This is a genomic window from Vreelandella sp. F11, from assembly GCF_042466685.1.
Classification (GTDB): Bacteria; Pseudomonadota; Gammaproteobacteria; order Pseudomonadales; family Halomonadaceae; genus Vreelandella.
The window spans coordinates 1880127-1937534 of the sequence record NZ_CP170448.1; the positions used below are offsets into that span (position 1 = coordinate 1880127).

Annotated in this window: 52 protein-coding genes (1 of these 52 cut by a window edge); 46 read left to right on the forward strand and 6 right to left on the reverse strand. The window is 56.7% G+C overall.

All coding sequences use genetic code 11. The features are described 5' to 3' along the window. The 15 genes from rsmH to lpxC all read left to right on the forward strand — a co-directional run. A protein-coding gene (rsmH, locus tag ACFIOZ_RS08490; protein WP_386083247.1) for a 16S rRNA (cytosine(1402)-N(4))-methyltransferase RsmH crosses the window boundary here: on the forward strand, positions 1-429 show its 3' end. 528 nt of this gene lie to the left of the window's left edge; the window shows 429 of its 957 coding nt (coding positions 529-957); the start codon falls outside the window, past its left edge; the stop codon is at positions 427-429. Between the two features lie 8 nt (positions 430-437). After that, positions 438-773 carry a cell division protein FtsL gene (gene ftsL, locus ACFIOZ_RS08495; RefSeq protein WP_386083249.1) on the forward strand — a complete coding sequence of 112 codons (336 nt, stop codon included), beginning with the start codon at positions 438-440 and terminating at the stop codon, positions 771-773. Then, on the forward strand, positions 770-2476 hold the full coding sequence (locus ACFIOZ_RS08500) for a peptidoglycan D,D-transpeptidase FtsI family protein (protein ID WP_386083250.1): 1707 nt from the start codon (positions 770-772) through the stop codon (positions 2474-2476). Before ftsL ends, ACFIOZ_RS08500 begins: the two co-directional genes overlap by 4 nt. Before the next feature lie 17 nt (positions 2477-2493). Then, the gene (locus tag ACFIOZ_RS08505) at positions 2494-3987 is read left to right on the forward strand and encodes a UDP-N-acetylmuramoyl-L-alanyl-D-glutamate--2,6-diaminopimelate ligase (protein ID WP_386083251.1); all 1494 of its coding nucleotides are present in this window, start codon (positions 2494-2496) and stop codon (positions 3985-3987) included. Next, positions 3987-5339, forward strand: a complete 1353-nt coding sequence (locus ACFIOZ_RS08510; RefSeq protein WP_386083252.1) for a UDP-N-acetylmuramoyl-tripeptide--D-alanyl-D-alanine ligase — start codon at positions 3987-3989, stop codon at positions 5337-5339. The genes ACFIOZ_RS08505 and ACFIOZ_RS08510 overlap by 1 nt, the downstream gene beginning before the upstream one ends. Positions 5340-5353: 14 nt before the next feature. Next, positions 5354-6436, forward strand: coding sequence for a phospho-N-acetylmuramoyl-pentapeptide-transferase (mraY, locus tag ACFIOZ_RS08515; RefSeq protein ID WP_386083253.1), 1083 nt, complete (start codon positions 5354-5356; stop codon positions 6434-6436). Positions 6437-6469: 33 nt separating this feature from the next. After that, positions 6470-7858: a UDP-N-acetylmuramoyl-L-alanine--D-glutamate ligase gene (gene murD, locus ACFIOZ_RS08520; protein ID WP_386083254.1), complete on the forward strand. Its 1389-nt coding sequence runs from the start codon at positions 6470-6472 to the stop codon at positions 7856-7858. Then, complete coding sequence (gene ftsW / locus ACFIOZ_RS08525) at positions 7855-9036, forward strand: putative lipid II flippase FtsW (protein WP_386083255.1); 1182 nt, start codon at positions 7855-7857, stop codon at positions 9034-9036. The genes murD and ftsW overlap by 4 nt, the downstream gene beginning before the upstream one ends. A 33-nt stretch (positions 9037-9069) precedes the next feature. After that, positions 9070-10167: an undecaprenyldiphospho-muramoylpentapeptide beta-N-acetylglucosaminyltransferase gene (murG, locus tag ACFIOZ_RS08530; protein WP_386083256.1), complete on the forward strand. Its 1098-nt coding sequence runs from the start codon at positions 9070-9072 to the stop codon at positions 10165-10167. A 17-nt stretch (positions 10168-10184) separates the two neighbouring features. After that, positions 10185-11630, forward strand: a complete 1446-nt coding sequence (murC, locus tag ACFIOZ_RS08535; RefSeq protein WP_386084029.1) for a UDP-N-acetylmuramate--L-alanine ligase — start codon at positions 10185-10187, stop codon at positions 11628-11630. Next, on the forward strand, positions 11627-12568 hold the full coding sequence (locus ACFIOZ_RS08540; RefSeq protein WP_386083257.1) for a D-alanine--D-alanine ligase: 942 nt from the start codon (positions 11627-11629) through the stop codon (positions 12566-12568). The genes murC and ACFIOZ_RS08540 overlap by 4 nt, the downstream gene beginning before the upstream one ends. A 40-nt stretch (positions 12569-12608) precedes the next feature. Further along, positions 12609-13322 (forward strand): cell division protein FtsQ/DivIB, encoded by a 714-nt coding sequence (locus ACFIOZ_RS08545; RefSeq protein ID WP_386083258.1) that lies wholly within the window; start codon positions 12609-12611, stop codon positions 13320-13322. 313 nt (positions 13323-13635) lie between these two features. After that, the gene (gene ftsA / locus ACFIOZ_RS08550) at positions 13636-14925 is read left to right on the forward strand and encodes a cell division protein FtsA (protein WP_088698604.1); all 1290 of its coding nucleotides are present in this window, start codon (positions 13636-13638) and stop codon (positions 14923-14925) included. A gap of 34 nt (positions 14926-14959) precedes the next feature. Next, on the forward strand, positions 14960-16135 hold the full coding sequence (gene ftsZ, locus ACFIOZ_RS08555; protein ID WP_226249799.1) for a cell division protein FtsZ: 1176 nt from the start codon (positions 14960-14962) through the stop codon (positions 16133-16135). Positions 16136-16269: 134 nt separating this feature from the next. Then, positions 16270-17181 carry a UDP-3-O-acyl-N-acetylglucosamine deacetylase gene (lpxC, locus tag ACFIOZ_RS08560; RefSeq protein WP_088698606.1) on the forward strand — a complete coding sequence of 304 codons (912 nt, stop codon included), beginning with the start codon at positions 16270-16272 and terminating at the stop codon, positions 17179-17181. Positions 17182-17297: 116 nt separating this feature from the next. Here the strand turns inward: lpxC and ACFIOZ_RS08565 are convergent, their stop codons facing one another. After that, complete coding sequence (locus tag ACFIOZ_RS08565; protein ID WP_386083259.1) at positions 17298-17759, reverse strand: DUF721 domain-containing protein; 462 nt, start codon at positions 17757-17759, stop codon at positions 17298-17300. Positions 17760-17869: 110 nt separating this feature from the next. On the opposite strand from ACFIOZ_RS08565, the gene ACFIOZ_RS08570 reads away from it, so the two are divergent. The 4 genes from ACFIOZ_RS08570 (at position 17870) to ACFIOZ_RS08585 (ending at position 23425) form a co-directional block, all read left to right on the forward strand. After that, positions 17870-18232, forward strand: a complete 363-nt coding sequence (locus tag ACFIOZ_RS08570; RefSeq protein ID WP_386083260.1) for a hypothetical protein — start codon at positions 17870-17872, stop codon at positions 18230-18232. A gap of 89 nt (positions 18233-18321) precedes the next feature. Further along, positions 18322-21054, forward strand: a complete 2733-nt coding sequence (secA, locus tag ACFIOZ_RS08575) for a preprotein translocase subunit SecA (protein ID WP_386083261.1) — start codon at positions 18322-18324, stop codon at positions 21052-21054. A 65-nt stretch (positions 21055-21119) separates the two neighbouring features. After that, complete coding sequence (argJ, locus tag ACFIOZ_RS08580; protein ID WP_386083262.1) at positions 21120-22349, forward strand: bifunctional glutamate N-acetyltransferase/amino-acid acetyltransferase ArgJ; 1230 nt, start codon at positions 21120-21122, stop codon at positions 22347-22349. Between the two features lie 119 nt (positions 22350-22468). After that, complete coding sequence (locus tag ACFIOZ_RS08585) at positions 22469-23425, forward strand: Nudix family hydrolase (protein ID WP_386083263.1); 957 nt, start codon at positions 22469-22471, stop codon at positions 23423-23425. Between the two features lie 131 nt (positions 23426-23556). Here ACFIOZ_RS08585 and ACFIOZ_RS08590 read toward each other — a convergent pair whose 3' ends face one another. Then, entirely contained in the window at positions 23557-24459 is a 903-nt protein-coding gene (locus tag ACFIOZ_RS08590; protein WP_386083264.1) for a carbon-nitrogen hydrolase, read from the reverse strand. Positions 24460-24469: 10 nt separating this feature from the next. Beyond that, a complete protein-coding gene (locus tag ACFIOZ_RS08595) occupies positions 24470-25537 on the reverse strand; it encodes an agmatine deiminase family protein (protein WP_386083265.1) in 1068 nt (355 codons plus the stop codon). A gap of 178 nt (positions 25538-25715) precedes the next feature. Here ACFIOZ_RS08595 and ACFIOZ_RS08600 point away from each other — a divergent pair, with 178 nt between their 5' ends. Both ACFIOZ_RS08600 and ACFIOZ_RS08605 read left to right on the forward strand, forming a co-directional pair. Next, complete coding sequence (locus ACFIOZ_RS08600; protein ID WP_386083266.1) at positions 25716-26957, forward strand: lipoprotein-releasing ABC transporter permease subunit; 1242 nt, start codon at positions 25716-25718, stop codon at positions 26955-26957. A 40-nt stretch (positions 26958-26997) separates the two neighbouring features. After that, positions 26998-27741 (forward strand): ABC transporter ATP-binding protein, encoded by a 744-nt coding sequence (locus ACFIOZ_RS08605; RefSeq protein ID WP_386083267.1) that lies wholly within the window; start codon positions 26998-27000, stop codon positions 27739-27741. A 16-nt stretch (positions 27742-27757) separates the two neighbouring features. Here the strand turns inward: ACFIOZ_RS08605 and ACFIOZ_RS08610 are convergent, their stop codons facing one another. After that, positions 27758-28315 (reverse strand): DUF2062 domain-containing protein, encoded by a 558-nt coding sequence (locus ACFIOZ_RS08610; protein WP_386083268.1) that lies wholly within the window; start codon positions 28313-28315, stop codon positions 27758-27760. 96 nt (positions 28316-28411) lie between these two features. Here ACFIOZ_RS08610 and ACFIOZ_RS08615 point away from each other — a divergent pair, with 96 nt between their 5' ends. The 7 genes from ACFIOZ_RS08615 (at position 28412) to murB (ending at position 36145) form a co-directional block, all read left to right on the forward strand. Beyond that, positions 28412-30691 (forward strand): DNA internalization-related competence protein ComEC/Rec2, encoded by a 2280-nt coding sequence (locus tag ACFIOZ_RS08615; RefSeq protein WP_386083270.1) that lies wholly within the window; start codon positions 28412-28414, stop codon positions 30689-30691. 72 nt (positions 30692-30763) lie between these two features. After that, complete coding sequence (gene msbA / locus ACFIOZ_RS08620) at positions 30764-32500, forward strand: lipid A export permease/ATP-binding protein MsbA (RefSeq protein ID WP_386083271.1); 1737 nt, start codon at positions 30764-30766, stop codon at positions 32498-32500. Beyond that, complete coding sequence (gene lpxK / locus ACFIOZ_RS08625) at positions 32497-33513, forward strand: tetraacyldisaccharide 4'-kinase (RefSeq protein ID WP_386083272.1); 1017 nt, start codon at positions 32497-32499, stop codon at positions 33511-33513. Before msbA ends, lpxK begins: the two co-directional genes overlap by 4 nt. Positions 33514-33526: 13 nt before the next feature. Continuing rightward, on the forward strand, positions 33527-33760 hold the full coding sequence (locus ACFIOZ_RS08630; RefSeq protein ID WP_088698620.1) for a Trm112 family protein: 234 nt from the start codon (positions 33527-33529) through the stop codon (positions 33758-33760). Beyond that, on the forward strand, positions 33760-34527 hold the full coding sequence (gene kdsB / locus ACFIOZ_RS08635) for a 3-deoxy-manno-octulosonate cytidylyltransferase (protein WP_386083273.1): 768 nt from the start codon (positions 33760-33762) through the stop codon (positions 34525-34527). Before ACFIOZ_RS08630 ends, kdsB begins: the two co-directional genes overlap by 1 nt. A gap of 99 nt (positions 34528-34626) precedes the next feature. Then, positions 34627-35091, forward strand: coding sequence for a low molecular weight protein-tyrosine-phosphatase (locus ACFIOZ_RS08640; protein WP_386083274.1), 465 nt, complete (start codon positions 34627-34629; stop codon positions 35089-35091). A gap of 25 nt (positions 35092-35116) precedes the next feature. Beyond that, positions 35117-36145, forward strand: a complete 1029-nt coding sequence (gene murB / locus ACFIOZ_RS08645; protein WP_386083275.1) for a UDP-N-acetylmuramate dehydrogenase — start codon at positions 35117-35119, stop codon at positions 36143-36145. 80 nt (positions 36146-36225) lie between these two features. On the opposite strand, the gene rne is transcribed toward murB, so the two are convergent. Further along, entirely contained in the window at positions 36226-39669 is a 3444-nt protein-coding gene (rne, locus tag ACFIOZ_RS08650) for a ribonuclease E (protein WP_386083277.1), read from the reverse strand. Positions 39670-40394: 725 nt separating this feature from the next. Here rne and ACFIOZ_RS08655 point away from each other — a divergent pair. From ACFIOZ_RS08655 to sppA, 3 genes are read left to right on the forward strand one after another with little or no spacing between them, the layout of a single operon-like run. Beyond that, on the forward strand, positions 40395-41336 hold the full coding sequence (locus ACFIOZ_RS08655) for an RluA family pseudouridine synthase (RefSeq protein WP_386083278.1): 942 nt from the start codon (positions 40395-40397) through the stop codon (positions 41334-41336). A gap of 54 nt (positions 41337-41390) precedes the next feature. Further along, complete coding sequence (locus ACFIOZ_RS08660; RefSeq protein ID WP_386083279.1) at positions 41391-42035, forward strand: HAD family hydrolase; 645 nt, start codon at positions 41391-41393, stop codon at positions 42033-42035. 9 nt (positions 42036-42044) lie between these two features. Next, positions 42045-43193, forward strand: coding sequence for a signal peptide peptidase SppA (gene sppA / locus ACFIOZ_RS08665; protein WP_386083280.1), 1149 nt, complete (start codon positions 42045-42047; stop codon positions 43191-43193). A 43-nt stretch (positions 43194-43236) separates the two neighbouring features. On the opposite strand, the gene ACFIOZ_RS08670 is transcribed toward sppA, so the two are convergent. Further along, positions 43237-43851 carry a Maf family protein gene (locus ACFIOZ_RS08670; protein WP_226249837.1) on the reverse strand — a complete coding sequence of 205 codons (615 nt, stop codon included), beginning with the start codon at positions 43849-43851 and terminating at the stop codon, positions 43237-43239. A 263-nt stretch (positions 43852-44114) separates the two neighbouring features. Here ACFIOZ_RS08670 and ACFIOZ_RS08675 point away from each other — a divergent pair, with 263 nt between their 5' ends. The 15 genes from ACFIOZ_RS08675 to ACFIOZ_RS08745 all read left to right on the forward strand — a co-directional run bounded on the left by ACFIOZ_RS08675 (position 44115) and on the right by ACFIOZ_RS08745 (position 57310). Next, positions 44115-44645 (forward strand): YceD family protein, encoded by a 531-nt coding sequence (locus ACFIOZ_RS08675; RefSeq protein ID WP_226249812.1) that lies wholly within the window; start codon positions 44115-44117, stop codon positions 44643-44645. A gap of 35 nt (positions 44646-44680) precedes the next feature. After that, complete coding sequence (gene rpmF, locus ACFIOZ_RS08680) at positions 44681-44851, forward strand: 50S ribosomal protein L32 (RefSeq protein WP_007114757.1); 171 nt, start codon at positions 44681-44683, stop codon at positions 44849-44851. A gap of 44 nt (positions 44852-44895) precedes the next feature. Then, entirely contained in the window at positions 44896-45957 is a 1062-nt protein-coding gene (gene plsX, locus ACFIOZ_RS08685; protein WP_226249813.1) for a phosphate acyltransferase PlsX, read from the forward strand. A 114-nt stretch (positions 45958-46071) separates the two neighbouring features. Continuing rightward, positions 46072-47031 carry an ACP S-malonyltransferase gene (gene fabD / locus ACFIOZ_RS08690; RefSeq protein ID WP_386083281.1) on the forward strand — a complete coding sequence of 320 codons (960 nt, stop codon included), beginning with the start codon at positions 46072-46074 and terminating at the stop codon, positions 47029-47031. A gap of 58 nt (positions 47032-47089) precedes the next feature. Then, a complete protein-coding gene (gene fabG, locus ACFIOZ_RS08695; RefSeq protein ID WP_226249815.1) occupies positions 47090-47833 on the forward strand; it encodes a 3-oxoacyl-ACP reductase FabG in 744 nt (247 codons plus the stop codon). A 124-nt stretch (positions 47834-47957) separates the two neighbouring features. Beyond that, complete coding sequence (gene acpP, locus ACFIOZ_RS08700; RefSeq protein ID WP_008956801.1) at positions 47958-48191, forward strand: acyl carrier protein; 234 nt, start codon at positions 47958-47960, stop codon at positions 48189-48191. A 192-nt stretch (positions 48192-48383) separates the two neighbouring features. Further along, positions 48384-49622, forward strand: a complete 1239-nt coding sequence (gene fabF, locus ACFIOZ_RS08705; RefSeq protein WP_226249816.1) for a beta-ketoacyl-ACP synthase II — start codon at positions 48384-48386, stop codon at positions 49620-49622. Positions 49623-49628: 6 nt separating this feature from the next. Continuing rightward, positions 49629-50441 (forward strand): aminodeoxychorismate lyase, encoded by an 813-nt coding sequence (pabC, locus tag ACFIOZ_RS08710; RefSeq protein ID WP_386083282.1) that lies wholly within the window; start codon positions 49629-49631, stop codon positions 50439-50441. A gap of 44 nt (positions 50442-50485) precedes the next feature. Further along, positions 50486-51493, forward strand: coding sequence for an endolytic transglycosylase MltG (gene mltG, locus ACFIOZ_RS08715; RefSeq protein ID WP_226249818.1), 1008 nt, complete (start codon positions 50486-50488; stop codon positions 51491-51493). Between the two features lie 54 nt (positions 51494-51547). Continuing rightward, a complete protein-coding gene (gene tmk, locus ACFIOZ_RS08720; RefSeq protein WP_386083283.1) occupies positions 51548-52201 on the forward strand; it encodes a dTMP kinase in 654 nt (217 codons plus the stop codon). Then, complete coding sequence (locus ACFIOZ_RS08725; protein WP_386083284.1) at positions 52192-53178, forward strand: DNA polymerase III subunit delta'; 987 nt, start codon at positions 52192-52194, stop codon at positions 53176-53178. Before tmk ends, ACFIOZ_RS08725 begins: the two co-directional genes overlap by 10 nt. A gap of 53 nt (positions 53179-53231) precedes the next feature. Then, on the forward strand, positions 53232-53567 hold the full coding sequence (locus ACFIOZ_RS08730) for a PilZ domain-containing protein (RefSeq protein ID WP_226249821.1): 336 nt from the start codon (positions 53232-53234) through the stop codon (positions 53565-53567). A gap of 93 nt (positions 53568-53660) precedes the next feature. Next, complete coding sequence (locus ACFIOZ_RS08735; protein WP_386083286.1) at positions 53661-54506, forward strand: TatD family hydrolase; 846 nt, start codon at positions 53661-53663, stop codon at positions 54504-54506. 24 nt (positions 54507-54530) lie between these two features. Next, on the forward strand, positions 54531-55103 hold the full coding sequence (locus tag ACFIOZ_RS08740) for a DUF1285 domain-containing protein (protein WP_386083287.1): 573 nt from the start codon (positions 54531-54533) through the stop codon (positions 55101-55103). Beyond that, a complete protein-coding gene (locus ACFIOZ_RS08745) occupies positions 55100-57310 on the forward strand; it encodes an ATP-dependent helicase (RefSeq protein ID WP_386083288.1) in 2211 nt (736 codons plus the stop codon). The genes ACFIOZ_RS08740 and ACFIOZ_RS08745 overlap by 4 nt, the downstream gene beginning before the upstream one ends. Positions 57311-57408: the final 98 nt, after the last annotated feature.

A 57408-nucleotide genomic window follows, 5' to 3' on the forward strand; every position in this document is an offset into this window, starting at 1 on the left:
GTCACTCGCCGGGTTGAGAAGCCGTTTACCCACACGGTGGATCTGGCCGAGGTGTTAAAAGTAGCCCATCCCGCCTGGGAAAAAGGGCGCCACCCTGCCACGAAAGCGTTTCAAGGGCTGCGTATTTTCGTCAACGGCGAGCTGGAGCAGTTAGACAGTGCTTTAGACGCCGCGTTAGAGGCGCTGGCGCCCGGTGGCCACTTAGTGGTTATCAGCTTTCACTCGTTGGAAGATCGTCGCGTGAAGCGCTTTATTCGTCACCATGTCCGCGGTGATACCGACCTGCCGCGAGGGGTGCCGATTCGCGACGATCAAATGAATCGGCGTCTTGAAGCGCTCGGCAAAGGTGTGCGGCCAAGCGAGGAGGAGGTGGATGCTAATCCTCGCGCACGCAGTGCCGTCATGCGGGCTGCACGCAAACGGATGTAAATGTCATCATGAGCATGGATCGGATTGAGCAGTGGGCAACCACGCTACGCACCGAATGGCCTTTCAGGCTGCGTCTACGCGCCTGGCCGGTGGCTATTTCGCTACTGTTTCTACTCTGCATGGCCTCTGGGTTGGGCGTGGTAGTCACTACCCATATGACGCGGGTTCAATTTGCGCAGCTGCAACAGCTGGAGCAGGAAGAGAACCAGCTGCAAACGGAGTGGGGGCAGTTGCTGCTTGAGGAGGGCGCCTGGTCGACACCTGCCCGTATTGAACAAATTGCCACCGAGCGCCTGGGTATGCGGATCCCCGATGTCCATGATGTTGAGGTGATTCGGCCATGAGAAGCGAACGCCGAGGCGGTACCTCGCGTCAGGCTCCCATTGCGCCCCCGCTCGGCGGCGGGCGTTTCATGTTTATTCTTCTCGCGATTGGCTTGGCATCGGCTATTTTGATTGGCCGTATTACTTTGCTGCAGGTCATTGACCGTCCCTTTCTACAAAGTCAGGGCGATGCGCGAACCCTACGTCACGAAACAATCCCCGCCCACCGTGGCATGATTACAGACCGCAATGGTGAACCGTTGGCGATTTCTACGCCGGTGGTGACCCTATGGGCTAATCCGCAAGAACTTCCCGACGATGCGATACAGCGGGTGATGCTGGCCCAGGCGCTGGGCATGTCGCTGAGTGATTTTGAGGCGCGGGTGGCGCGCTTTAGCGAGCATGAGTTCATGTATTTACGCCGCCAGATGACCCCCGCGGCAGCCCAGCAGATTCTTAACTTGCGCACGCCCGGCGTTTACCCACAGCGTGAATATAAACGCTACTATCCCGCGGGTGAGGTCGCTGCTCAGTTGCTGGGGGTGACGAACGTTGATGATGTCGGTCAGGAGGGCTTAGAGCTCTCCTATCAACCTTACCTGGCGGGCCGGCCTGGCCAGCGGCGAGTGATTAAAGACCGCCGCGGGCGTCTGGTTCGTGAGTTGGGCGTTATCAACGAAGCCCAGCCGGGAGGCGAGCTGACCTTAGCGATTGATCAGCGTATTCAATATATGGCCTACCGTGAACTGCGTGCAGCGGTGGCCGAGAATGAGGCTGATGGTGGCGTGCTGGTGATGATGGATGCCCGCACGGGAGAGGTATTGGCGATGGCCAACTTGCCCTCTTACAACCCTAATAACCGAGCGGGGCTTGATCCGCGTGGGCTGCGTAACCAGGCGTTGGTCGATGTATTTGAGCCCGGTTCGGTGATGAAGCCGCTGGCCATGGCCGCCGTGTTAGAGAGTGGCGTGGTGGATCGCGACGCGGTGGTGGATACCTCGCCCGGTTGGATGCGACTGGATCAGTTCACCATTCGCGATTTCCGTAATTATGGCGAGCTGGATCTACCCGGCATTCTTGAGAAGTCATCGAATGTGGGTATGTCTCGCTTGGCGCTGCAATTAAGCGATACGGCGATTTGGGAAAAGTATAATCAGTTAGGGCTGGGGCAGGCGCCTGGAACCGGTTTTCCTGGTGAATCCACTGGCAGCCTACCGGCGCCGGTTCGCTGGTCACGCAGCGAACGGGCGACACTCTCTTACGGTTACGGCCTCTCTGTGTCAGCGGTGCAACTGGCGAGTGCTTACACGGCATTAGCCAATGACGGCGTGCGTCTGCCGCCATCGCTGCTGCGTCTTTCTGAGCCGCCCCAAGGCTCACCGGTGATAGAGCCGACGGTTGCTAATGACCTGCTGAATATTCTCGAAACCTCAGTAGCTGCCTATACCGGCGGCAGGCGGGCGCGTGTAGAGGGTTATCGCGTGGGAGGCAAAACGGGCACGGTGCGCAAAATAGGCCAGCAAGGCTATACCACTGATGCTTACCGCAGCGTTTTTGCTGGAATTGCGCCCATCTCTGATCCGCGTATCGTCACTGTGGTAATGATCGATCACCCCAAAGCAGGCGAGTTCTACGGCGGCGCTGTCGCGGCGCCGGTTTTTTCCAGTGTGACAGGGAATGCTTTACGCTTGTTGGATGTTCCGCCGGATCACGAGGCGGAGTAGCTTTTTAAGGAGATGGCATGACGCTGAGCCCAGACGATGTTTTAGCGGCACTCAAGCAAGTATGGCCCAAGTCGCCACTGCCCGCTGGTCTGCCGAAGCTGCCGGATCAGGTGCATATTGAGATGAACTCTCGCAAGCTGGCGGAGGGGGATATTTTTGTGGCCGTGCCTGGGAGCCAGCGTGACGGCCGCGATTTTATCGAACAAGCGCTTGAAGCTGGCGCTGCGCTGGTTTTAGCCCAAGGGGTACACGGCGATGTCGAGCTTGAGGGGCGGGTGCTGAAACTGCCGCATTTATCGTCACGTTTGGGCGAGCTGGGGCGGGCGCTGTATAAGGTGCCCGGCGATATGGAAGTGATTGCGGTGACCGGTACTAACGGTAAAAGCTCCGTCACTCACTATATCGCGGCCCTCAGCGAAGCGTTGGGAACACCTGCGGGTCTGGTCGGCACATTAGGCGTGGGGCGCCCAGGCGCGTTGAGCGATAGTGGTTTAACCACGCCTGGCCCCCTGGCGCTGCAGGCGACGTTGGGTACGCTGGCACAGCAGGGCGTCACGCGCGTCGCCCTGGAAGCCTCTTCCCACGCCCTGGATCAGTACCGTTTGGACGCGGTCAGCGTCGGCGTGGGGGTATTTACCAATCTGACTCGCGATCATTTGGACTACCATGGCAGCATGGCCGCCTACGCCGCCTCGAAAGCCAAGCTGTTTCGGCGTTCTGAGCTTGGTTTGGCGGTGGTCAATGGTGATGACCCCCTGGCGCGCTTGATGCTTGCGGGTTGCAGTAGCCGCGTCCGTGTACTGGCCACCGGGCAAGATGAAGCCGTTACGCTGCGAGTGCTGGATTGGCAGGCGTTTGATTGGGGGCAGCAGGCGATGATCGCCACGCCTGATGGCGAGAAAATGTTGCGCTTAACGTTAATGGGTCGCTTTAATTTAGATAACGTGCTGTTGGCCATGGCCGTACTGTACGGGCTGGGCGAACCGCTTGATGCGTTGTTTGATGCCGCGACGTCACTTACGCCCGTACCGGGGCGTATGGAGCTGTATGGTGATGTTGGCGCCCCCAGCGTGGTGGTGGATTACGCCCACACACCGGATGCCTTGAAAAGTGCCCTGCAGGCGCTGCGTGCTCACTTGGCCGACGCCGGTAAATTGTGGTGCGTCTTTGGTTGCGGCGGGGAGCGTGATACGGGTAAGCGTGCCGAAATGGCCCGGGCCGCCGAGCAGTTGGCGGATCACATTGTGGTCACCGATGATAACCCTCGCCACGAGTCCGCTGCGCAAATTCGTGAGCAGATTTTGTCAGGCTTCTCTACTGCTTTTCAGCCGATTGAAATCGGTGCGCGGAGTGAGGCCGTGGCGGCGGCTATTCAACAAGCGGGTGCTCAGGATGTAGTACTGATCGCCGGGAAAGGGCATGAGGCGTATCAGGAGATAGAAGGGGTGCGCCATCCTTACACCGATAGCGAAGAGATTCAGCGTGCCTTTGCACTGCGGAGAGCGCAGTAATGCACTGGGCTCTTAGTCAAGTGGCTGCGGCGCTGTGTATCGAAGCGCCATCGGACAGCGCTCAGTTAACCATTCGCTCGGTTATTACCGATAGCCGTAAAATTGAGCCTGGTTGCCTGTTTGTGGCGTTAAAGGGCCCCTATTTTGACGGCCATGACTTTGTTGAGCGTGCCATGGAGCTTGGTGCGGTGGCGGCGTTGGTTGACGCTCCCGTTGAGTGCGACTTACCCCAGCTGGTGTGCCCTGATACGCGCTTAGCTCTGGGGCTACTGGCCGGCGCTCATCGGCATGCATGGCACGGCCCCTTGGTGGCTGTCACCGGTAATAGTGGCAAAACTACCGTGAAGGAGATGTGCGCTGCGCTCCTGGCGCCTCTAGGTGAGGTGCTGGCGACCGAGGGGAATCTGAATAACGATTTCGGCGCGCCGCTGACCCTGTTGCGATTGCGGCAACAACATAAAGCCGCTGTGATAGAGCTAGGCGCCAATCATTTGGGGGAGATCGCCTGGACAGCGCCGTTGGCACAGCCCAATATTGCGATTATTACCAATGTGACCGGTGCCCACGTAGGTGAATTTGGCGGCATGGGGCAGATCGCCCAGGCAAAAAGTGAGCTGCTCGCTGGGCTGAACGAGCAGGGTACGGCGGTATTGAACCGCGATGATCACTACTACCCCTTTTGGGTATCTCGAGCGGCCCCAAAGCGAGTTGTCAGCTTTGGCTTTCATCCCCAGGCTGATGTCAGCGCCGCAGCGCTTTCCTGTGATCCTCAAGGGCGGTATGCTTTCACGCTACTGCAGCATGGCCAAGCCCTTGGACAGGTACGTTTGCCGCTACTTGGCAAGCATAACGTCAGTAATGCCCTGGCCGCTGCCGCTGCGGCATTAGCGCTGGGCGTGCTGCCCGAGCAGATCATTGCGCGCTTGGAAACGCTGCCAGCGTTAGCGGGGAGGCTAACCGTGCTACCCGGTTTGCGGGGTGCCAAGCTGCTGGATGACACTTACAATGCCAACCCTGGGGCGGTTAAAGCGGCCCTGGATACGCTGGCGAGTTTCCCAGCTCCGCGCTGGTGTGCACTAGGAGCGATGGGCGAGCTGGGAGGCGATTCGGCAGCGCTGCACGCGGATATTGGTCACTACGCCGCTGAGCTCGGCATTGATGAACTATTGACGCTGGGCGACGCCACACGCGCTACCAGCGAAGCCTTTGGTCGTGGGCTGCACTTTAACGATCACGAGGCGCTAACGCGCCATGTCATTAATACTTTGCCGCCGGACACCACACTGCTGGTGAAAGGGTCGCGCAGTGCGGGCATGGAACATGTCATTAATGCACTGCGTTCGGATAAATAAGGTAAACGCCGTTCATGTTACTTCACTTGGCGAATTTTCTGTCGCAGTACCAATCTGTTTTTCAGGTAGTCAATTATTTAACTCTGCGCGTGATTTTAGGCGCTCTCACGTCATTAATGCTCTGCTTATGGCTGGGGCCATGGATGATTCGGCGTTTGGTCGAAGGGCAAATCGGGCAGTCCGTGCGTGACGATGGTCCTCAGTCTCACCTTTCCAAGGCGGGCACACCCACCATGGGGGGGGCGATGATACTTCTGGCCATCGCCATGAGTACCTTGCTATGGGGTGATTTAACCAATCTCTATATTTGGGTGGTATTAGGTGTCACGCTGGGCTTTGGTGCCATCGGCTGGGTCGATGATTATCGCAAAGTGGTGGAAAAAAATCCGCGCGGTTTACCCGCACGCTGGAAGTATTTCTGGCAATCGGTAGTCGGCCTTGGAGCGGCGGTGCTGCTCTTTTTGACCGCTTCTACGCCGGTCGAGACCAGTTTGTTAGTGCCGATGTTCAAAGAGATCGCGCTGCCACTGGGCGTTTTCTATATCGTGCTTACCTACTTTGTGATTGTAGGAAGTTCCAATGCGGTTAATTTGACCGATGGTCTCGATGGTCTGGCGATTATGCCCACCGTGCTGGTGGCCATGGGGTTGTCGGTGTTCGCTTATGCCAGTGGCAATACCGTGTTCGCCGAGTACCTGCATATTCCGTTTATTGCCGGTACCGGCGAACTGGCGGTGTTTTGTGCCACCATTGCCGGCGCCGGGCTAGGCTTCTTGTGGTTCAACACTTACCCAGCCCAGGTCTTTATGGGCGACGTGGGTGCCTTGGCGCTAGGAGCTGCGTTGGGCGTAGTGGCAGTGATCGTGCGCCAGGAAATTGTGCTGTTTATCATGGGCGGTATTTTTGTCATGGAGACAATATCGGTCATTCTTCAAGTGGGTTCCTATAAGCTCACTGGGCGACGCATCTTCCGCATGGCGCCTTTGCACCATCACTATGAATTAAAAGGCTGGCCTGAGCCACGGGTAATTGTGCGCTTTTGGATTATTACCGTGGTGCTGGTGCTGCTTGGCCTCGCAACGCTCAAAATTCGTTAATGCATGTGGGCATGATGCGAGAGGGAGCCTGTGATGGTTCGAGTTGCTAAAGGTTTAACGCTGGTGGTGGGGCTAGGGGTATCGGGACGTGCGATATGCCGCCATTTAAGCCGCTTGAATGTGCCCTACATGGTCGCGGATACTCGTGCTGAACCACCGGGGTTGAAAGCGTTTCAAGCCGCACATCCAGGCATTGAGGTTCACTGTGGCTCACTAACGTTGCTGGATCTGCGCGACGTTGCAGAAGTGGTGGTTAGCCCGGGGCTTGACCCGCGCATGCCGGGCTTAAAGGAGCTGGCGGATCAACACAATCCACGTACAGGCGAGCCGATGGTCGTGGGCGAAATTGCCCTCTTTGTACGTGCTGCTAATGCTCCCATTGCAGCCATCACCGGATCCAATGCCAAATCAACGGTGACGACGCTGCTAGGTGAAATGGCCACTGCCGCCGGTATTAAGGCGGCGGTGGGCGGGAATCTTGGCATCCCCGCGCTGGACCTGTTGGAGAGCCATCCCGATGCTGAACTGTATATCCTTGAGCTTTCAAGTTTTCAGCTTGAGACGACTCCCTCCCTGGGGGCTAGCTGTGCTGCCTTTCTGAATTTATCCGAAGATCACCTTGACCGTCATGGGGATATGCACGGTTATCGTGCCGCAAAGCAGCGTATTTTTATCGGTGCAGAGAGCGCCGTGGTGAATGCTGATGAGCCCCTTACCTGGCCGACGTATCCTGTTGACCAGGTAGCTTACTTTTCTCAGCGTGCTCCAGAGGGTAATGAGTGGGGGCTGGCGCTACACCACAAAAAGCTAACGTTAATGCAGGGCTTTGACCCTTGGATGGCTATAGATGAGTTGAAAATAGCCGGTCAGCACAACTACCTCAATGTATTGGCTGCACTGGCCATGGGGCAGGCGTTAGGCTTTGCCGTGGAACCCATGCGCCGCGCGCTGGGTGAATTTAAAGGCTTGGAGCACCGGAGTGAAGTCATTGCACAAATTAATGGCGTCACCTGGGTCAACGACACCAAAGGTACCAATGTAGGCGCTACCTTAGCGGCCATTAATGGCATTGGCGCGACGTTGGAAGGGCGCTTGATCCTGCTGGCGGGGGGAGTGGGGAAGGGCGCCGATTTCTCCCCATTGGCGAAGCCTCTCTCGATGTGCGCGCGCCATGTGTTGCTATTTGGATTAGATGCCCCACGGTTAGCCGACGCGTTGCTTGAATACGTTAGCATTCGGCAGGTAGAGGACTTAACCCAAGCGATGGTAGCGGCGTTCGAACTCGCCCAGCCGGGGGACTGCGTGTTGCTCTCGCCCGCCTGCGCGAGCCTTGATCAGTTTGCCAACTATCAGCAGCGCGGCGAGGTGTTTCGTCGCTGGGTGCTGGATAAAGCAGCTACTACAGCCGGGGAAGCGCTATGAGTCGACTTCAGCGTCTACGCACGACGCTTTCTACCCGCGACTTACCCTGCGATGTCTGGTTAATCGTGGCTGCGGTGGCCTTGGCGGGTTTGGGCTGGATCATGGTCAGTTCGGCCTCTATTGGCTTGCTGGAAGATACCTATCACTATTCACGCCAACACGGCGTTTTCCTGGTGCTCGCCGTCATGGCCTGCGTATTTATGCTCTGCGTGCCGCTTGAAGTGTGGCGCCAGAATGCTGCATTAATACTGCTCGCCACTATATTTCTTTTGGTTCTGGTGTTGATTATCGGTCAAGAAATCAATGGCAGTAAGCGCTGGATAGCATTGCCGGGGCCGCTGCCAAGTTTGCAGGTGTCTGAATTTGCTAAAGTGGGGCTGATATTCTATATGGCGGCGTTTATGTCGCGTTTCACCTACGATTTGCGCCGCCGTGCGTTCAGCATGTGGCGCCCGCTAGCCGTACTGGCGGTGCCTGTTGGGCTGCTTTTTTTAGCGCCCGACTTCGGCGGCATGGTGGTGTTTACCGTTTGTGTGATCGGCATGCTGATGATGAGCGGTGCATCGCTAGTACTGCTGGGTGGCAGTGGGCTACTGCTCGGCTCCGGCGCCGTAGTGATGGTGGTGATTGAGCCCTACCGACTGGCACGCTGGACCAGTTTTCTGGATCCCTGGGCTGATCAGTTTGCGACTGGCTACCAGTTAACCCAAGCGTTAATAGCCTTCGGGCGAGGGCACGTCACTGGTACCGGGCTGGGCAATAGCGTGCAAAAACTACACTACCTGCCCGAAGCACACACCGACTTTATTTTTGCGGTGATCGCTGAGGAGTTGGGCATGATCGGTGCAATTATCGTCGTGCTGTTGTTCACACTATTTATTGCCCGTGCAATGTGGATCGGCCGTAAAGCAGAGCTGGCAGGGCACCTGTTTGGCGCTTATGTCAGCTACGGGATCGGTTTTGTGGTCGCCGCGCAGGCATTTATTAACATGGCGGTGAGTTCGGGGCTATTGCCGACCAAGGGGCTGACGCTGCCGCTGATGAGCTATGGCGGCTCCAGCCTGCTAGTCACGGGCATTATGGTTGGTTTGCTGCTGCGCACAGATGCCGAAACACGGCACCGGCCTAAGCGCGCTTCAACCCCGTATAAATCCCGCCATGAGCCGCGTTTATCGTAACGCTATGCCGCGTGGTGTTATCAGGAGTTTGATGTGACAACGAACGTTAGCCGACGAGTACTGATTATGGCGGGTGGCACTGGTGGCCATGTGTTTCCAGCATTGTCACTCGCCAATGCTTTACAGGCGGAGCAGGTCGACGTTGAGTGGTTGGGTAGCCCTAGAGGTATTGAAAATCGCCTGGTGCCTGAAGCGGGTATTAAATTGCATACAATTGCGGTTAGCGGACTGCGCGGCAATGGCTTGATGGGCTGGCTAAAAGCACCACTGAACCTTAGCCGTGCGGTACTGCAAGCGCGTGCGGTTATTCGCGAGTTCAAGCCTCAAGTGGTGGTCGGATTGGGCGGCTTTGCCAGTGGTCCCGGCGGCTTGGCTGCATGGTTGACGCGCGTCCCGCTGGTTATTCATGAGCAGAACGCCGTGGCAGGCCTGACCAATCGCGTCTTGTCGCGACTGGCTAAACGAACCTATGCCGCTTTCCCTGAGGCCTTTGGGGCACGTGCCGATGTCATTGGCAACCCAGTGCGTGACGACATTGCCGCTCTGGGGAGTTTGCCGCGAGACGAGGCAACGCTCGCTTCCCGGCCCCTGCGGTTGTTGGTGGTGGGTGGCTCCCTCGGGGCTGTAGCCCTTAACGAACGTTTGGCTCCTGCGCTGGCGACACTGCCCATTGAGCAGCGCCCCCAGGTTCGCCACCAGGCAGGTAAGGGGCGTGAGCAGGCGACTGCAGACAATTACCAGCAGCACGGCGTGAGCGCTGAGGTGAGTCCTTTTATTGATGATATGGCCGCTGCCTACGAGTGGGCTGATTTAGTGGTGTGCCGCTCGGGGGCATTGACCGTCGCGGAGTTGGCGGCGGCGGCTAAGCCGGCACTGTTGGTACCATTCCCGTTTGCTGTCGATGACCATCAGCGCATCAACGCCCAAGTGCTCGTCAAGGCGGGGGCCGCCAAGTGCGTAATTCAGTCTGAGCTGACCGTTGAGCGGTTAAGCGAATTTTTAAACCAATTGCTCGTCCCAAATACCCTGGCGGCAATGGCGGCAAATGCACGCCAGGCCGCCCATTTAGATGCCACAAAACGCTTGGCTGAAGGGTGTTTGGTGATGGTGCCGTTAGGAGACTCTGCGTGATCGATTCGGACAATAACATGACACCCGCACGTACCACCGCAGGCCCCGGCATGCGCCGGATTCGGCGGCTCCATTTTGTCGGTATTGGTGGCGCAGGTATGTGTGGTATTGCCGAGGTGCTAGCCAATCAGGGCTACACCGTTAGCGGCAGTGACGTGAAAACCTCTTCAGTCGTGGAGCGGTTGCGTCAATGTGGTGTCTGTGTGGCGATTGGCCATGCTGAGGCCAATGTGCAAGGCTCAGATGTGGTGGTGGTGTCCAGTGCCATTGATGAAACCAATCCAGAAATTCGCTGGGCCCATGAGCACCGTGTGCCGGTGGTGCGTCGTGCTGAGATGCTCGCTGAGCTAATGCGGTTTCGTCACGGTATCGCCGTGGCGGGAACCCATGGTAAAACCACTACGACCAGCTTAACGGCGACCCTATTGGCCGAAGGTGGCTTGGATCCCACCTTTGTGATTGGCGGCAAGCTGACCAGTGCCGGTGCCAATGCCCGCTTAGGTGAAGGTGACTATTTGGTTGCCGAAGCCGACGAGTCCGACGCATCGTTTTTGCACTTACAGCCAATGGTGTCGATTGTTACCAATATTGATGCTGACCATATGGCGACCTATGGCGGCGACTTTGAGCGGCTAAAAAGTACCTTTATCGAATTCCTGCACAACTTACCGTTTTATGGTTTAGCAGTGCTGTGTATCGATGACCCTCATGTACGTGTGCTGTGTGAGCAGGTGAAGCGGCAGTTCGTGACTTATGGTTTTGATAGCGATGCCGATTATCGCATCGTTGATTTTGCCCAGCGTGGTGGTGAAGTCTCCTTCACCGCGCTACGCCCTGGGGGCGCCGTGCCGTTAGACGTGCGTTTGGCTATGCCGGGTCGCCACAATGCCTTAAACGCCATGGCCGCGATTGTTGTCGCTACCGACGCTGGCGTGAGTGATAGTGCTATTCTAAGCGGTCTGGCAAGTTTTGCCGGTGTAGGGCGCCGTTTCCAGGTACATGGTCACTTCCCAGCGCCTAAAGGTGGCGGTGATATCATGTTGGTGGACGATTATGGTCACCATCCCCGTGAAGTTGATATGGTGATCCAGGCGATTCGCGCTGGCTGGCCGGAGCGTCGTCTGGTCATGCTATATCAGCCCCATCGCTATAGCCGTACCCGCGATTTATACGAAGACTTTGTCAGGGTGCTTTCCCAAGTCGACACGCTGGTGCTGCTGGATGTTTACAGTGCGGGTGAAGCGGTTATTCCTGGCGCTGAGGGGCGTACCTTGGCAGGGTCTATCCGTCAACGCGGCGAAGTCGACCCGCTGTTTGTCGAGCATAAACATGAGTTGCCTGCCCTGCTAACCAACGTATTACGCCCCGGCGATATTTTAATTACCCAGGGCGCTGGTGATGTGGGCGGGATTTCCCTGCGCCTGGCACAGGCACAGCTAGCGATGAACGAGGTGGATCTGTGAGCGTTGACGTAGCCTCCCCCAGCTCTCTTGGTAAAGTCGTGGTCGTTTATGGCGGCACCTCCGCTGAACGGGAAGTATCGCTTAAAAGCGGTGCGGCGGTGCTGGAAGCGCTGCGGCGTAAAGGTATTGATGCCTGTAGCTATGATCCCCAAGAGGGTGGTCTGGCTGGCTTAGAACAACTGGCGCCATCGGTGGTCTTTGTCGCCCTGCACGGCCGCGGCGGTGAGGATGGCACACTGCAGGGTGCATTGGAGCTGTTGAATATTCCCTATACCGGCAGTGGGGTGCTTGCCTCGGCGCTGGGAATGGATAAGCAGCGCACTAAACAGGTGTGGAGTGCGGTTGGGCTGCCCACCCCTGAAAGCATTATGCTGGCTGCCAGTTCGGACTGGTCAGCGGTGGTCGAGCAGTTAGGTTTGCCGCTGATCGTTAAGCCAGTGCACGAAGGCTCAACGCTGGGCATTAGCATCGTAAAAAGCCAGGCAGCGCTTGAGGCGGCCTATCACGAAGCAGCCCAGTTCGACGCTCGGGTGATGGCGGAGCGTTTTGTCGTAGGCGAGGAGTATACCGTGGCGCTGCTGGGTGATCAGGTACTGCCCGCTATTCGCGTAGAGGTTCCCGGCGGCTTCTACGACTATGAAGCCAAATATATTGCTAATACCACCCAATACCATTTGCCTTGTGGCTTAACTGCCGAGGATGAAGCTGCGCTCGCTATGCTATGCCAGCAAGCGTTTATGGCCATAGGTGGGGTAGGTTGGGGGCGGGTTGATGTCATGCGTGATAGCGAAGGGCGTTTTTGGCTACTGGAGGTCAATACGGTACCCGGCATGACCGACCATAGTTTGGTGCCTCAAGCGGCAGCTCATGCAGGCATCGGCTTTGATGACCTAGTGCTACAAATACTCAACACCGCAGGTGAGTCGTTCACAGCATGAGTAATGACTTGTTTAAAAGCGCTTTATTAAAAAGTGCCTTATGAAAAGGCGTAATGCTTGGTTGGGGATTATTCTGCTAGCGCTGCTGATGGGAGCCGGTGGGCGGGCGCTGTGGCTATGGCTGGATCGTCCTATTGAGCGGGTGTCTATTCGCGGCGAATGGGAGTATGTCAGCGCCGACTACCTGCGCACTCAGCTGGCGCCACTGGTCGTTGATGCCACTTGGCTGTCGGCTGATTTAGGCGAATTGCGAAACCGCGCGCTGCAGGTAGGTTGGTTAAACGAAGTGCGTATATCCCGTGAGTGGCCCAACGCACTGGTGTTTGAGCTGGTTGAGCAGCAGCCCGTCGCGCGCTGGAACGATGATTTTTTACTCAACCCTGAAGGTGAGCCTTTTGCTTTTGCGCCCTTATCGCCACCAGCGGGTTTGCCGGATCTGGCAGGTCCTGCGGGCAGCAGTGAAGAAGTATTGGACTATTACCACCGGTTAAAACTTCACTTTGAGCAGTTATCGTTGCATCTTACTCAACTTCGTTTAGAGCCGCGCGGTGCCTGGCGGCTGCAGTTGAACGATGGCGCTTGGGTGATGTTGGGTCGACGTCAGCATGAAGTGCGCTTAGCACGGTTGTCGGCTTCATGGCAGCGTGAGTTGTCATCTCTGGCCGAACAGATTCGCTATATTGATCTGCGCTACCCTAACGGCGTTGCTGTTGCATGGCATGGAGAAAGTGAATTTGCTGTGCAAGATGAGTAACTCTTCTATTACTTGGTGCAAATAAGGTGTAAAAGTGAGTGGTTGCCATCGTTGAAAAAGCCAATAATCGGCTTTAAATTGCTTCACAAGCCTATTATTGTGGGTTTGCACTAGTCGTATTGCGACTATTGTTTCTATACTATGGGCCAGACGCGGGTTAAATAGTTTTTAATTTCGGCTATTGGTACTTAGCGAGTGTCTGAGACACATCACTGATTATTTCGGGTAGCACGCTTTCAATGTTAAGCGTTGGATTAAGCGCCACCCTATTTATATTTACTTTTAACAATGACGCAAGGAGATTTCCCGACTCATGGCAGGCTCACCCAACGCATCCAATATGGTGGTCGGGCTGGACATTGGAACGTCCAAGGTCGTCGCGATAGTCGGTCAACCTACCGATGATGGCGGAATTGAAATTGCAGGTATTGGTTCGCACCCTTCGCGTGGCATGAAGCGCGGCGTGGTGATCAATATCGAATCAACGGTACAGTCTATCCAGCGCGCCGTTGAAGAAGCAGAGTTAATGGCCGGTTGTGATATTCACTCGGTATACGTTGGCGTAGCAGGCAGCCATATTAGTTCCATGAACTCAGATGGCGTTGTGGCAATAAAAGAGCGCGAAGTGACACCCTCTGATATTGAGCGCGTAATTGACTCCGCAAGGGCCCGCGCCATTTCTGAAGGTCAGCGAGTGCTGCATGTGCTGCCGCAGGAGTTTTCGATTGATGCCCAAGGCGGCATTCGTGAGCCACTGGGTATGTCCGGTGTGCGCTTGGAAGCGCAGGTACACTTGGTAACAGCCGCTTTAAACGCGGTGCAGAATATTGAGAAGTGTGTCCGCCGCTGCGGTTTGGAGGTTGATGCTATTATCCTAGAGCAGCTAGCCTCTAGTATGGCCGTGCTCACCGAGGATGAACGTGAGCTGGGTGTCTGCATGGTCGACATTGGTGGCGGAACGACTGATATGGCGATTTTCAGCGAAGGCGCCATTCGTCACACGGCAGTCATTCCTATCGCTGGTGACCAGGTCACTAACGATATTGCCATGGCGCTGCGAACACCCACGCAGCACGCTGAAGAGATCAAAGTTAAGTACGCTTGCGCGCTAACGCATTTAGCCGCAAGTGATGAAATGATCAAAGTACCTAGCGTAGGTGATCGTCCTGCGCGTGATCTATCGCGTCAAGCGCTCGCCGAGGTGGTAGAACCGCGTTACGAAGAGCTGTTTACGCTAGTAAGAGACGAATTGCGTCGAAGTGGCTATGAAGACATGGTGGCCGCCGGCATAGTGCTTACCGGTGGTACCTCGCGCATGGAAGGGGTTAGCGAATTGGCAGAAGAGATTTTCCATATGCCCGTTCGTATCGCATGTCCGCAAAACGTAAGAGGTTTGGCGGACGTCGTGTGTAATCCGATCTATGCGACGGGCGTTGGTCTGCTGCATTATGCCTTGCAGGAAACGCGTCATGGGCAAGGTCTAAGAAGCCACGGGGGAGTCGTTGCAGCCCATAAGGGACGAAACGAGCTTTCCCGGCGTGATATCAAGGAAGACCATTCGGCGCTGGCAAGAATTAAAGGCTGGTTCAAAGGAAATTTCTGACAGGGCCGCAAGCGCGGTTCAGGAGACGGGGCTTATGTTCGAATTGGTAGATAACGCACCCTCGAGCAGTGCGGTCATCAAAGTGGTTGGCGTTGGCGGCGGTGGCGGCAATGCTGTTAACCACATGGTCGAAAGTAATATTGAAGGCGTTGAGTTTATCTGCGCCAACACGGATGCCCAGGCGCTTAAACGCGTATCGGCAAAAACAGTGCTGCAGTTGGGCAGTGAGATCACTAAAGGGTTAGGTGCAGGTGCCAACCCTGAGGTGGGACGCCAGGCGGCAATGGAAGATCGTGAGCGCATCGCAGAATTGCTGGTGGGCGCAGATATGGTCTTCATCACTGCCGGTATGGGCGGTGGTACGGGAACCGGAGGCGCGCCGGTGGTGGCCCAGGTCGCCAAGGAGCTTGGGATTCTTACCGTTGCCGTCGTAACGCGTCCCTTCCCCTTTGAAGGGCCAAAACGTATGCGCGCTGCTGAAGAGGGCATGAAAGAGCTCTCAGAACACGTGGATTCGTTGATCACTATTCCCAACGAAAAACTGCTCTCCGTGCTGGGCAAGAACGCCACGTTGCTGACGGCTTTCAGTGCGGCGAACGATGTGCTGTTGGGCGCTGTTCAAGGTATTGCAGAGCTGATTACCAGTCCGGGTATCATCAACGTCGACTTTGCTGATGTGCGCACCGTTATGTCTGAAATGGGCATGGCGATGATGGGTACCGGTGGTGCCACGGGTGAAAACCGTGCTCGCGAAGCGGCTGAGAAAGCTATCCGTAGCCCGCTGCTGGAAGATATCGATCTGCACGGCGCCCGCGGTATTCTGGTCAACATCACGGCAGGGCCCGACTTGTCCATCGGCGAGTTCAATGATGTAGGTGCTACGGTTCAAGAGTTTGCCTCTTCAGACGCCACCATTGTCGTCGGCACCTCCATTGATATGGAAATGTCCGATGAACTGCGCGTGACCGTTGTGGCTGCGGGTTTAGATGGGCAAAAGCCTAAAGCGGCGGCGCGGGAACCCGCCCGTCGTTCAGCCGCGGAATCGTCTGATTACCGCAAGTTGCAGCAGCCAACGGTCATGCGGCAACAGGCGACAGCCCGCGCTGAAGCACCCGAAGCGGCAGCAAAGCCTCGTCCTGAAAAGCGTCGCGCTTCCGAAGCCGATGACTATCTGGACATTCCCGCGTTTCTTCGCCGCCAGGCGGATTGATCTCGTTATCAGGCTCATTTGTAACAGCGAGCGAGCGTTTTATTGGCTAAAACGCTCGTTTGCTGTTAAAGTGAACACTGTTTGATAACTTTTCCCCTGCGGTTATTACCGTCATAAGAGCTCGGCTACTATCCATGATCAGACAACGCACCCTACAAAACGTCATTCGCGCCACCGGAGTGGGCCTGCATTCTGGCAAAAAAGTCCACCTGGCTTTGCGTCCGGCGCCAGCTAATACTGGGATTGTGTTTGTTAGAACCGATCTGGATCCCGTTGTACACGTTCCTGCCCGGGCAGAGTTAGTTGAAGATACCAAACTCTGTACTGCTCTGGTTTCGAATGGGGTCAAGGTGGCTACCGTTGAGCACTTGATGTCAGCCTTTGCCGGGCTGGGCATCGACAACGCTTACGTAGATGTTAGCGAGCCTGAAGTGCCCATTATGGACGGTAGCGCTAGCCCGTTTGTGTTTTTGATTCAGTCAGCGGGTATTTTGGAGCAGGATGCGGCGAAGAAATTTATTCGCATCAAGCATCGGGTAGGGGTGACTGATGGAGATAAGGAGGCGGTTTTCTTACCCCATCAAGGGTTCAAGGTTTCCTTTGCAATCGACTTTGATCATCCTGTTTTTGAGCAGCAGAAACAGACCGCGCTGATCGATTTCTCGACCACCTCGTTTGTTAAAGAGGTCTCTCGCGCACGTACGTTTGGGTTTATGCGTGATTTAGAGTTTTTGCGCTCTAATAATCTGGCGTTAGGCGGCAGTTTAGATAACGCCATTGTGGTTGACGATTACCGTATTGTTAATGAAGGCGGTCTACGCTACGAAGATGAGTTTGTTAAGCATAAGGTATTAGATGCGATTGGTGACTTGTACCAGTTGGGTTACAGCCTGATTGGCGAGTTTAGGGGGGTCAAGTCTGGCCATGCGCTAAACAATCAGTTATGCCGCGAGTTGCTGGCGCAACCCGATGCCTATGAAATTGTCACCTTTGAAGAAGAGAAGGCCGTGGCACCTATTTCCTATGTCGCTCCCGCAATGGCCTGATGCAGCATCGCCTTAGGGTTTGTTCGGTTATTAAAGCATCGCTTAGGCGGTGCTTTATGCTTTTTGGGCAATGGTTAAGTCGGAGAGCATGCTCGATTCAGGCAGCCGTGAGGATGTCACTTAGGGGAACTGGCATGAGATGCCAGCCTTTCCAAGGCGCGTTTAAGCGCTGGATGGGTGGTATCCTCAGCGCACTCAGCTAGCGTTTTCCCTGCATCGGCTGACAGGCTGCGTGTATTTCTTGGGGGCGCCACAATAGGGCGTACAGGGCGTACTTTAAAAGTAAAGCCGTTGACCCCTTCAAAGCCGGGCAATTGATGAAGTAGTTCCAGTAAGCGTTGTTGTTCAAAGCGCAACCACGTCAACCAACCCGCCTGGCCACTAATCAGCGTTAAGCGGCCTTCGCTAAAGCCACCCACAAAAATATGCTCACGCATCTCTTCGGGGAGGTGGGCGCGCAGGTGGCGTTGAGCCTGATCAATTAGCCGAGAGAGCCGCATTAATTGATTAATATCGCCCGACTTTGAGAGCAAACGGGCGATGGGCTGGGCGCGCGAACGCTTAACCTTTATACTCATACGCTTAATTCCTAGGTGCTGCTATTTTAGGCACCACGACTAATGACGTCGGCCACCTTCGCCAATGGCTGATTAGTTCACTTTATCACGCTCAGGAGTCGGTCTACAGCATGTCACCTACGCTTGATGTTCAATCTGCTTTGCCGCGGCGCCATCGCCGTTACGGTTTAGCGCGTTGGTGGCTGGCCGGCCTGTTAGTAAGCTGCCTTTTACCCGCCAGTTTAGGCCCTGCGGATGCGTTTCGTGGTGGCGAACGTAGCGTTACTATCTGTTTGTGGGTGCCCGCCATTTTGCGCGCGCAGTCCCACTGGGTAGCCAAGCGCCGACGCGCCCTGCAACGCTGGGCTCAAAGCCCCCAATCTTTTGCGCCTTTACGGCGTCTATGTCACTGGCTAGCCCCGATGACTATGCTGGTTGCGGCACGGGATGTGTTGACCCAGCGCGGCCCGCCTTCCCGCCAAGCCTGTCGTTAATACATCTACTTTGTGCATGCTGCGCAGATAAGCGGCATGCATTGAAAGGGCAACGTCCGCTGGGACGCTCGTGAATATTTGGATATTTCATGCTTAATAATTTATTACGTAAAGTCGTGGGCTCTAAAAATGACCGCGATGTTAAACGCATGCACAAGAGTGTGCCGCATATTAATACCTTGGAAGCGGAGCTCGAGGCTATTAACGATGCTGAACTACAAGGAAAAACCGCTGAACTGCGCCAGCGTTTAGAAGCCGGTGAGTCCCTTGATGCATTGTTAGCCCCCGCGTTTGCCATCGTACGAGAAGCCAGTAAACGCGTTATGGGCATGCGCCATTTCGATGTGCAGATGGTGGGCGGCATGACCCTGCACCGTGGCCGTATTGCTGAAATGAAAACGGGCGAGGGTAAAACCCTGGTGGCAACCCTGGCGGTGTATCTCAATGCGCTACCCGGTAAAGGCGTTCACGTGGTGACGGTGAACGACTATCTGGCCCGTCGTGATGCTGAGTGGATGCGCCCGCTATATGAGTTTTTGGGCCTTAGCGTTGGCGTTATCTTCTCTGGTCAGACGAGTGAAGAGAAGCGCCACGCCTATCAGTGCGATATTACCTATGGTACCAACAACGAGTTCGGCTTTGATTATCTGCGCGATAACATGGCGTTTTCGTTAGAGGATAAAGTCCAACGGGGTCTGCACTATGCGATTGTCGATGAAGTCGACTCCATTCTGATCGATGAAGCACGTACGCCGCTGATTATCTCTGGGGCGGTAGATGAAAATACCGATCTCTATAAGGTCGTTAATCAACTCGCCCAGCAGCTTGAGAAGGGCGAAGAGATTGAAGACGAAGAGGCAACGGTCGTCGGTGACTTTTTAATCGATGAGAAGCAGAAGCAGGTAGAGTTAACCGAGCAGGGGCATAATAAAGTTGAAGAGCTGATGCGCGCTGAAGGGCTGTTGGGCGATGGCGAGTCGCTGTATGCCGCGCAGAACCTTAACTTGCTCCAGCATATGCACTCGGCCCTGCGTGCCCGCCATCTCTATCACCGCGATGTCGACTATATCGTCTCTGAAGGTCAGGTGGTGATCGTAGATGAGCACACTGGCCGCTCCATGCCGGGGCGTCGCTGGTCGGAAGGTTTGCACCAGGCCGTCGAAGCCAAAGAGGGCGTCACGGTTCAGCGGGAAAGCCAAACGCTAGCCTCGACAACCTTTCAGAACTACTTCCGTCTGTATGAAAAGCTCGCCGGTATGACCGGCACCGCTGATACCGAAGCCTTTGAGTTTCGTCAGATTTATGGCCTCGACGTCGTGGTGATTCCTACCAACCGGCCATTGGCCCGTAAAGATCTCAACGACTTGGTCTATTTGAGCGCTGAAGAGAAGTACGAAGCGATTATCAAGGATGTCAAAACCGAGACTGAGGCCGGGCGCCCGGTGTTGGTGGGTACGGCGTCTATTGAAACATCCGAATACCTCGCCAAGTTGATGCGCGACGCAGGCCTGACGTTCAGCGTACTGAATGCCAAGCAGCACCAGAGTGAAGCCGAAATTATTGCCCAGGCAGGTCGACCAGGGGCGATCACCATCGCTACCAACATGGCCGGTCGCGGTACCGATATCGTTCTCGGCGGTAACTGGGAGGCCGAAGTCGCCAAGCTGCAAAACCCGAGCCAAGAGCAGATTGATGCGCTTAAAGCCGAGTGGCAAGCGCGTCATGATGGCGTGCTGGCCGCTGGCGGCCTGCACGTAGTGGGCTCTGAGCGCCACGAGTCCCGGCGTATCGATAACCAGCTGCGTGGCCGTGCCGGGCGCCAGGGCGATCCTGGCTCGACGCGGTTCTTCCTGTCACTGGAAGATAGCCTGATGCGTCTGTTTGGCTCTGACCGCGTCAAACGCCTGATGCAGGCATTGGGACTTGAGCATGGCGAAGCCATTGAGCATAAGATGGTCTCTAACGCTGTTGAGCGTGCCCAGAAGAAAGTCGAAGGGCGTAACTTCGATATTCGTAAGCAATTGCTTGAGTATGATGACGTGGCTAACGACCAGCGCCGGGTGATCTACGACCAGCGCAATGAGATCCTTGCTGCGGATAACGTTGCCGATGCCGTTATCGGTATTCGCGAAGAGGTGATGGAGTCGGCCATCAGTGACTACGTGCCGCCCCAGAGTCTGCCCGAGCAGTGGGATCTACCCGGCTTGGAAGCGCACCTCAAAACCGAGTTCAACCTTGAAGCGCCGGTGGTTAAATGGGCCGCCGAGGATGAGCGCTTCAGCGAAGAGCAACTGCGTGAGCGGCTGCAGACTATGCACCGTGAAGCCTATGCGGCCAAGATCGAGGCGGCGGGCGAGAAACTAATTCGTCGCTTTGAGAAGCAGGTCATGCTGCAAGTATTGGACACGCGTTGGAAAGAGCACCTTCAGTCAATGGATCATCTGCGTCGCGGGATTCACCTGCGTGGCTATGCGCAGAAAAATCCAAAGCAAGAGTATAAGCGTGAATCCTTTGAGCTCTTCCAGCATCTGCTAGAGCATATTAAAGCCGATGTCACGCGTATTCTGAGCCACGTGCAGGTTCGTCAGCCCGAGGAAGTGGACGCCCTTGAGCAACAGCGCCGCGAAGCGCTGGCGCGGGAAACCGCCACAGCAGCTAGCCGCCATGACGCTCCCGCCGCAGAGCAACCCGAAAACGAGCAGGAAGCACCGGGTATCGATGGCCGCCCTGTGCGTCGCGAGGGTCCGAAAGTGGGTCGTAACGATCCCTGTTTTTGTGGCTCGGGTAAAAAGTATAAGCAGTGCTGTGGAAAACTAAGCTAGCGGCGCCCGTTTTGAGACCGTTTTTGAACAGCCTGTAAAAAGGTCTTTGTCTAAAGGAGAGAATCATGGCGGTTGGAAACACTCCCTTTCCAGAGCTGCCACCCCTGCAAGGGGTGCGTCTGGGGGTTGCAATGGCGGGTATCAAAAAGCCGAATCGTCGTGATGTGGTGGTGATTGAGCTCCCAGAGACTGCGACGGTGTCTGGGGTCTTTACGCTTAATGCGTTCTGCGCCGCCCCCGTGGTCGTGGCGAAAAAGCATCTAGAGCAGTGTCGCGCAGAAAGTCGTTCGCCACGCTTTTGGCTGATCAATACCGGCAATGCCAACGCGGGGACCGGCGCAGCAGGCTTGCGCGATGCGCAAGCCTGCTGCGCCGAGCTGGCCAAGCAGGTAGGCGTGGCTGAACAGGATGTACTGCCATTCTCAACCGGCGTGATTGGTGAACCGCTGCCGATGGATCGCCTCTTAGCCGGCTTTGCGCCAGCGCTTGAAAGCCTGTCCAGCGACAGTGCTGCCTGGGAGCAGGCGGGGCAAGGTATATTAACCACCGACACCCGTGCCAAAGGCGCCACCGTCACGCTGGAAATAGGCGACCAGCAGGTGACAATTAACGGCATCGCTAAAGGGTCGGGCATGATCAAACCCAATATGGCGACCATGTTGGGGTTTGTGGTGACGGATGCCGCTATCGAAGCACCGTTACTGGATCATCTGCTGCGTGAAACCGTCGATCGCTCGTTTAACTGCATTACCGTGGACAGCGATACCTCCACCAATGACGCCTGTATGTTAGCGGCGACCGGCACAGGCCCTCGCATCGCCGATGAAGAGCAGCTTGCCGTTTTCAGTAATGCCCTACAGCGAGTGATGACCGAGCTGGCGCAGGCGATTATTCGCGATGCAGAAGGGGCAACGAAATTCGTTACCCTTCAGGTGGGTGAGGCTAAAAGTCGTCAAGAGGCGCTTGATGTGGCTTTTACGGTGGCTCACTCGCCGCTGGTGAAAACCGCGCTTTATGCCTCAGATGCTAACTGGGGGCGTATTTTAGCAGCCGTTGGGCGAGCGCCTGTGGGTGACTTTGACGTCAATCGTGTGGTGATTGATTTAGGTGATGTACGCCTGGTGGAAAAGGGCGGACGTGCAGCAGGCTACACCGAAGCAGCGGGAAGTGCCGTAATGGCGCAGTCAGAAATTACCATTCGCATTAACTTGGGGCGCGGGGAAGAGAGTGCCACGGTGTGGACTTCTGACCTCTCCCATGACTATGTGTCTATCAACGCGGATTACCGCAGCTAGTTATTCGTTCCTCGCAGCGGATTAACTGGCAGCGAAAAAGGTCATGCGCAGCGAGATAGCACCGGTGCCATCGGCATTGGTGCGCGCAGTGGATACAGACGTAACGAGTATATGAGTCTATGAGCATAAAGGTAAAACGACGGGTTCACGTCGCGGCAGCTGCCATTATCAGCGCCGATCAGCAGCAAGTACTGATCGCCCGTCGGCCGTCAAACGTTGACCATGGCGGGTTGTGGGAGTTTCCGGGCGGTAAGCTGGCGCCTTATGAAACTGGCCTTGAAGGGTTAAAGCGTGAGCTGCACGAAGAGCTCGGCGTTGAGATTGTCTGTGCCCAGCCGTTGATTCGCGTCCACCATGAGTACCCCGACAAGCATATCCTGCTTGATGTATGGCAGGTGCATGAGTTTGCGGGTGAACCCTTTGGCCGTGAGGGACAGGCGGTGCGCTGGGTGCCCATGAGCGAGCTCTCCAACTACCCCTTCCCAGCGGCTAATTTGCCGATTCTGCGCGCGGTAAGGCTGCCTACCGAGTATTTAATTACCGGTGAGGAGCTGGATGAAGAGCGTTTTGATGCGTTTTTGGAACGCGCGCTGCGTGAGGACAACATTCGCCTGGTACAACTGCGCGCCAAGCAGTTGGATGAGACGGCTTATCTGGCCCGCGCCCAGCGTGCCTTGAGTCTATGTCGTGAGCACGGTGCTCGTCTGCTGCTTAACGGTGAACCGGCGCTGCTCGATCAGATTGACGCCGACGGTATTCATTTGACCAGTGAGCGCTTAATGCAGTTGGAGCGCCGTCCGATTGCTGAAAATAAGTGGCTGTCGGCATCAACGCATAACCAAACGCAGCTTACCCAGGCAGCCGTGTTGGGATGCGACTTCGTTAGTCTCTCGCCGCTACGCACCACGCCATCGCACCCCGAAGTTGCGCCCCTCGGTTGGCATGATTTCCAGCAACTGGTCGAACGCGCAGGTATGCCGGTGTTTGCACTGGGCGGAATGACGCGCTTTGATGCCAACCACGCTCGTGCCGTGGGTGCTCAAGGGATCGCCTCGATCCGTGACTTCTGGAAGTAACACGCCCGGCCAGAACGCATAAAAGCGCAAGTAGTGAAAAACGCCTGCCTGGAAGTTATCCAGAGCAGGCGTTTTTTTATTGATGCCCAGCTTGGCTTACACATCAGCGACGAGCGACGTTTAGTCTAAGCCTAGTCCCGGTAGCGACGGGTTAGGTCTCCATAGGCATCCACACGGCGATCACGCAGATAAGGCCAGATGCGGCGAGTATTTTCACTGCGTGCCATATCAAGGGTAACGACCAACTGCTCTGTCTCTTCCCCCGCATGGGCAAGTAGTTCACCCTGCGGCCCGCAGACAAAACTGCCGCCCCAAAACTGAATGCCATCGCCGACCCCGGAGTGATCCGCCTCAAAGCCAACCCGGTTGGCCACCAGTACGGGCAAGCCGTTGGCCACGCCGTGGGCGCGCTGAATCACTGTCCAAGCATCTTTTTGGCGGCGCTTCTCTTCCCCGTCGTCATTGGGATCCCAGCCGATCGCCGTGGGGTAGAGCAGCAGGTCGGCACCGGCCAGCGCCATCAGTCTGGCGGCTTCGGGGTACCACTGATCCCAGCAGACCAAGACGCCGAGGCGACCCACGGATGTTTCGATCGGAGTAAAGCCTTCTCCACGGGCGCTGTCATGATCCCCCGGGGTGAAGTAAAACTTCTCATAAAACCCTGGGTCATCGGGAATATGCATCTTGCGATACTGGCCAACGCGGCCTTTGGCGCGGTCATAGACCACGGCGGTATTGTGGTAGAGCCCCGGTGCGCGGCGCTCAAATAGCGAGCCGACCAAGACAATATCCAGCTCTTTAGCGAGCGCCGCCAGGCGCTGGCCGGTCGGGCCATCCAAAGGTTCTGCCAAGTCAAACAGCGAAGGGTCTTCAAACTGGCAAAAATAGTGGGTGGCATGCAGTTCTTGAAGCAGCACCAGCTGCGCGCCTTGCTCAACGGCACTGCGAATGCCTGCTTCACTGGCAGACAGGCTTTGGGCTTTGTCCGGCCACGCCGGTTGCTGCACAACAGCGACGGTTAGCGTTGTCGACATGGTGACTCCTTTAACAAATGGCGGTCGTGGTAGGCGTGCCCCGGGCAAGCGTGCCTTTGGGAAGCTGCATGGTTAAACAGTGCAGGCTGCCATGTTGGCGAATAACGCTGACGCACTCAATAGGGATGAGCGTATGCTCAGGAAAAGCAACCGCTAGCGCGCTCAGTGCGGTGACATCCGCCGGATCGCCGTAGGTAGGCACTAGTACGGCCTGATTAATAATCAGAAAGTTGGCGTAGGTGGCGGGCAAGCGGTGGCCATCCTCAGGGTCAAAGCAAGCCTGGGGCCAGGGCAGAGGGATAAGGCGGTAGGGTTCGCCATTGCGCTGCCTGAAAGCCAGCAGCTCCTGCTCCATGGCCGCCAGGGCCGGGTAGTGCGGATCGTTGGGGTCATCGCAACGCACATAGGCGATAGTGGTTGGGTTGCAGAAGCGTGCCAGCGTATCGATGTGGCTGTCGGTATCGTCGCCCTCTAAATGGCCGTTGGCCAGCCACAGTACACGGTCGACGCCGAAGTCTTCGCCAAGCTGCGCTTCTATCTCTGCTCGGGATAGCGTGGGGTTGCGATTAGGGTTAAGCAGGCAGGCTTCTGTGGTAAGTAGGGTGCCTTCGCCGTCGGTTTCTATACCGCCGCCTTCAAGTACCAGATTTCGCGATGACACCGGGCAAGCCCAGGCACCCGCATCGGCCAGCCACTGGGTGAGACGGTTATCGTGCTCGGCAGGAAATTTACCGCCCCAGCCGGTGAAGGTGTAATCAAGCATCACACATTGGCCATCTTCATCGACCACGCTGATAGGGCCGTGATCCCGCGCCCAGGTATCGTCGGTGGGTGCGACAATAAGCTGCAGGCGTTCGCCGGGAACGCCGTAGGCCTCAAAAGTAGCGGCCAAGCGCTGCTTAGTAAGTTCATCAGGTACGCAAATCAACACGCGCTGATAGCCAGCGGTGGCCATCACAATGCGCTCGAGAGTGGCTTCGATGCGCGCAAGCAGTGGTGCCCAATCACCGTCTGGGCGTGGCCAAGTCAGTTGTATCCCATCCTGAGGATACCATTCGGGTAGCAAACGGTACGTCATAAAAGCGCAGCCCCACGGTCAGCAGTAAATCGGCGCAATGTAGGGCGTGGCGGGGCAAGTTGCAAGCGTAACGTTTTATTCTGAACGCTCACGGCGAAGGTCGCTCTAATGGCCGTTTGAACATGCAGAGAGACTAAAAAAACCGTACCATGAGCGCTTATTGATAAGGAATGACGCCATGCTTGATCGTTTGCCTTTCCTGGTGGGGCTGCGCTACGTGCGCGCTAAACGCCGGAATCACTTTATTTCGTTTATTTCACTTACCTCAATGTTGGGGTTAATGCTGGGGGTCGCGGTACTTATTTTGGTGCTGTCGGTCATGAACGGCTTCGACCATGAGCTGCGCACGCGTATTTTAGGCATGGTGCCCCACGCTAAAATCGAGTCCCGGGTGGGCATGGTCGAGTGGGAAACGTTAGCCGAAGAGCTGATGCAGCGCGAACGTGTCATCGGCGCAGCGCCCTATGTCGAACAGCAGGGCATGTTCTCGGTGGGCGGGCGTAATCAGGGCGCCATGGTTAATGGCATTAACCCTGATTGGGAGGATCGGGTGTCGATTATTGGCGATCATATGCGCCAAGGCGAACTGAGCGATCTGGTTCCTGGTGAGTGGCATGTGGTGCTGGGCTCCATGCTGGCGCGTAACTTGGGCGTCGGGGTGGGGGATCGAGTGACACTGCTGGTACCTGAAGCATCGATTACCCCCGCCGGGGTCTTTCCCCGCTTAAAGCGCTTTACCGTTAGCGGTATTTTTAGCGTCGGGGCTGAACTGGATGCCAATTTGGCCTACGCCAATATCGAAGATATGCAAACGCTTGCCCGGCTTGGCGATGCGGTCGGCGGGCTGCGTCTAGAGTTGGATGACCTGTTTGCAGCCAGCAGCGAAACCCAGGCGATTCTCAATGACCTTGGGCCGGAGTATCGGGGCAGCGACTGGACGTTCTCTCAAGGCAATCTTTTCCAGGCGATACAGATGGAAAAGCGCATGATCGCGCTGCTGTTAACCGTCATCATTGCCGTGGCAGCATTTAATATCGTCTCGACGCTGGTGATGGTGGTGACCGATAAGCGTGCGGATATCGCCATTCTGCGTACCATCGGCGCTAAGCCGAGCTCGATTATGGGGATTTTTATTGTTCAGGGCATGGCCATCGGCTTTATTGGTATCGCCATTGGGGTGGCCGTGGGTGTGCTGCTGGCGCTGACCATTGCTGATCTGATTGGCTGGGTGGAAGGCACGCTGGGGATCCAGTTCTTGGATGCAGGTGTCTACTTTATTAGCGATCTGCCTTCTCGGCTGCAGTGGAATGATGTCAGTCGCATTGTTTTGGCAGCCTTTGGTCTGACGTTCCTGTCGACACTCTATCCCGCTTGGCGGGCGGCAAAAGTTCAGCCAGCGGATGTATTGCGCTATGAATAATGGCTTCAGGAGCAATGATTTCAGGAACCAGGATGACACGATGTCTATGAATTCGACGCCTATCGATTCTTCGTCTACGAATACCCGGCAAGAAGCGGCGGTTATGCTTGATTGCCAAGCGCTGACACGAACCTATAGTGAGGGGCCCCAGGATCTGACGGTGCTGGACAAGCTCAATTTGCAGGTGCGCGCCGGGGAGCGTGTGGCTATCGTGGGTAGCTCGGGCTCGGGTAAAACAACGTTGCTCAATTTGCTGGGGGGGCTTGATCGCCCCAGTGAAGGCAGCGTCATAATCGCTGGTGAACCGCTGTCAGGGTTGAATGAGGCGGCACTGGGCAGCTTTCGCAACCGCTATATCGGATTTGTGTACCAGTTCCATCACTTGTTGGCGGAGTTCACTGCGCTTGAGAATGCGGCGTTGCCGCTGATAATTCGCGGTCAGTCAAAAAAGGCCGCCGAGAAGCGGGCTATGCAGATACTTGAGCGGGTAGGTATGCAGCCGCGGGCGGATCATAAACCCGGTGAACTGTCCGGCGGGGAGCGCCAGCGGGTGGCGATTGCCCGTGCGCTGGTCACCGATCCTAGTCTGGTACTCATGGATGAGCCCACAGGCAATCTGGATCAAACCACGGCGGCGACTATTTTGGCACTCATGGATGAACTGGCCAAAGAGAGCGCCTGTGCATTCGTGATTGTGACCCACGACGTTAGCCTGGCGGCCCATCAAGACCGCGTGCTTAAACTGGATGCAGGTAAATTGGTCGAGCAGACACCGGCGCGTTAACCGTCGGGTTCAATCATTAAACCTTATCGTCAAATTCAGCTTCTATCTGCGCACGCCGCTGCCGACGTATCTGGCGGCGGCGTTTCCAGTTATGGGAGACGTGCCAGCGCCAGATCAAGCGAATGCCAATATTGACCACGATGGCTAAGACTACCGCGGTTACCAACGAGCCGACGACCAGTGCCGGCATAATGTCGTGCATCTGTTCGGCGATCCAGCGTGTCGAAATGCGTGACGGGGCTTCCCGCACGGGCGCGCCCAGAATAAAAGTACCTATCCGGTAGTTACCGTAAAAAAATAGCGGCATCGTTAATGGATTAGTAATCCATACCAGGCCCACCGAGAGAGCTAAGTTGCAACGTGTAATACGAGCGCCCAGGGCTGCGACCACCATCTGAAAGGGGATGGGTAGCATCGCGCAAAACACACCCACGCTAAAGGCATTGGCAACGCTTCGGCGAGTTAAAAGCCACAAACCCGGATCTGCAATCAGCGGTGCCATAAAGCGAAGCGAGCGCTGCTTCCTGATGGTGTCGGGTTTGGGCATGTAGCGCTGCAGGAACCTGCGCGGCATGACGGATACTCTTACCTATCGATGTGGCCCATTATCCATATCGAGCTGCCTTTCGGCTATGCTAGGCCATCAATGAAGTTCGCCAGGGAGAGTTCTATGCGGTTAGGGGTTGCCATGCCAGCGGCGCTTTCGGCACTCGCCGGGGGCACTGTTGCCTGGTACAGCCACACCGCAGGGGTAACTCCCAACGCCTTTGGATGGGTATTGGTTGCTGCTTTGCTAGGCATGGGGTGGCGCCCGCGCATAGGCATATGGCTGCTAGTTGGTGCCTGGGTCTTCATTGGGGTACAAAAAGAGTGGGGGAGTCGTTTGCCTGCGGGGCTAGGCGGAGAAGATATTGCCGTGGAGGCAACCGTGTTGACTGCTCAGCCAGTGGGCAGTGCAACGCGCCTGCTGTTAAGCGTCGATAAGTGTCAAAGCGCTTTAATTATCAGGGGGCAACGGCCCAGCTGTTCGGCGCTCGGCAAGGTGCGCATAACCGCTTATAGCGATGCGCTATTTGAGCCCGGTGAGCAGTGGCAAATGACGCTTCGTTTGCGACCCCCCAGCGGCTTTGCCAATCCTGATACCTTCAATTATGAGCAGTGGCTGTGGCGCGAAGGAATCCACGCTACCGGCTACCTGCGCCAGGAACCAGCGCCCGTTAGGCTCTCTCCCGCAGACCCCACGCTGCGCCAGCTTGCGCTGGATTTTTTAGCCCGCAAGCCCCTTGACGCACGAACCAAGCGCTGGTTGGCCGCGCTGACATTAGGCGATAGTGAACAGTTAACCCAAGATGACTGGTCGCTGCTGAACGCCACCGGTACCACGCATCTGGTGGTGATTTCAGGCTTGCATGTCGGGCTGGTGGCGTCATTTGTGCTAATGCTGGCCAAATTAGGCGCGCGTTTTACCACGCCCACCCACTGGCGCATGAGCACCTGGCCTTGGTGGTTGGCAGCGCTAGCCTGTGTGGGTTACGCCACCCTTGCCGGGATGGCGCCGCCGGCCATGCGGGCGATGGTGATGACACTGGTCGGGCTGTGGGTGCTGAGTGGTCGGCATGCGCCGGGGCCTTGGCAAGGCTGGTGGCTGGCACTTGCGCTGGTACTGCTATTCGATCCATTGGCGCTGTGGCGTCCTGGAATGTGGCTATCGTTTATCGCCGTAGCGTGGTTGATTATTATTTGGCAGGGGCGGAGCCGCCCCCAGGGTATCAAGGGCTGGTGCTGGGCGCTGGTGAGATCGCAACTGCTGCTAGCGCCGTTAATGGCCGCTGCGGTATTGGTGGCCTTTGGGCGGGTGGCGCCCGCCGCGCCATTGATCAATTTAGTTGCCGTGCCTTGGGTGAGTTCGGTGATGGTGCCCACGGCGCTGCTGGGGTGGTTGCTGTCACCCATCCCCTTGGCGGGAGAGGCGGTATGGTGGCTGTTTGAGCAGGCGCTGAGCGTGTTCAACCTGTTGCTGACGCTGGCTGTGCAGCACTGGCCCTTGTGGGAGCCTGACCGGCCATTAGCCTACCCGCTCGCCTTGGCGTTGTTGCTGCTGTCATTATGCTGGGGGCTACCTGCCGTGCCGCCCGGTTTACGGCTGACGGCTACTGCGCTGGTGGTGGCGCTGTCCTGGTGGCCGCTTTCGTCATCGCTGCCTCCCCATACGCTCAGTGTCAGCGTGCATGACGTGGGGCAGGGGCAATTGATCGAGCTGCGTAGCGAAAACTATCGCCTTCTTTATGATACCGGGCCGCGCTTTCGCAGTGGTTTTATGCCTCTGGAGGCGCTTTGGTCGCCGGGGCAGAAGTTTGATCAAGTCATTGTTAGCCACGCTGATAATGATCATGCCGGCGGTATCGGTGCGTTGCTAGCCGATCATCAGGTCAAACAGTGGCTGGCGCCTGCGGGTGAAGCACTGCCAGTTCCAAGTAGTAACTGCCAACGTGGCCAACACTGGGAGCGTGACGGCGTCAGCTACCGTATTCTCTGGCCCCCCGCAGGGAGTAACGATTTTTCTGCTAACGATCGCTCCTGCGTTCTTGAGGTGAGCGTTGGTGAGCAGCGGCTGCTGATTACGGGGGATGTGGGCACCGAGGTGGAGCGGCGCTTTCTGCGTGAGGTAGACCTGCCCGTTAGTGTTTTGGTGGCAGGGCACCATGGCAGTGGTACCAGTTCGGGCATCCAGTTTGTGCGCCATGCCTCACCTGAGCATGTGGTGTTCAGCGCGGGACGCGGTAACCCTTTTCACCATCCGGTCGATTCGGTGGTGCGCCGTTTTCGCCAGCAGGGAAGCTGTCTATGGAGCACGGCCCATGACGGAGCGCTGCGTTTTCGGCTAAACGCGGCCCAACCTATTCAGATTGAAACGATGCGACCAGTGCCAGGACGACGCAACCAGTGTTGAAGCGCGTCGCCATCAGGTAGAATTCCCCGCATTGCATACTATAGGCCCTTGGGTCTTCGGCCAGGAGCGCGTGTGACTGATTCAGGTTGGGTTATCTATAAACGGTTGTTGGGCTATGTAAAGCCGCATTGGCGTGCTTTTGCGCTGGCAGTGGTGGGGTTTGTGGTTTACGCAGCGTCGAGTACCGCGCTGGCAGAAATGATGAAGCGTCTCATTGATGGCATTCAGAACCCCGATGCCGCTTTTCGGTTCTTTCTACCGCTGTTTGTCATTATTATGTTTTCCGCCCGGGGGGTAGGTACTTTTTTAAGCACCTACTTCATGGCCTATGTTGGCCGTTATGTGATCCATACACTGCGCTGTGATGTGTTTGCCCATCTGCTGCATCTACCCGGCTGGTTTTTTGACCACCACTCCAGCGGTCAACTGGTATCGCGGGTCACCTACCACGTTGAGCAAGTGGCGGGGGCGGCCACCAAGGCAGTGACGATTATTCTTCGTGAAGGCCTGTTCGTGGTTGGTCTGGTGCTCTATCTGCTGTGGACTAACTGGATGCTAACACTGCTGTTTTTGGGTGTGACGCCGATCATTGCCGTCGTGGTTAGCTACGTCAGTAAGCGCTTTAGGCGCATCTCAAAACGCATTCAGCACTCCATGGGCGATGTTACCCATATTGCCTCGGAAGCGCTGTCAGGCTACCGGGTAGTACGCACCCATGGTGCGGAGGCGTATGAAAAGCAGCGCTTTGAGCGGGTCAGTGAAGAGAACCGTCGCCAAAGCATGAAAGAGGCCATGACCCGTGCAGTCAGTTCTCCGGTCATTCTCATGCTGGTGGCTATCTCCATGGCCATACTGGTGTGGCTGGCCATGGCGCCCTCGTTGATGGCCAATATGACCCCGGGGGAGTTCGTTGCTTTTATTACTGCAGCGGCGCTAATGATTAAGCCAGTGCGGCAGTTAACCGAGATTAACGGTGAAATTCAGAAAGGCTTGGCGGCGGCATCAGAACTTTTCGGCTTGCTGGATATGACTCCCGAACAGGATAGTGGTAAGCAAATTGCCAGCCGTTTAAGGGGGGATGTGGTGATTGATCATGTCAGCTTCCGTTACGCTGATGATCAGCCCGAAGTCCTGCACGATATCAATCTGCGCGTCGCACCGGGCGAGCTGGTGGCCATCGTCGGTCGTTCGGGAAGTGGCAAGTCCACCCTGGTTAGCCTGCTGCCACGTTTCTATCGGCCCAGCCAAGGCAGTATCCGTATTGATGGCATTAATCTCGATGAGTACGCACTGGGCCCGCTGCGCCAACAGATTGCGCTGGTATCCCAGCAGGTGACGCTATTTAACGCTTCCATTGCCGATAATATTGCCTACGGCGTGGCCAACCCTGATCCCCAGGCGATTCAAGCAGCTGCTGAAGCCGCCTACGCCCATGAGTTTATCGATAAGCTTCCCAATGGTTACGCCACCACCGTGGGTGAAAATGGCGTGATGCTCTCCGGGGGCCAGCGTCAGCGGCTGGCGATTGCCCGGGCGATCTTCAAGGATGCGCCGCTGCTGGTGCTGGATGAGGCGACTTCAGCGTTGGATACTGAGTCTGAGCGCTATATTCAAAAAGCCCTGGAGCGGGTCTGTGAAGGACGGACTACCCTAGTCATCGCCCACCGTCTTTCTACCATTGAGCGGGCCGATCGAATCGTGGTGATGGATCAAGGGCGGATTATCGAAGAGGGGACGCATCAGGCGCTGCTGGAGGCCGACGGCGCCTACGCGGCGCTGCATCAGCTACAGTTTCAAGAAGTGCTATGAGAACGCTGCCAGAGCGTTGGCTACAAGGCGCGTACCAGGGCAGTCGCTGGCTATCGCCGCTGAGGCCGTTAGGGGCGTTGTATCAGTGGGCCATGGCGCGGCGAGAACAAGCCTACCGGATTGGCAGCAAAGCCAGCTGGAAGGCGCCGGTGCCGGTGATTGTCGTGGGCAATATCACCTTAGGGGGAACGGGTAAATCGCCGCTGGTGGCGTGGCTGGCTAGCTGGCTGGTGGCTCAAGGCTGGTCGCCAGGCATTGTAAGCCGCGGCTATGGTGGCAAGGCGTCGCGTTACCCGCTGCTGGTCACCGCCGCCACTAACGTGGCTGAAAGCGGCGATGAGCCGTTGATGCTGGCACAGCAGACGGGGCTGCCGGTGGTAGCGGATCCCCAACGTGTGCGGGGGGCTCAGGCACTGGTAGAGAGGGGCTGCGATATTATCCTTAGCGACGACGGTTTGCAGCATCTGGCCCTGGCACGGGATATTGAGCTGGTGGTTGTCGATGGTGCCCGTGGGTTAGGTAACGGGCGCTGCCTGCCTGCCGGACCGCTGCGCGAGACACCCACTCGATTACAGCGGGTTGATGCGGTGATCGTCAACGGTGACTTTCAGCCGCCGCTGCCGGTTGACTCGGCGCTTATGCCGTCAGCGATCACTATGCAGTTAGCACCGCTGGGCTGGCGCCGCCTGGCAGACGGTGAACGCTTTCCTCTCTCACCACTGCCGTTTACGCTGCCGGTGCACGCAGTGGCAGGTATCGGGCATCCCCAGCGCTTTTTTAAGACACTTTCCACCTTGGGGGTCGAGGGTGAGTGGCATCCGTTAGCCGATCACCAGCAGTTTAGTGCGGACGCGCTAAGCTTTGTAGATACCCGCCCAGTGATTATGACCGCCAAAGATGCCGTTAAGTGTTACACCCTGGCGCCGCCCAACAGTTGGGTATTAGACGTGGAAGCCACTCTTCCACCCGAATTTGAGCACTGGCTGGCAGCGCGGCTGTCGGCACTTTCATGAAGGAGATATGCGCATGGATAAGGAACTGCTGGCGATGCTGGTCTGCCCGTTATGTAACGGCAAGCTGAAGTATGATCGCGAAGCTCAAGAGCTGCGCTGCCACTACGATGGTTTGGCCTATCCGATCCAGGAGGGTATCCCGGTGATGCTGCCTGAAGAGGCTCGCGCTATGGATGCCGATGAAAAGCTGCCGAATTCTCCTGGCCGCACGCCAGGAAGCTCTCCAGGACATTCAGGAGGCGCTTAATGGCTTTTCCCGACTTTACGGTTGTGGTGCCCGCACGCTACGGCTCCACCCGGTTGCCCGGCAAGCCGCTGCTTGAGATTGCCGGGGAGCCAATGGTTGCTCACGTATGGCGGCGGGCTTGCCAAAGCCACGCCAGTCGAGTCGTCGTAGCGACGGACGATAGCCGCATTCGTGATGCCATGCTGCCTTACGGCGCCGAGGTGATTATGACCCGCGACGATCACCCCTCGGGCACCGACCGTTTAGCCGAGGTGGCTGATAAGTTGGCGTTGGCGGAGGATGCGCTGCTGGTGAATGTGCAGGGCGACGAGCCTTTGATTCCCCCTGCGCTGATCGACCAGGTGGCTATGCGCCTAGCAGGTGATCCTGAAGCGTCGATAGCCACGCTGGCAGAGCCTATCAACGACGTGGACACGCTGTTTAATCCCAGCGTGGTCAAGGTAGTGCGCACACTGCAAGGCCGCGCGCTCTACTTCTCACGGGCACCGATCCCCTGGGATCGTGAGCAGTTCACAACACCGCCCACCCTGCTGGCAACCGATGCCTGGCTGCGCCATATCGGTCTGTATGCCTACCGCGCCGGTTTTCTAGCCGCCTACCGCGATTGGCCCGCCTCAAGCCTTGAGCAGCTCGAACAGCTTGAACAGCTACGTGCACTGCAGAACGGCCACGTGATTCAAGTGGCATTGGCCAGCGAAGTAAACCCTGCCGGTGTCGATACCGCTGAGGATCTAGCGCGGGTTCGGGCGCTGCTGACGCTGACATAGCGCGGGTCCGGGCGCTGTTGACATAGAGCGGATCCGGGCGCTGTTGACATAGAGCGGGTTCGGACACTGCTTGAGCAGCTCAGCTTTTAAGGAGCGATCGTGAAAGTACTATTTGTATGTTTAGGCAATATTTGCCGCTCACCCACCGCCGAAGGTGTTTTTCGGCGTGCTCTTGAGCGAGCAGGGTTGGCCGATGTGGTCGAAATAGACTCCTGCGGCGTTGGCAGTTGGCATGTCGGCAAAGCGCCAGACGCCCGCGCGCAGCAGGCAGCGCTACTGCGCGGTATCGATATAAGCGACCTGCGTGCCCGCCAGCTAAGCGAGCACGATTTTACCCAATTCGACTACGTGCTCGGCATGGATCAGGACAATTTATGCGCCATGCGCGAGCTGAAGCCTGCCAATAGCCAGGCGCATGTTGGGCTGTTTTTAGATTTTGCAGGTACCCCCGGTGCTGAAGTCCCAGACCCCTATTTTGGCGGTGATGAGGGATTTGAGCAGGCCCTCGATATGATTGAAGCTGCCTCAGAAGGGCTGATTCGCCACCTTAAGCGAGAGCTGTAATGGGGCTAAGGGTGTGGCTGCACAGATGAAGATTCTCAGCAATGTGGATTTGTCCGCCGCTAATACGCTTAGGCTCCCCTGCCAGGCAGAGCGCTTTGCGGCGCCAACGACCTTAACAGCACTACGCCAAACGCTAGCCGAGGCACGCCGAGAGGAGTGGCCCGTCACGTTGCTAGGGGGCGGCAGCAATGTTCTGCTTCCTGAAGCGCTACCCGGTTTGGTGGTGCGGCCTGATTTGCAACAGTACTGGCTCAATCAGCGTCAAGGGGATGTGCTTGCTTATGTCGGGGCGGGGGTTAATTGGCATACCCTGGTAATGGCGACTGCTACACGCGGCCTGTGGGGCATTGAAAATCTAGCACTCATCCCCGGCAGTTGTGGTGCTGCACCGGTGCAGAACATTGGTGCCTACGGCGTTGAACTGGCCGATACGCTGCAGGCGGTGCAGGTCATGGAGCTGGCCACCGGACAGGTTAAGTGGTTAGACACCCAGCAGTGTGCTTTTGGTTACCGTGAGAGCATTTTTAAAGGTGCATTGGCAGGTCGTGTTGTGATCACCCAACTGGTGTTGCGCTTGTCACGCACGCCAGTACCCCGGCTTGGCTATGGTGACCTTGCCATACGATTAGCCGGTTCTTCCACATCCACACCTTCGCCCACGCCGCTCGCGGTCGCCGAAGCGGTATGTGCCATTAGGCGCGAGAAGTTGCCTGACCCCCATAAGCTTGCCAATGCGGGGAGCTTCTTCAAAAACCCCTTGGTGCCTGATGCGCAGGCAGCGCAGTTATTGCAGCAGTATCCTGCTATGCCCCATTTCCCCCAGGAGGGAGGGCAAACAAAGCTGGCGGCGGGCTGGTTAATTGATCAGTGTGGTTTGAAAGGGATGCGCGATGGCGCCTTTGGCGTGCACCAGCATCAAGCGTTGGTTTTGGTGCACTTTGGCGGTGGCAACCGTCAGGGCTTAATGAAAACAGCCGACTATATCGCTAATCAGGTCGAGACCCGTTTTGGGATGCGGTTAGAGCCCGAGCCACGGCTGATTAACCCTCATTAGTTAACCTTCAGTCGACGATGCCCATAACGTAAAAATCCCCGCCGGAGCGGGGATTTTTGTTACTACAACACGCGGCCGATCTATTCCGAGCGGTTGTCTTGTTGCGCCTGTTTACGCTTCTCGCGCGGATCGTTGTGAGCCCGAGAGCGACGACGTCGCGGTTTAGGCGTTTCTTCGCCTGCGGCATCTTCACTTGGCGCTTCACTGGCGACCGGCGGAACGGGCTGAGCGTCTGCTTGAGTTACAGGGGCTTCTGCCACAGTGTGGTCAGTCGCTGCTGGCTCGTCGCTACTCTTTTCAGTGGTAGTTTCAGCGCTATCCAGTTCAACGCTACTCTCTTTAACGACACTCTCTTCAACGTGCTTTGCTTCAACGTGCTTTGGCTCATCACCTTTTTCTGCTGCGTCTTGCGTCGGTTCGCTGCTAGAGGGCTCTTCAACCGCAGGGGCAGCAGATCCAACAGCGCTGGGCGTTGCTGCTTCCTGGCTGGTTTCCTGAGCCTTCGTTGCTGCTTCGGGCTGATGCTGGCCGCTGCTTTGCTCTGTATCCCGACTATTGAAAGGTGCAGGGGAAGCGGCCTCTCCAATCGTTGTTGATGTATCGGCAGCGTTGGCCGCAGGCGGTGCGATGGAGTCTGGCGCTACCGACTCGCTAGTCATTGGCTGGCTATCATCACCCGTTAGCTTGGCGTCAGTTGGTTCAGCGTTCTCCTCGGCTGTTTCTGAGTTTGCCTCTGACGGTGCTGCCTGCGCATTGGTCGCTGTGGCCTCCGGTTCGCTCGGCTTGGCAGTATCTTCATTCTGCCCAGCGGTGTCGGACTGTTCCGCTTGGGGGGCCGCTTTCGGCTGACGGCGCTGGTGCGTCGATTTACGCGCTTTGGCGTTCACTGCCGCTGGCTGGTCGGCGGTCGTTGCGTCGCCCGCTTGCTCAGCCTCTGGCTTGGCTTCAGAGTCTAACTTAGTCTCAGAGCCTACCTTGGCCTCAGGGTCTAATTGGGTTTCCGACTCACTCTTGGCGCTTGACTCAGGTGCATCGTCTGCCGCCACTTCTGGCTGAGCGGTATGGGCATCCGACCTCTCCGCTGCCGGGGCTGCTGCTGCATCCTGAGAGGCGGCGTTAGCCTCTTCTGTAGCAGAGACCCCTTTCGGCTCTGGCGTTGCTGCTGGCACTTCATTTTGTGCCTCGGCCTGCAGCTTTAACTGCTCGGCTTCAGCCTGGGGGTTGATCGCCTTGGTGCGCGTGCGGTTACGCGGGTTGTTACGGGTACGCTTTGGCTTGCCGTCGTCTTGCTTCGCTTCTGGGGTTTTAGCCTCTGAGCTTTTGGCCGCTTCATCGCGCTGAGTGTCGCGGTTTTTATCACCACTGTTATCCCGACGTGACTCTTTCTGAGCTGCGTTTTTGCCACTGCCGCTCTCTTTAGAGCTCTCTTTGGAAGAGCTGTCAGCTTTAGTCTCTTTACGAGGTGCTTTGTTAGCTACTTCTTGACCGTTCGCATCCTCCTGCTGGGGGTGGCGACGGCGGTTGCGGGTGCGGCTAGGGCCGCTGCGCTTATCGCCATTATCGTCACTGGCAGGACGCGGGGCGCTACTGCGCTGCTCGGTTTTTTGTTCAGCGTTTTGTTCAGCTTTTGGTTCGGCTTTTGCCTCAGGACGGACGTTGCTATCGCCGCGTGAAGGCCTCTGCCGCGACTCGTTGCTGCGCTGAGAGGGTCTACGTTCGCTCGATTTGCGTGGTGCTGGGGTTTCAGCCTTGGGCTCTGGGGCGGCCTCAGTACTATTTTCGTCGCTACCCAGCAGTTTTGCGAAACCACGGATAAAGCGACCGATGACGCTAGGCTGCTCGCTCGCTACCGGTGCTGGCTTAGCCGCCGGGGCAGCTACAGGCGCCTTCTCTTCCGTTTGCAGCGATGCGGGCGCAGGGGCGTTATGGGTGACACTCTTGACGGCGGCTTCGGCCCGTTGAGCGGGTGGCACAAAGCTGGGCGTCGGTTCTTTGCCTATTTCAGTATCGGTGGAGAGCTCAAAGCTCGATAGGCTTTGAGTGTCGTCCTCGTCCAAGTGATCATCACGCAGGCGCTGTACGTCGTAGTGAGGCGTATCCATATCCGGATTGGGCAGCAGTACGACACGCACATTCTGGCGAGACTCAAGATCAGCCAGCACGCTGCGTTTTTCATTGAGCAGGTAAGTCGCCACGGGTACCGGCAGGATGGCGCGAATTTGCGCGCTATTCTCTTTCATGGCCTCTTCTTCAATCAGGCGCATGATGGAGAGCGACAGCGAACGCACATCGCGAATGGTGCCCTGGCCATTACAGCGCGGGCAGACCACGCCGCTGGTTTCACCCAGCGAAGGACGCAGGCGTTGGCGGGACATTTCCATTAGGCCGAAGCGTGAAATACGGCCGATCTGAACCCGGGCGCGATCCAGCTTGAGGGCATCGCGCATGCGGTTTTCGACTTCCCGCTGGTTGCGCGCAGGGCCCATGTCGATAAAGTCGATCACGACTAAACCGCCGATATCGCGCAGGCGCAACTGGCGGGCGATCTCATCGGCGGCTTCGGAGTTGGTCTGCAGGGCGGTCTCTTCAATATCGCTACCGCGGGTGGCGCGGGCGGAGTTAATATCGATGGAGACCAGTGCTTCAGTGTGATCGATCACGATCGAGCCACCTGAGGGAAGCTTCACTTCACGCTGGTAGGCGGTTTCGATTTGCGACTCGATCTGGAAGCGTGAAAATAGCGGTACTTCGTCTGCGTAGAGCTTGATTTTCTGCTGATACGACGGCATCACCTGGCGAATAAAGCCCAACGCTTCGGCGTGAATCTCGGGGCTGTCGATCAAGACTTCGCCGATGTCCTGGCGCAGGTAGTCGCGCATGGCGCGAATGATGACGTTGGATTCCCGGTAGATCAAAAACGGGGCAGGGCGCTTGGCGGCTTCGGTGGTGATCGATTCCCACACCTGAACCAGGTAATCCAAGTCCCACTGCAGCTCTTCCGGGTTGCGGCCGATGCCCGCAGTGCGCACGATCAGGCCCATTTTATCCGGTACGGTCAGCTGACCCATGGCATCTTTGAGCTGGCTGCGCTCGTCGCCTTCGATACGGCGAGAAATACCGCCAGCCCGAGGATTGTTGGGCATTAGCACCAAAAAGCGACCCGCCAGACTAACAAAGGTTGTCAACGCGGCGCCTTTATTGCCACGCTCTTCCTTATCGACCTGAACGATGACCTCTTGGCCCTCTTTGAGCACTTCTTTAATGCTTGGACGTCCAGAGACATCTTTCACAAAGTACTCTTTAGAGATCTCTTTGAGCGGCAAAAAACCGTGGCGGTCAGCGCCGTAATCGACGAAGGCAGCTTCAAGCGAGGGCTCTACGCGGGTGATTTTACCGCGATAGATGTTGGCTTTTTTCTGTTCTCGCGCGCCGGATTCGATATCCAGATCGTAGAGGCGTTGTCCATCAACTAAAGCGACGCGCAGCTCTTCGGGCTGGGTCGCATTAATAAGCATCCGTTTCATAGTGTCTCGCATAGCGTTGCGTACCGGCGAACTGCCTATTGGGTGACGTAGGCGAATCGCTGGGTGCTGCGTGCTTGTGCTCGGCGCATTGCAATGCTGACGCGTCAAGCCGGGAAGGCGTCATCGCCAACCCGGCCTATAGGGCGTTGAGTACGTGGCGGAGGCAGGACGTGTTCCGGTGGCTGTCACGTCCATCCGGCCCTGCTGACACCGCCAACACCTGGCATTCATCGATTCACCAACGCCGGCCACCGGCACAGCGTTGAACTTTTCGCCCGGAGTCAGTCAGCGCTTTGTGACGAATAAAGCGAGGCTGCTCAGGACGTGGCGTTGTTTCGTTACTGCCTGCCGTTGAGGGCTAGGCTTATTTTCATCTGCCGGCATAAAAAACGGGCGGCAGCGTTACTGCATTTTTAAGATCAGTTTTAATACTGGAAAAACGGGCAATGCGTACACTGGTGCCGTTTTTGCGTTCAGGCCTGCGTGTTAGTCGGGCAGGCGCTTAACCAAGCTCAGCGGTGATGCTCTCTGCTAACAAAATTATTCAATTAGCTATCGAACAGCTAGTCACTAGCGCTAGACAAGACAGCTTTCTGCGCTTAGCTGGTGAACGATTTCGAATATAACAGTAAAGGCTACGACCAGCAATTGACGCAATGCCCTTGGGTCTACGTTAGAATGCCGTTTTTAAGCCGATGTCACAGGATCACAAGGAGTAAGCGGTAATGTCCGAAGGGCGTGAAGTGCAGTGGGTGGATATCGCCCCGGAGCAAGCAGGGCAGCGAATTGATAATTTTCTTATGACGCGGCTTAAAGGAGCTCCACGCGCACTTATCTACCGCATCGTGCGTAAGGGCGAAGTGCGTGTTAACAAAAAACGTGTGAAGGTCGATTACCGTTTGCAGGCGGGGGACTTGGTACGCGTTCCGCCGCTGCGGTTGGCACCACGGGAAGCGGTGAAAGAAGTCAGTGATAATTTGCGCGACCTGCTGGTGGGCAGCGTTATTATGGAAGGCCCCGATTGGATGGTGCTTAACAAACCCTCTGGTTTGGCGGTGCATGGCGGTAGCGGGGTTAAAATTGGTTTAATAGAAGCGCTGCGCCAGGTACGCGATGATTTAAGCTTTCTGGAGCTGGTTCACCGCTTGGATCGCGATACGTCCGGTTGTTTGCTGCTGGCCAAGTCCCGCGATGCGCTGGTGACGCTTAACGAGTCGCTTAAAAAGCACGGTATGGATAAGCGCTACTTGGCCTTGGTGAGCGGGCGTTGGCCTGCGCGGAAAACCTATGAGAGTGCTCGGCTAGACCGCTTTGATGCGGGCAATGGTGAGCGGCGGGTAAGGGTGGATCCCAACGGTAAGGTGTCGCGCACCCATTTTTCGGTGGTCGAAACCTTCGAAAAAGTAACCTTGATAGAGGCTGAGCCGGTGACCGGGCGTACCCACCAGATACGCGTACACGCCGCCCATGCGGGCCACGCGCTGCTAGGCGACGACAAGTATGCTACCCGGGAGAGCGGCCTGCTCACCAAGCAGTTGGGGTTGGGGCGCCTGTTTCTGCACGCGCGGGCATTGACCTTTCCTGAGCCCACTAATGGTCGCCCGGTAACCGTTAAAGCACCGTTGCCAGAAGCCCTGGAAGAAGTGCTTAAACGCGCCCGCCAATAATCCGCCTTGCGCTAATTTGCTTTTCACTAACGTGCCTTTCACCAAGGAGCTGTCATGCAGTACGAGTTAATTATATTTGATTGGGATGGCACCTTGATGGACTCGGTGCCGCGCATTGTGTCCTGCATGCAGGCGGCTGCTCTGGAGGCCGAGTGGGGCGCACTTTCAGCGCCCGAGGTGGAGGATATTATCGGCCTGGGGCTGCCCGAGGCGATTGCACAGCTTTGCCCAGGCATTTTGCCTGCCCAGGCTGAGCGACTTCGCGAACGTTACGCGCATCACTTTGTGCAGGCAGATGCTACTCCGATGGCTTTTTTTAGCGGCGTAGAGGCGCATATCGCCCATTTGCGCGGACGTAATCAGCAGCGTTTAGCGGTGGCGACGGGTAAAAGCCGTCGCGGGCTTGACCGTGTTTTTGCAGCGACCGGCAGCGGCGCTTGGTTTCATGCCAGCCGCACGGCAGATGAGACCCGTTCCAAGCCGCACCCGCAGATGCTTTCAGAGCTGCTGGCAGAGCTCTCTGTGCCGGTCGAACGGGCGGTAATGGTCGGAGATACTGAGTATGACTTGGAAATGGCTAGGGCGATGGGAATGGATCGGGTGGGTGTAAGCTACGGCGTGCATACGCCGGAGCGCCTGGCATTAAGCCGCCCCAAGTGGATCGCCCACAGCGTCGATGAGCTTTTTGATCGGTTATAAGGACATTTTATGAGTGACGACCCAACCCGCCACGATGGTCTAGACGACGGACATGACAACCCGGCCAATGGCGATCGCCGCACCGGCTCTGTTAATAGTGGCCCGTCCAGCGAGTTTAAAGAGGATCCTTGGACTGAGGGGCCGGAGGTTCCGCCCGGTGCAGGGTCGAAGCAGGCGTCAGGCGCGCCGGGCGACGATGCTGACACTTTGCGCGAACGCCAGCGACTCGCACAGTTGGAAATGATGGATCACTGGATAGGCGGTGTCTTGGCCGAGCAGCGGCGTACCCGCCGCTGGAAGCTGTTTTTCCGCCTGATGTTTCTCGCTGTCGTGCTAGCTGGACTGTCTGCCATCCTTTATAGCCTTTACTGGGATTCGCCCAGTGTCACCGCGCCCACGCAACGCCACTTGGGCATTGTTGAGGTGAATGGGGTGATTGCGAGCGATTCGCCCGCCAATGCAGAGCGTATCATCCAGGGGTTAAATCGTGCTTGGGAGGCGGAAAGCGCGGCTGCCGTGGTGCTGCACATTAATAGCCCAGGCGGTAGCCCAGTGCAGTCTCAGCGTATCTATGCGGAAATCATGCGCCTGCGTGAGCAGGGTGACAAACCGATAATCGCGGTGATTGAGGATATAGGTGCCAGCGGCGCTTATTACATTGCCGCCGCGGCAGATGAAATTGTGGCATCACCGGTGAGTCTGGTGGGCTCTATTGGGGTGATCTATGCAGGCTTTGGCTTTGAAGAGGCGATAGCGCGTATTGGTGTTGAGCGTCGCGTGCTCACGGCAGGGGAGAACAAAGCCTTTTTAGACCCCTTCCAGCCCATGGATGATGAGGCAGAAACGTTTTGGCAGGAAGTGCTGAGCCAAACCCATCGCCAGTTCATCGATGACGTCCGCGCGGGGCGCGGTGACAGGCTCAGTGATAGCTCGGACATTTTTTCCGGTTTGATCTGGGGGGGTGAGCAGAGCATCGAGCTAGGGCTGGTCGATCAGTTGGGTAACCTCGAACAGCTGTCGCGCGAGCAGGTGGGGAACACCGATTGGGTAGACTACACCCCCAGCCTCGACCCTTTCGAGCGCTTTACGCGGCGTTTTACCCAGGTTGCTGCTGAGGTGCTAGGCATTAAAGCGCCTAACACCCCGCTGCGTTTCTAAGCGCCAATCTTAGCCGTGGAGGTGCTGATTAGCGCACCGCTGGTTAGGGCTGGCCAAGCGGATCCAGCCCCGCTTGGCGCAGCATGTCGCAGAGCGCGATCAGCGGTAGCCCAATCAGTGCATTGGGGTCGCGGCCTTCCAGTTTTTCAAACAGGGCAATGCCGAGGCCTTCCATGCGAAAACTGCCAGCGCTATCCAGTGGCTGCTCTTTGGCGACATAAGTTTCGATCTCTTGGGTGCTAAGAGTCCGAAACACGACCTCGAAAGGCTCAATATGAACCTGATGGCGCTGGTGGCGAGTATCCAGTAGCGCTAAGCCGGTTAGAAAGGTGACACGCTGGCCAGAGAAGCGAGCAAGGTTAGCGCAAGCTTTCTCGGCTGTGTGGGGTTTGCCAAGAATGTCGCCTTCAAATACCGCCACCTGATCAGAACCTATAACGTAGTGGTGAGGGAAGTGGGCTGCCACAGCGTAGGCTTTGCTGAGCGCGAGGCGGTGCACCAGTGCGCGAGGTGTTTCACCGGGATGAGGTGTTTCATCAATGTCGGGTGAGTGGCACTGGTAGGGGAGTTGCAGGCGATCCAAAAGCTCACGCCGCCAGCGTGAGCTTGAGGCTAGCACCAGCTCCGTCGTTGATGACTGGGCTGATGGCTGAGCCATTGCGCTCTGAGTGTTCGATGGTTCGGTCATGGATGATGGGGGCAAGGTTTGGCTCCTGGCTATGTGGTTGCGCTAGGGCAACATCAAAGCATTGCATTGGCAGCAGTGGACATTGAAAGCAATAACAGAGTGTAGCGAAAGCGGCTAAAGCTGCCTATGTTGGCTGTTTTTTGAGATCTATGCGGGTTATTTGTTGAGGAAGCCATGAAAAATATACTGACAGCTTTGACACCGGCAGGGGGAGTGCCTATCATTGCGCGCCTATGTTGACCTCACAACTCCCCAGTCGGGTGGAGCCTTATAAGCTCGCAGCCCGCCACGAACGAATCGAAGGCTTGGTAGCGCTTGATAAGCTGCCGCGCCTTGCCGAAGAAGCGGGTGTCCAAACCGGCGACTGTCATGTCGTGCTTGAGTTTGGCGTCGATGCTCAAGGTCGTCGTGAAATTCGTGGCCACTTGCAAGCGACGTTGGCGCTTGCCTGCCGACGCTGCCTGGTGCCGCTGTCTCAAGAGGTAAGCAGTGACTTTCTGCTTGGAATGGTCACTGACGAAGCCTTAGCGGCCGAGTTGCCTGCCAGTCATGAACCGGTGCTGGTGGAAAAGGAACAGTTGGATCTTCTGACGGTGATTGAGGATGAGTTGATTCTCAGTCTGCCTCAGGTGGTTTATCACGATGAAGCCGAATGTCATGTCTCGGCGGAGCAGCTGGTCAGCAAAACAGAAGGCGCGGCGTCGGAAACAGCGCCAGCGACGAACCCTTTCGCGGTGCTAAATGTCTTGAAAGGCAAAAAATAAGCACCCTTTACCTTAATACCTTGGAGTAAACACCCATGGCAGTTCAACAGAACCGTAAAACTCGTTCCAAGCGCGGCATGCGTCGTAGCCACGATGCGCTGACCGCTCCGACGCTGTCCCAGGACAAAGAAACCGGTACCACTCACCTGCGTCACCACGTTTCACCAGACGGTTTCTACCGCGGTCGCAAAGTGGTTGAGGTATAAAGCTTCAATTGCATTATTAAGCGGCTAAACGGGCTCAGTGCGGTATGCGCTTAGCGATTGATGTAATGGGGAGTGACCAAGGCCCTCATGCGATTATCGCTGGCTCAGCTAGGGCAGTGGTAGAACACCCCAGCCTAGAACTGATTCTGTTTGGCCCGCGTCAGCAGATTACTGCTGAGCTTTCGCGCTTGCCGCAGCCTCTGGCTGCGGCAGCGTCACGTTTGGTGGTGCGTGATTCGCCCGATAGTGTGTTGCCTGGGGCAACGGCTGCCTGGGCGTTGCGCAGAGGCCAAGCGACCAGTATGGCGCGCATGCTGCGCTGTGTCGCCCAGGGCGAAGCAGTGGCGGGTGTGAGCGCGGGCAATACGGCGGCGCTTGTTGCCTTGGCAAGGCGCGAGCTGGGTATGGTCGAGGGGATTTCTCGACCGGCGATCAGTACCGCGATTCCTGCACGCCAAGGGCGTCGCTGTTATCTACTGGATCTGGGCGCCAATGTGGATTCTCCTGCCCACCGTTTGGTCGATTTCGCGCAGATGGGGGCGGCGATGGCGCAATGCGTTGATGGCACGGCGGTGCCGCGTGTGGCGTTACTCAATGTTGGTGCAGAAGCCACCAAGGGAAGCGTTAGCGTGCGTGAAGCTGATCGTCTGCTGCGTGAGTATGCCAATGATAGTGCTTTCGACTATCAGGGCTATGCTGAAGGTGGCGACCTGTTTAAAGGTCAGCTTGATGTGGTGGTGTGTGATGGCTTTGTGGGCAATGCTGTCCTGAAGGCCAGCGAAGGTTTGACGAGTATGCTGGTTGAGCGCGTGCAGATGGCTTTTGAGTCGCGTCTTAGCGGGCGTTTGGCAAGCCTACTGGCCAAACCTGTGTTAAAGCGTTTGAAGCAAGAGCTCGATCCCGTACGTTACAACGGGGCCAGCTTGTTAGGGTTGCGCGGTATCGTGGTGAAAAGTCACGGCAGTGCTCATGCCGATGGTTTCTACTACGCTATCCGGCGCGCTCTGCAGGAAGTAGAGCATAATTTACCTGCGCGGATCGCAGGTCGCTGGCAGCCGTCATCCCAAGCACTGTCGAGTGCAAATGATGGCGCAGGCCAGCCATGATCAGATAATAAATATTGACTTTTTTTGCGGGTTTATTAGGTGGCATCAGGATGTGCCAATAATCTCGCCTATCGCTCATATGAGCAAATGCCTACAAGAGCAAAGGTGAACGACATGTCTCAACCCCTTGCCCTCATTTTTCCCGGGCAGGGCTCTCAGCAGCTTGGAATGCTGCGAGAGCTTGCCGAGCGCTACAGTGTGGTGGGAACGACATTTGAGGAAGCGTCGGATGCTTTGGGCTACGATTTGTGGAAAGTCGTCCAGGAAGGCCCCGAGGAATCGCTTAATGCAACCGCTTGCACCCAGCCTGCGCTGCTCTCTGCAAGTGTTGCTATTTGGCGCGTGTGGCAAGAGCTGGAAGGCCCTCGTCCGACGGTTATGGCGGGCCATAGTCTAGGCGAATACAGTGCTATGGTGTGTGCTGGTGTTATGAGCTTTGCCGAAGGTGTCAATTTAGTGCGTTTGCGTGGAGAAGCCATGCAGACCGCGGTGCCCGCTGGCGAAGGCGGCATGGCAGCAATCCTGGGGTTAGCAGACGATGCGGTTGAAGCCGCCTGCGAAAAGGCTGCCCAGGGTGACGTTGTGTCAGCGGTCAACTACAACTCCCCAGGACAAGTGGTGATAGCGGGCTCGAAAGTGGCCGTTGAGCGGGCTATTGTGGCTTGCCAAGAGGCCGGGGCCAGGCGCGCCATGGCATTGCCTGTTTCCGTGCCTTCGCACTGCGCGCTAATGCGTCCAGCGGCTGAGCGGCTGGCTGAGGCGATACAAACCATTGAACTGCGGGCGCCGCGCTACACGGTGATCCAAAATGTCGATGCTCAGGCCCATACCGACACCGCGACATTGAGTCGACGCCTCGTCGAACAGCTCTATCTGCCGGTGCGCTGGAGCGCCTGTGTTGAAGCAATGGCAGAGCAAGGCGTGGAGGTATTTATTGAGTGCGGGCCAGGAAAGGTGTTGACTGGCCTCAATAAGCGTATCGTGAAGGGTAGTAAAGGATTAGCGGTGAATGATCCCGACAGCCTGGAGGCTGCGCTTGAGCTGGCGCGTGAAACGTTGGCTGATAAGGCGTGACCAAGGAGAGGTGACTTTCGCTATCCTTGCTTGATTATACGGTTAGAGGCAGAACGTTATGACACAAGAGAGTAGAGTTGCTCTGGTAACAGGAGCGAGTCGCGGTATTGGGCAGGCCATTGCGCACGAGCTAGGTCGCCAGGGCCGCATTGTCATCGGTACTGCGACCAGCGAGTCAGGTGCTGAGAAAATTGATGCCGATTTGAAAGAGCACGGCATTGAAGGGGCCGGTCTGTGTCTTAATGTGACCGACCAGATCAGCATCGATAGCGTGTTGAAAACCATTACCGAGCGCTTTGGAGCGCCGACTATTCTGGTTAACAATGCCGGTATCACCCGTGACAATTTGCTAATGCGAATGAAAGAGGATGAGTGGGACTCCGTTATGGATACCAACTTGAAATCTGTCTATCGTGTTAGCAAGGCGTGTTTACGGGGCATGACCAAGGCGCGTTTTGGGCGTATTGTGTCAATCAGTTCTGTGGTGGCAACCATGGGCAACTTGGGTCAAACTAACTATGCTGCAGCCAAGGCCGGTATGGAAGGTTTCAGCCGAGCACTGGCACGTGAGGTCTCCTCCCGTGCGATCACGGTTAACGCAGTGGCGCCAGGCTTTATTGCGACTGATATGACCGAAGCACTACCCGAAGCACAGCATGAGATGTTGCTTAAACAAATTCCGTTGGCCCGTTTAGGGGCACCGGAAGAGATCGCCGCAGCGGTGGGCTTTTTGACCAGTGATGCAGCCGGTTATATTACTGGCGAGACGCTTCACGTGAATGGCGGCATGAATATGCGTTGATGGCCTTGGGCCTGGCGGTTGCGTCGACCCAAGGGCGTCTATAAACTACCCCGCAGCTTTTGGCTTGCGGTTTCCAAATAGCTGGTTATCAAAAACGGCTAATGTGAACGACTGGAGTAGGTTAATGAGTACTATTGAAGAGCGCGTGAAGAAAGTTGTAGCAGAGCGCCTGAACGTTAAAGAAGAAGACATCCAAAACAGCTCTTCTTTTACAGAAGACTTGGGTGCTGATTCGCTCGACACCGTTGAGCTGGTTATGGCTTTGGAAGAGGAATTCGATACTGAAATTCCTGATGAAGAAGCTGAGAAGATCACCACGGTTCAAGAAGCTATCGATTACGTGAACGCCCACCAGTAAGGGCTGCGTCGATGCATCGAACCAGGGTGGGGTGCTAGCCACCCACCTTAAAAGCCGTCCTTTCCCAGGGCGGCTTTTTTGCTTTGCAGCCACAATGCTAATAACGTTCAATCTCCGTTATACTGTTGACCAAATTTAAGCAGCAAATGACCCAAGTGGGTCGCGTCACCATGGATGCCTGGAGGAAAGCTGATGGCACGGAAAAGGGTAGTGGTAACTGGGTTAGGCCTGGTGACCCCAGTGGGTAATAGCGTTGATGAGTCGTGGGCCAACATTGTGGCCGGTAAAAGCGGTATCACACCTATTGAGCATTTTGACACCAGCGGTTTTAACACCCGCTTTGGTGGGGCAGTCAAAAATTTTGATATTAGCCCGTATCTGAATCCAAAAGATGCCCGCAAGATGGATCTGTTTATTCAGTACGGCATGGCAGCCGGCGCACAGGCGGTAGAAGACTCCGGTATTGAGTGCACCGAGGAAAACGCCGATCGTATCGGTGTAGCTATCGGCTCAGGCATTGGTGGCTTACCCATGATTGAGCACAATCACAACGCGCTGAACAAAGGCGGTGCCCGCAAGGTCTCGCCGTTCTTTGTACCAGGCTCTATCATTAATATGATCTCAGGCAATATGGCGATTCAGCACGGCTTTAGAGGCCCGAACATTGCCATTACGACTGCCTGCACCACGGGTACCCATAATATTGGCTACAGTGCACGCACTATCGCCTACGGCGATGCCGACGTGATGATCTGTGGCGGTGCCGAAATGGCCACTACGCCGCTAGGGCTGGGTGGCTTCTCTGCTGCCCGCGCACTCTCTACCCGCAATGATGATCCCCAAGCGGCAAGCCGCCCCTGGGATACTGACCGCGATGGGTTTGTACTCTCCGACGGTGCTGGGGTGCTGGTGCTTGAAGAGTATGAGCATGCCAAGGCACGGGGAGCAAATATTTACGCCGAGCTGGTGGGCTTTGGGATGAGCGATGACGCCTATCATATGACTTCGCCCCCGGAAGATGGGCGTGGCGCTGCGCTCTCTATGCGCAATGCGATCAAAGATGCCCAGGTTGATGTCTCTGCGGTTCATTATATCAACGCTCATGGCACCTCCACCGCGGCAGGCGATCTGGCTGAAAGCCGCGCCATTGAGAACGTTCTGGGTGATGCTGCAAACAGTGTGGCAGTGAGCTCGACCAAGTCGATGATTGGCCACCTGCTGGGCGCTGCAGGCGCAGTGGAGGCGGTGTTTAGTATTCTGGCTATTCGTGACCAGATTGCGCCCCCCACGATTAATCTGGATAACCCGCAGGAAGGCTGCAACCTGGACTATGTGCCGCATACCGCGCGGGATATGCGCATTGATATGGCGCTTTCGAACTCCTTTGGTTTTGGTGGCACTAACGGTTCGCTACTGTTTAAAAAGGTGTAGTGGGCTATGTTGCCACCTGCGTTATCTGATGATCAGTCGGTGCCGTTTGATGATCGTGGGCTGGCATATGGTGATGGCCTTTTTGAGACGGTGCTGTTGCGTGATGGTGCTCCTGTGCTGTGGCGCTACCATACGGCGCGCCTGGCGCAGGGCTGTCAGCGGCTGGGAATACCGTTACTTAGCCAGGAGGCGCTTGACGCCACTTGGCAAGGCGATCCCATTGCTGAGTTCGAAGTGCTTAAGCTGATACTGACCCGGGGTAGCGGTGGGCGTGGCTATGCACAGCCCGAGCAGGTAACGCCGCGGCTGCTCAGTCGTCGAACGCCGTTTCAACCGTCGGTTAAGCGCTTGCAGGAAGGGGTGACGGTTCGACTTTGTGACTTGCAGCTTGCCCGTCAGCCTCGCTTGGCAGGTATCAAGCACTTAAATCGACTGGAGAACGTACTGGCCCGTCGGGAGTGGAACGATGCCACTATTGCCGAGGGGCTGCTCACCGACAGTGAAGGCCTGATCGTAGAAGCTACCAGCATGAACGTTTTTTGGCAGCAGGCGGGGGAGGTGTTTACGCCTCAGCTTGACCAGTGCGGTGTGGCTGGAACGCTGCGCGCGGCGTTGCTTGAAGAGGGGGCCGTCGCTGAGGATGCATTGACGCTTGATCAACTCGCTGATGTCGAACGGCTATGGGTGGCCAACTCTGTCCAGGGGGTATGGCCAGTCACTAAGCTTCTTTCAGCGAGTGGCTCGCTGCTGCAGCGCTGGTCGCTGAGTCACTCTGACCCATTCCAGCGCTTGGCGCATCAGCTATTGGGCGTTGTTTAAACGCCACTGTTTAGATATCGCTCAGCAATTTTCTTAGAGGTGTCATGGTGAAACGGTTATTAACCGCTTTATTGGTATTGATAGTGGTTGGGGCTGCCAGTGCAGCGGGCGGTTATTTCTATTGGCAGAGCCGATTAGAGGCGCCGCTTTCAATTGAAGAGCCAATGCTTTACCAAGTGCCTTCTGGTGCAGGCTTTAATCAGGTAGTGGCGCAACTGGAAGAGCAGGGCGTGCTTGAGGATGCCTGGGCGTTTCGTTTGTTAGCGCGAGTTGAGCCGGAACGTGTGCCTCGGCTGCGTACAGGCGAGTATCAGCTGTTGCCGGATATGAGCGGACTGGAAATGATGGCGCTGCTAGGTAGCAATCAAGTGGTTACCTACTCGCTGACCATTCCTGAGGGTTGGTCTTTTCGGCAGATGCGCGAGTTGCTCAATGCCGCGCCGAAACTCGAACATCGTACCGCTGACTTGAGTGATGCAGAGGTGATGACGCTTCTCGACCGAGAGGGCACCTTTCCCGAGGGTTGGTTCTTTCCTGATACCTACCGCTATCATCTGGGGATGAGCGATGTGGATATTCTGCGCCAATCATTGGAGCGGATGGAGCGCATTCTGGAAGAAGTATGGGAAGAGCGCGCGGACGACCTTACCATTGACTCTCCCTACGAAGCGCTGATTATGGCCTCCTTGATCGAACGGGAAACCGGCGCGCCCGAGGAACGGCGCGAGATTGCCGGGGTGTTCAAACGCCGGATGGAGCAGGGCATGCGCCTACAAACCGACCCGACGATTATTTACGGTATGGGTGAGCGTTATGAAGGGCGAATTACCCGTGCCGATATCCGCGAGGCTACGGCCTATAACACCTACGTGATTGACGGGATGCCGCCTACGCCGATCGCCATGCCAGGTCGCGAATCGCTAGAGGCGGCGGTAAATCCATTGCCTGGTGAAACACTCTATTTCGTGTCCCGCGGCGATGGTACGCACCACTTCTCGCGCACGCTGCGGGAGCACAACAACGCTGTTAACCGCTATATTCGTAACCGTTAATCGCCGTGAACCATCAGCCAATATTGATCGAGAATACCACAGTAAGGGAGCATGATGAGTAAGCGTGGACGCTTCATTACGCTGGAAGGCGGCGAAGGGGTGGGCAAGTCCACCAACGTGGGCTTTGTCGCTGAGTGCCTGGAAGCTGAGGGCCTGGAAGTGGTGCGTACCCGAGAGCCGGGCGGCACCGCTCGTGGCGAAGCTATTCGCGCCTTACTGCTGGATCCTGCTCCTCAAGAGCCGCTGCACGTGGACGCTGAACTGTTGCTAATGTTCGCAGCGCGGGCCCAACATTTGGCGGAGAAAATTTTGCCCGCCCTGGCCAGAGGGGCGTGGGTGGTGTGTGATCGTTTTACCGATGCCACCTTTGCCTATCAGGGCGGCGGAAGGGGCATCGCCAAGGAGCGCATTGCCGTGCTGGAGAATTTTGTTCAGCAGGGGGTCTCACCGGATTTGACGCTGCTGCTGGATATGCCTAAAGAGGCTGCCACACAGCGCTTAGAGTCGCGTTTGACTGACCGGCAAGAGCAACGGGATCGCTTTGAACAGGAGCCGGGGGACTTCTTCCAGGCGGTGCGCGATGCTTACTTGGCGCGTGCGGTAGAAGCGCCCGAGCGCTTTGCCGTGATTGACGCCCAGCACTCGCTCGAAGAGGTGCAAACGCAAATACGTCAAAGCCTGCTCAATCGGATCGCAGCATGGCGTTAACCAGCGTAATGCCGTGGCATCAAGCCACTTGGCAGCATTTAACCCGTCTGGCTGATAGTGGCAGAATGCCCCACGCGCTGCTTATTCACGGTGCCCACGGCGTGGGTAAGCAGCAGTTGGCGGAAGCGTTAATTGCCCGAACGCTATGCGCTTCACCCGCGGATCAAGCCTGTGGCCACTGCCATAGCTGCGCGATGCTGGCATCGGGGTATCACCCGGATCTCCTGCGGGTCTCGCCTGAAGAGGGGAAGCGCCAAATCCGTATTGACCCCATTCGCGAGGTTAACCGTTTTGTTTCGCAAACTGCCCAGCAGGGTGGCTACCGGGTGATTGTGGTCTCTCCCGCCGAGGCCAAGAACGTTGCTGCCGCCAATGCGCTACTCAAAAGCCTTGAAGAGCCCGGTGATAAAACGCTGTTTATTCTGCTCTCCGATGTCCCTTCGCGGATGCTAGCGACGATCCGCTCTCGGTGCCAGCAGTGGTCACTGCCTAGCGTCGACTTTGAGGCGTGTCGTGGCTGGTTGATTGAGCAATTGGGTAGCGCCGATGAAGCCTACTTCTGGTGGCAGGTGGCGGGAGGACTGCCGCTGCTGGCCGTGGAGCTGGCCGCACCAGAAGAACGCGCCCTGCGCCATCAGATTCATGACAGTTTTGAGCAATTGGTGCGGGGTGCAGAGCCCGTTTCAGAGGCGGCCCGCCTGGATCGCCAGGCGATAGATGCCATCTTATGGTACGGTATTGCCTGGCTGGAAGACCTGATTCGTCTCGGTTTATCCGGTAACGGAGAGGTATTGCATAATCCCGATTTAGAGCCGCTTTATCGCCAAGCGGTCAAAAATGGTCGTGTTCAAGATTGGTTTCGTCTGCTTGATTATGCCCGTGAACAGCGGCGCTTATTGGCAGTGGGGGCAAACCCAAATCCTCAGCTAGTACTCGAGGCGTGGTTGGTGCGTTGGGCAGCGCTATTGCGTTCATAGCGGTATTTAACCCTGTTCCCCACGGCTGTTCAAAACAGTTCAGCGAGGTCGTCATGGCAACTCAGAAAGCGCTCTCTCTTACCATTCCTGATGTGCCGACACTGCTTTCTGCCTATATGCCTTTTTTGGAGCGTGGGGGGATGTTTGTTCCCACTCAGACTCCCTATGCGCTTGGCCAGCAAGTCTTTTTACTGCTCACACTGCCAGGGGAAAGCGAACGCCTTTCGATCAGCGGCCAGGTGGTGTGGGTGTCGCCGGAGGGAGTGAGTGGCCGCCGAATGCCAGGCATTGGTCTCCACTTCAGCCAGCAGAACTATTCTGTGCGTGACCGCATTGAGGCGCTGCTTGCCGGTCAATTGGATAAAGCGGCCCCGTCCTTCACGCTCTGAACTGCCTGGTTATGATCTAGTCGTTATGGCCTATCTGTTTTGACCCCCTTGTTTTTAACAGTCTGCTAGAACCCATTTATTGTCGAGAGCCGTATGTTTGTCGATTCACACTGTCACTTAGATCGTTTATCCGACCAGACCCATGGGGGCGACATTGCGGCCACCTTGGCCGCCGCTCGTGCTGCCCACGTCAATCAGTTTCTTGCTGTGGCGGTTACGTTAGACGATATGCCCCAACTGGCGGCCATTGCCCGGGAGCATCACGATGTAGCGATTTCGGCTGGCTTGCATCCCTTACACCAAAGTGACAATGAGCCCAGCGTCGCGGATATAAAAGAGGCCGCTGAGCGCTATGGCGCGGTGGCGATTGGTGAGACTGGCCTGGATTACCACTACCGCGACAGTGTGCCTGTCGAGATACAGCATGAGCGTTTCAAGCGTCACTTAATCGCCGCACGGGAGCTGGAGCTGCCGGTGATTATTCATACCCGCGAAGCCAAACAGGAAACTTTGGCCTTGCTACGTGAATACAGCGACTCACGGGTGGGCGGTGTATTACACTGTTTTACTGAAGACTTGGTGATGGCTCGTGAGGCGGTGCGGCTGGGTTTTTATATCTCACTGTCGGGCATTATTACCTTTCGCAATGCTGCATCGCTGCGTGAACTTGCCCGTCAACTGCCGCTTGATCGTCTGTTGATTGAGACCGACAGCCCTTACCTGGCGCCTGTTCCCTATCGCGGCAAGCCCAATGAGCCCGCCTGGGTGGTACAAGTGGCGGAGTGCATTGCCCAGGAACGGGGCATCACTGTCGATGAAGTCGCCATGCAGACGACTGCCAACTTTTATCAGCTCTTCCGTGCCGCGGCGCCCGATGCTCCGGAACACGTTAGAGAGGCGCTGGCAAACGCTGGGCTTTTATCGCCCAATGCGCTTTGAATACGCTCAAGCGAGGTGGGCGAGATGAATATTGATCGATTGCTCCAGCAAGGTGGCGGAGAGGAAGAGTTCGCTGGGGCTATTCCTCCCCTCGATGAGTGGCGGCCTGCGCTCTCTGGCGATATGAGTATCGTCATTCACGCCGATGGTAGCTGGTGGCACGAAGGGCAGCCGTTTGCCAGACCCAAGGTGGCGCGTCTCCTAGCCACGCTGCTGCGCCTGGATGACGAGGGGTATTGCCTGGTCACGCCGGTGGAGCGCTGGCGGATAGAGGTCGAAGACCTGCCGCTGGTGGCGGTAGAAGCTGACTTTCGTGACGGTGCCTGGTGGTTTACCACCCAGTTTGACGACATTGTGCGCTTAGATGCTGAGCACCCGCTTTCTCTCAGTTTAACCCCAAAAGGCGAGACTGTGCCGCAACTGCCGGTGAGGTTTGGGCTCGCTGCGCGCTTGCACCGTAATGTCTTTTACCAACTGGTTGAGGCGGCTAAAGCCCGTGATATAGGCAATGGCCAGAGTGAACTTGGCGTAACGAGTGCAGGGCAGTGGTTTGTGCTGGGGCAGATTGATGATGAGTTGCTTGGCGAGGCGCCGTGAAGTTAACCGCTGAACAGCAAGCTGTGGTCAGCCACCAGATTGGACATGCGCGGGTGGCGGCAGTGGCTGGTGCAGGCAAAACCACCACCATGGCCGCGCGGGTGCTGCATCTATTGGCTAACGGGGTTCCGCCAAAGCGTATTCTGGTGCTGATGTTTAACCGCTCAGCAAAGGATGATTTTCAGCGCCGGTTAGCCTCCATGGCACCTGCCGGGCAGGCACTGCCGGATGTGCGCACTTTTCACTCCCTGGGCCACCGCTTGACCCAAAGCCTGTGCCGCTGGGGCGCCCTTCCGCCCCGGCAGTTGTTATCCGCCGATTGGCAGTTGGAAAGGCTGCTTCGTCAAGCGAGCCTGAACGTATTGCGGGACGCTGTCGAACGCCGCGATGCTGCCCTGGAGGGGGATCGGCTGGAAACCTTGGCCCATTTCTGTGGCTTGGTGAAAGCAGAAATGATCACCCCCGAAGCACTCTATGAGCGGCTAAATTTCGACCCGGATACCGACTACTTTCCAGCGGCGTTTGCCGAGGCGGAGCGGCTATTAGCAGCGGAAGGCGTTATGACCTATGCCGATCTGCTCTATCGTCCACTGCTGGTGTTAGAGGGAGATAGTGCCCTGCGAAGCCGTGTGGAAGGGTTTCTCGATCATGTGATTATTGATGAGTATCAGGATATCAACGCTGCTCAGCAGCGCCTGCTATCTGTGTTGGTAGGCAGTCGTGCCGAGGTGATGGCAGTGGGTGATGCCAACCAGTGTATTTATGAGTGGCGTGGTGCCAAACCCGACAACATGCTGGAAAATTTCACTGCTACCTTTGGCGAAGCCACTGACTACCCGCTGTCGACGACGTTTCGGCATGGCCATGCCCTGGCGCTGGCGGCTAATCATGCTATTGCGGCGAATCAGCGCCGTCCCAACCAGCTGTGCCTTGCCGCCGTCAATAACCCGGAGACGCGTGTCTCGGTGGGGCAGGGGAGTCGTTTGCTGCTTGATGCGTTAGTGGATTGGCAGGCCCAGGGGCGAGCGTTTAACGAGGCCAGTCTGCTGGTGCGCAGTTGGGCGCTATCAGTGCCGTTTCAACTGGCGCTGTTACAAGCTGGAATTCCTTTTCGGCTTCAGCGTGAGGATCGTTTTGTTTTTCGTCTACCGCTGGTGCAGGCCCTGGCGGGGTATTTAAAACTGTCGCGTCGTCCTGATCTGCTGCGCGACCCGCAGCAGCTGTTACTGCTGCTTGCACAACCCACCCCCTTCGTTGCCCGTGAGCATCTGCAGCGACTTGCCTATCAGTTGGCTGCTACCCAGCAGTGGCCCGAACGCCATGACCCCCTGTTAACGGCGTTAAAGCCCATACAGCGGCGTACGCTAAAAAAACGCTGGCTGCTGCTTTGTGAGCTGCCCCAGCTAAGTGCTTGGCCGCCCGCCAAGCTTTTACGCCATGTAGTTGAAAGTATTGATGCTGAAAAAACGCTTAAAAGAGCCGCTGCACGGCGGGATAAAGGCGAAGAAGACGTACGCCTGCTCGATGTGTTGATCGAGCAGGCGCAAAGCGTGCAGGATCCGGATGCTTTTATCGAACTGCTTGAGCGACCGGTAGAGAACCAGGCAGGCGGTGTCCTGATCAGTACCGTTCACGGCGCCAAAGGCCTTGAGTGGCCGCTGGTGGCGGTGGCTGGGGTTAACGAAGAGGACTTTCCCCACTATAGCCGCGACAATCCACTCAGTGATGACCGTCTGGAGGAGGAGCGTAGGCTCTTCTACGTCGCCATTACCCGTGCCCAGGAGCAGCTTTTAGTGCTCCATGATGGCGGCGTGCACCGGCCTAGTCGCTTTATTGCCGAAAGCGCCTGGCAGGACAGTATGCGGGTAGCCTCCTGCCTAGCCAGTGCCAGCCCTCCAGCGGCTTCGCTGCAAGTCACATCGGTGGCGTTGGTAAAGCGCTATCTAACCCGGCTGGGGCGCGACGATATTGCGCTAGCACCGGCGCAGGTTGAAGAGGCCAAAGTAGGTTATTCGGGAGATGCCCATTTTTACCCCGGTCAGCGCCTTCTTCATGCGGTATTTGGCGAGGGTGAAGTGGCCGCCGTAGAAGGCAGTATCAGTGATCCAGTGATTGATGTGCGCTTTGACCAGGCCGGGCGAAGGCGGCTTATTGCCCGCCGGGCACCCATTGAGTTGCTGGAAAATGGCTCAACGCTTGTGGGATAAGTCGTTGATTCAACGCTAAGACACACTCTTTCACATTTGCCGTCGAATTAAGCTTTAGGGTTGTTTGACTTAGCATGGCCCTGCCGATTTAATACCCT

Coding starts and splice junctions, on each gene's coding strand:
- sppA (WP_386083280.1), top strand. CDS start 42,045: ATGAGTGACGACCCAACCCGCCACGATGGTCTAGACGACGGACATGAC.
- kdsB (WP_386083273.1), top strand. CDS start 33,760: ATGGCTTTTCCCGACTTTACGGTTGTGGTGCCCGCACGCTACGGCTCC.
- ACFIOZ_RS08605 (WP_386083267.1), top strand. CDS start 26,998: ATGTCTATGAATTCGACGCCTATCGATTCTTCGTCTACGAATACCCGG.
- ACFIOZ_RS08730 (WP_226249821.1), top strand. CDS start 53,232: ATGGCAACTCAGAAAGCGCTCTCTCTTACCATTCCTGATGTGCCGACA.
- ACFIOZ_RS08630 (WP_088698620.1), top strand. CDS start 33,527: ATGGATAAGGAACTGCTGGCGATGCTGGTCTGCCCGTTATGTAACGGC.
- murC (WP_386084029.1), top strand. CDS start 10,185: ATGACACCCGCACGTACCACCGCAGGCCCCGGCATGCGCCGGATTCGG.
- ACFIOZ_RS08500 (WP_386083250.1), top strand. CDS start 770: ATGAGAAGCGAACGCCGAGGCGGTACCTCGCGTCAGGCTCCCATTGCG.
- rne (WP_386083277.1), bottom strand. CDS start 39,669: ATGAAACGGATGCTTATTAATGCGACCCAGCCCGAAGAGCTGCGCGTC.
- lpxK (WP_386083272.1), top strand. CDS start 32,497: ATGAGAACGCTGCCAGAGCGTTGGCTACAAGGCGCGTACCAGGGCAGT.
- ACFIOZ_RS08570 (WP_386083260.1), top strand. CDS start 17,870: ATGTCACCTACGCTTGATGTTCAATCTGCTTTGCCGCGGCGCCATCGC.
- ACFIOZ_RS08505 (WP_386083251.1), top strand. CDS start 2,494: ATGACGCTGAGCCCAGACGATGTTTTAGCGGCACTCAAGCAAGTATGG.
- ACFIOZ_RS08615 (WP_386083270.1), top strand. CDS start 28,412: ATGCGGTTAGGGGTTGCCATGCCAGCGGCGCTTTCGGCACTCGCCGGG.
- ftsL (WP_386083249.1), top strand. CDS start 438: ATGAGCATGGATCGGATTGAGCAGTGGGCAACCACGCTACGCACCGAA.
- ACFIOZ_RS08510 (WP_386083252.1), top strand. CDS start 3,987: ATGCACTGGGCTCTTAGTCAAGTGGCTGCGGCGCTGTGTATCGAAGCG.
- ACFIOZ_RS08735 (WP_386083286.1), top strand. CDS start 53,661: ATGTTTGTCGATTCACACTGTCACTTAGATCGTTTATCCGACCAGACC.
- ACFIOZ_RS08610 (WP_386083268.1), bottom strand. CDS start 28,315: ATGCCGCGCAGGTTCCTGCAGCGCTACATGCCCAAACCCGACACCATC.
- ACFIOZ_RS08600 (WP_386083266.1), top strand. CDS start 25,716: ATGCTTGATCGTTTGCCTTTCCTGGTGGGGCTGCGCTACGTGCGCGCT.
- ACFIOZ_RS08655 (WP_386083278.1), top strand. CDS start 40,395: ATGTCCGAAGGGCGTGAAGTGCAGTGGGTGGATATCGCCCCGGAGCAA.
- fabG (WP_226249815.1), top strand. CDS start 47,090: ATGACACAAGAGAGTAGAGTTGCTCTGGTAACAGGAGCGAGTCGCGGT.
- ACFIOZ_RS08725 (WP_386083284.1), top strand. CDS start 52,192: ATGGCGTTAACCAGCGTAATGCCGTGGCATCAAGCCACTTGGCAGCAT.
- argJ (WP_386083262.1), top strand. CDS start 21,120: ATGGCGGTTGGAAACACTCCCTTTCCAGAGCTGCCACCCCTGCAAGGG.
- mraY (WP_386083253.1), top strand. CDS start 5,354: ATGTTACTTCACTTGGCGAATTTTCTGTCGCAGTACCAATCTGTTTTT.
- ftsW (WP_386083255.1), top strand. CDS start 7,855: ATGAGTCGACTTCAGCGTCTACGCACGACGCTTTCTACCCGCGACTTA.
- mltG (WP_226249818.1), top strand. CDS start 50,486: ATGGTGAAACGGTTATTAACCGCTTTATTGGTATTGATAGTGGTTGGG.
- ftsA (WP_088698604.1), top strand. CDS start 13,636: ATGGCAGGCTCACCCAACGCATCCAATATGGTGGTCGGGCTGGACATT.
- ACFIOZ_RS08675 (WP_226249812.1), top strand. CDS start 44,115: ATGTTGACCTCACAACTCCCCAGTCGGGTGGAGCCTTATAAGCTCGCA.
- ACFIOZ_RS08740 (WP_386083287.1), top strand. CDS start 54,531: ATGAATATTGATCGATTGCTCCAGCAAGGTGGCGGAGAGGAAGAGTTC.
- ACFIOZ_RS08670 (WP_226249837.1), bottom strand. CDS start 43,851: ATGGCTCAGCCATCAGCCCAGTCATCAACGACGGAGCTGGTGCTAGCC.
- tmk (WP_386083283.1), top strand. CDS start 51,548: ATGAGTAAGCGTGGACGCTTCATTACGCTGGAAGGCGGCGAAGGGGTG.
- ACFIOZ_RS08545 (WP_386083258.1), top strand. CDS start 12,609: ATGAAAAGGCGTAATGCTTGGTTGGGGATTATTCTGCTAGCGCTGCTG.
- acpP (WP_008956801.1), top strand. CDS start 47,958: ATGAGTACTATTGAAGAGCGCGTGAAGAAAGTTGTAGCAGAGCGCCTG.
- ACFIOZ_RS08660 (WP_386083279.1), top strand. CDS start 41,391: ATGCAGTACGAGTTAATTATATTTGATTGGGATGGCACCTTGATGGAC.
- ACFIOZ_RS08565 (WP_386083259.1), bottom strand. CDS start 17,759: ATGAGTATAAAGGTTAAGCGTTCGCGCGCCCAGCCCATCGCCCGTTTG.
- ACFIOZ_RS08585 (WP_386083263.1), top strand. CDS start 22,469: ATGAGCATAAAGGTAAAACGACGGGTTCACGTCGCGGCAGCTGCCATT.
- lpxC (WP_088698606.1), top strand. CDS start 16,270: ATGATCAGACAACGCACCCTACAAAACGTCATTCGCGCCACCGGAGTG.
- ACFIOZ_RS08595 (WP_386083265.1), bottom strand. CDS start 25,537: ATGACGTACCGTTTGCTACCCGAATGGTATCCTCAGGATGGGATACAA.
- fabD (WP_386083281.1), top strand. CDS start 46,072: ATGTCTCAACCCCTTGCCCTCATTTTTCCCGGGCAGGGCTCTCAGCAG.
- fabF (WP_226249816.1), top strand. CDS start 48,384: ATGGCACGGAAAAGGGTAGTGGTAACTGGGTTAGGCCTGGTGACCCCA.
- murD (WP_386083254.1), top strand. CDS start 6,470: ATGGTTCGAGTTGCTAAAGGTTTAACGCTGGTGGTGGGGCTAGGGGTA.
- murB (WP_386083275.1), top strand. CDS start 35,117: ATGAAGATTCTCAGCAATGTGGATTTGTCCGCCGCTAATACGCTTAGG.
- rpmF (WP_007114757.1), top strand. CDS start 44,681: ATGGCAGTTCAACAGAACCGTAAAACTCGTTCCAAGCGCGGCATGCGT.
- ftsZ (WP_226249799.1), top strand. CDS start 14,960: ATGTTCGAATTGGTAGATAACGCACCCTCGAGCAGTGCGGTCATCAAA.
- ACFIOZ_RS08590 (WP_386083264.1), bottom strand. CDS start 24,459: ATGTCGACAACGCTAACCGTCGCTGTTGTGCAGCAACCGGCGTGGCCG.
- secA (WP_386083261.1), top strand. CDS start 18,322: ATGCTTAATAATTTATTACGTAAAGTCGTGGGCTCTAAAAATGACCGC.
- pabC (WP_386083282.1), top strand. CDS start 49,629: ATGTTGCCACCTGCGTTATCTGATGATCAGTCGGTGCCGTTTGATGAT.
- plsX (WP_226249813.1), top strand. CDS start 44,896: ATGCGCTTAGCGATTGATGTAATGGGGAGTGACCAAGGCCCTCATGCG.